General features: G+C 69.0%; 51 protein-coding genes and 1 pseudogene (1 of these 52 cut by a window edge). 22 read left to right on the top strand and 30 right to left on the bottom strand.

Features of this window, described 5'->3' with window-relative positions; translation table 11 throughout:
* A protein-coding gene (locus JHY01_RS22515) for an RICIN domain-containing protein (RefSeq protein WP_205327951.1) crosses the window boundary here: on the top strand, positions 1-1,389 show its 3' portion. Its footprint begins 15 nt before the window's first position; the window shows 1,389 of its 1,404 coding nt (coding positions 16-1,404); its start codon lies beyond the left edge, outside the window; it ends in the stop codon at positions 1,387-1,389.
* 63 nt (positions 1,390-1,452) lie between these two features.
* Here JHY01_RS22515 and JHY01_RS22510 read toward each other — a convergent pair whose 3' ends face one another.
* The 7 genes from JHY01_RS22510 to gcvT all read right to left on the bottom strand — a co-directional run bounded on the left by JHY01_RS22510 (position 1,453) and on the right by gcvT (position 10,473).
* On the bottom strand, positions 1,453-2,532 hold the full coding sequence (locus JHY01_RS22510; RefSeq protein ID WP_205327950.1) for a hypothetical protein: 1,080 nt from the start codon (positions 2,530-2,532) through the stop codon (positions 1,453-1,455).
* A gap of 104 nt (positions 2,533-2,636) precedes the next feature.
* Positions 2,637-3,770, bottom strand: a complete 1,134-nt coding sequence (locus JHY01_RS22505; protein WP_205327949.1) for a Gfo/Idh/MocA family protein — start codon at positions 3,768-3,770, stop codon at positions 2,637-2,639.
* Complete coding sequence (locus JHY01_RS22500; protein ID WP_205327948.1) at positions 3,767-5,128, bottom strand: mannitol dehydrogenase family protein; 1,362 nt, start codon at positions 5,126-5,128, stop codon at positions 3,767-3,769. The genes JHY01_RS22505 and JHY01_RS22500 overlap by 4 nt, the downstream gene beginning before the upstream one ends.
* On the bottom strand, positions 5,125-6,450 hold the full coding sequence (locus JHY01_RS22495) for an enolase C-terminal domain-like protein (RefSeq protein WP_205327966.1): 1,326 nt from the start codon (positions 6,448-6,450) through the stop codon (positions 5,125-5,127). The genes JHY01_RS22500 and JHY01_RS22495 overlap by 4 nt, the downstream gene beginning before the upstream one ends.
* 35 nt (positions 6,451-6,485) lie before the next feature.
* Positions 6,486-7,922 (bottom strand): glucuronate isomerase, encoded by a 1,437-nt coding sequence (gene uxaC / locus JHY01_RS22490; protein WP_205327947.1) that lies wholly within the window; start codon positions 7,920-7,922, stop codon positions 6,486-6,488.
* A gap of 83 nt (positions 7,923-8,005) precedes the next feature.
* On the bottom strand, positions 8,006-9,313 hold the full coding sequence (locus tag JHY01_RS22485) for a Gfo/Idh/MocA family protein (RefSeq protein ID WP_205327946.1): 1,308 nt from the start codon (positions 9,311-9,313) through the stop codon (positions 8,006-8,008).
* Between the two features lie 77 nt (positions 9,314-9,390).
* Complete coding sequence (gcvT, locus tag JHY01_RS22480; protein WP_205327945.1) at positions 9,391-10,473, bottom strand: glycine cleavage system aminomethyltransferase GcvT; 1,083 nt, start codon at positions 10,471-10,473, stop codon at positions 9,391-9,393.
* 75 nt (positions 10,474-10,548) lie between these two features.
* On the opposite strand from gcvT, the pseudogene JHY01_RS22475 reads away from it, so the two are divergent.
* A pseudogene (locus JHY01_RS22475) lies at positions 10,549-11,991 on the top strand (leucyl aminopeptidase); the annotation flags it as partial.
* A gap of 165 nt (positions 11,992-12,156) precedes the next feature.
* Here JHY01_RS22475 and JHY01_RS28220 read toward each other — a convergent pair.
* Positions 12,157-12,537 carry an oxidoreductase gene (locus JHY01_RS28220; RefSeq protein WP_374199576.1) on the bottom strand — a complete coding sequence of 127 codons (381 nt, stop codon included), beginning with the start codon at positions 12,535-12,537 and terminating at the stop codon, positions 12,157-12,159.
* 166 nt (positions 12,538-12,703) lie between these two features.
* Between JHY01_RS28220 and lpdA the strand changes: the two genes are divergently transcribed.
* From lpdA to JHY01_RS22450, 5 genes are all read left to right on the top strand, one after another.
* Positions 12,704-14,092: a dihydrolipoyl dehydrogenase gene (gene lpdA, locus JHY01_RS22470; protein WP_205327944.1), complete on the top strand. Its 1,389-nt coding sequence runs from the start codon at positions 12,704-12,706 to the stop codon at positions 14,090-14,092.
* Positions 14,093-14,119: 27 nt separating this feature from the next.
* The gene (gene sucB / locus JHY01_RS22465; RefSeq protein ID WP_205327943.1) at positions 14,120-15,838 is read left to right on the top strand and encodes a 2-oxoglutarate dehydrogenase, E2 component, dihydrolipoamide succinyltransferase; all 1,719 of its coding nucleotides are present in this window, start codon (positions 14,120-14,122) and stop codon (positions 15,836-15,838) included.
* Between the two features lie 289 nt (positions 15,839-16,127).
* A complete protein-coding gene (locus JHY01_RS22460) occupies positions 16,128-16,559 on the top strand; it encodes a hypothetical protein (protein WP_205327942.1) in 432 nt (143 codons plus the stop codon).
* A 102-nt stretch (positions 16,560-16,661) separates the two neighbouring features.
* The gene (locus tag JHY01_RS22455) at positions 16,662-17,633 is read left to right on the top strand and encodes a phosphotransferase (RefSeq protein WP_205327941.1); all 972 of its coding nucleotides are present in this window, start codon (positions 16,662-16,664) and stop codon (positions 17,631-17,633) included.
* Entirely contained in the window at positions 17,630-18,595 is a 966-nt protein-coding gene (locus JHY01_RS22450; protein ID WP_205327940.1) for a phosphotransferase family protein, read from the top strand. The genes JHY01_RS22455 and JHY01_RS22450 overlap by 4 nt, the downstream gene beginning before the upstream one ends.
* On the opposite strand, the gene JHY01_RS22445 is transcribed toward JHY01_RS22450, so the two are convergent.
* Positions 18,596-18,838 (bottom strand): hypothetical protein, encoded by a 243-nt coding sequence (locus tag JHY01_RS22445; RefSeq protein ID WP_205327939.1) that lies wholly within the window; start codon positions 18,836-18,838, stop codon positions 18,596-18,598.
* 153 nt (positions 18,839-18,991) lie between these two features.
* On the opposite strand from JHY01_RS22445, the gene JHY01_RS22440 reads away from it, so the two are divergent.
* A complete protein-coding gene (locus JHY01_RS22440) occupies positions 18,992-19,807 on the top strand; it encodes a class I SAM-dependent methyltransferase (RefSeq protein ID WP_205327938.1) in 816 nt (271 codons plus the stop codon).
* Positions 19,808-19,909: 102 nt separating this feature from the next.
* On the opposite strand, the gene JHY01_RS22435 is transcribed toward JHY01_RS22440, so the two are convergent.
* Both JHY01_RS22435 and JHY01_RS22430 read right to left on the bottom strand, forming a co-directional pair.
* On the bottom strand, positions 19,910-20,092 hold the full coding sequence (locus tag JHY01_RS22435; protein ID WP_205327937.1) for a DUF397 domain-containing protein: 183 nt from the start codon (positions 20,090-20,092) through the stop codon (positions 19,910-19,912).
* The gene (locus tag JHY01_RS22430; RefSeq protein ID WP_205327936.1) at positions 20,089-20,898 is read right to left on the bottom strand and encodes a DUF5753 domain-containing protein; all 810 of its coding nucleotides are present in this window, start codon (positions 20,896-20,898) and stop codon (positions 20,089-20,091) included. Before JHY01_RS22430 ends, JHY01_RS22435 begins: the two co-directional genes overlap by 4 nt.
* Before the next feature lie 765 nt (positions 20,899-21,663).
* Here JHY01_RS22430 and JHY01_RS22425 point away from each other — a divergent pair.
* Complete coding sequence (locus tag JHY01_RS22425) at positions 21,664-21,969, top strand: hypothetical protein (protein WP_205327935.1); 306 nt, start codon at positions 21,664-21,666, stop codon at positions 21,967-21,969.
* A gap of 33 nt (positions 21,970-22,002) precedes the next feature.
* Here the strand turns inward: JHY01_RS22425 and JHY01_RS22420 are convergent, their stop codons facing one another.
* On the bottom strand, positions 22,003-22,488 hold the full coding sequence (locus JHY01_RS22420; protein ID WP_275889877.1) for an acyl-CoA thioesterase: 486 nt from the start codon (positions 22,486-22,488) through the stop codon (positions 22,003-22,005).
* 135 nt (positions 22,489-22,623) lie between these two features.
* Positions 22,624-23,625 (bottom strand): hypothetical protein, encoded by a 1,002-nt coding sequence (locus tag JHY01_RS22415; protein WP_205327933.1) that lies wholly within the window; start codon positions 23,623-23,625, stop codon positions 22,624-22,626.
* A 158-nt stretch (positions 23,626-23,783) separates the two neighbouring features.
* Between JHY01_RS22415 and JHY01_RS22410 the strand changes: the two genes are divergently transcribed.
* From JHY01_RS22410 to JHY01_RS22400, 3 genes are all read left to right on the top strand, one after another.
* Positions 23,784-24,425: a flavin reductase family protein gene (locus JHY01_RS22410; RefSeq protein WP_205327932.1), complete on the top strand. Its 642-nt coding sequence runs from the start codon at positions 23,784-23,786 to the stop codon at positions 24,423-24,425.
* A gap of 24 nt (positions 24,426-24,449) precedes the next feature.
* Entirely contained in the window at positions 24,450-26,141 is a 1,692-nt protein-coding gene (locus JHY01_RS22405) for an FAD-binding dehydrogenase (protein WP_275889876.1), read from the top strand.
* 423 nt (positions 26,142-26,564) lie between these two features.
* Entirely contained in the window at positions 26,565-29,204 is a 2,640-nt protein-coding gene (locus JHY01_RS22400) for a transglycosylase domain-containing protein (RefSeq protein WP_205327930.1), read from the top strand.
* 168 nt (positions 29,205-29,372) lie between these two features.
* Here the strand turns inward: JHY01_RS22400 and JHY01_RS22395 are convergent, their stop codons facing one another.
* On the bottom strand, positions 29,373-30,605 hold the full coding sequence (locus tag JHY01_RS22395; RefSeq protein WP_205327929.1) for an amino acid deaminase/aldolase: 1,233 nt from the start codon (positions 30,603-30,605) through the stop codon (positions 29,373-29,375).
* Positions 30,606-30,695: 90 nt separating this feature from the next.
* Between JHY01_RS22395 and JHY01_RS22390 the strand changes: the two genes are divergently transcribed.
* Entirely contained in the window at positions 30,696-32,003 is a 1,308-nt protein-coding gene (locus JHY01_RS22390; RefSeq protein WP_205327928.1) for a D-arabinono-1,4-lactone oxidase, read from the top strand.
* Positions 32,004-32,022: 19 nt separating this feature from the next.
* Here JHY01_RS22390 and JHY01_RS22385 read toward each other — a convergent pair whose 3' ends face one another.
* The gene (locus JHY01_RS22385) at positions 32,023-32,463 is read right to left on the bottom strand and encodes a PIN domain-containing protein (protein ID WP_205327927.1); all 441 of its coding nucleotides are present in this window, start codon (positions 32,461-32,463) and stop codon (positions 32,023-32,025) included.
* Positions 32,460-32,708 carry a ribbon-helix-helix protein, CopG family gene (locus JHY01_RS22380; protein WP_205327926.1) on the bottom strand — a complete coding sequence of 83 codons (249 nt, stop codon included), beginning with the start codon at positions 32,706-32,708 and terminating at the stop codon, positions 32,460-32,462. Before JHY01_RS22380 ends, JHY01_RS22385 begins: the two co-directional genes overlap by 4 nt.
* A 102-nt stretch (positions 32,709-32,810) precedes the next feature.
* On the opposite strand from JHY01_RS22380, the gene JHY01_RS22375 reads away from it, so the two are divergent.
* The 7 genes from JHY01_RS22375 to JHY01_RS22345 all read left to right on the top strand — a co-directional run bounded on the left by JHY01_RS22375 (position 32,811) and on the right by JHY01_RS22345 (position 41,402).
* Complete coding sequence (locus tag JHY01_RS22375; RefSeq protein WP_205327925.1) at positions 32,811-33,524, top strand: pyrimidine reductase family protein; 714 nt, start codon at positions 32,811-32,813, stop codon at positions 33,522-33,524.
* Positions 33,517-35,241, top strand: coding sequence for an ATP-binding protein (locus JHY01_RS22370; RefSeq protein WP_205327924.1), 1,725 nt, complete (start codon positions 33,517-33,519; stop codon positions 35,239-35,241). Before JHY01_RS22375 ends, JHY01_RS22370 begins: the two co-directional genes overlap by 8 nt.
* An 18-nt stretch (positions 35,242-35,259) precedes the next feature.
* Entirely contained in the window at positions 35,260-36,414 is a 1,155-nt protein-coding gene (locus JHY01_RS22365; protein ID WP_205327923.1) for an exonuclease SbcCD subunit D, read from the top strand.
* Positions 36,414-38,846, top strand: coding sequence for an AAA family ATPase (locus tag JHY01_RS27480; protein ID WP_205327922.1), 2,433 nt, complete (start codon positions 36,414-36,416; stop codon positions 38,844-38,846). Before JHY01_RS22365 ends, JHY01_RS27480 begins: the two co-directional genes overlap by 1 nt.
* Before the next feature lie 252 nt (positions 38,847-39,098).
* A complete protein-coding gene (locus JHY01_RS22355; RefSeq protein WP_205327921.1) occupies positions 39,099-39,875 on the top strand; it encodes a carbonic anhydrase in 777 nt (258 codons plus the stop codon).
* Positions 39,876-39,970: 95 nt separating this feature from the next.
* Positions 39,971-40,918: a hypothetical protein gene (locus JHY01_RS22350; protein WP_205327920.1), complete on the top strand. Its 948-nt coding sequence runs from the start codon at positions 39,971-39,973 to the stop codon at positions 40,916-40,918.
* A complete protein-coding gene (locus JHY01_RS22345) occupies positions 40,908-41,402 on the top strand; it encodes an SRPBCC domain-containing protein (protein ID WP_205327919.1) in 495 nt (164 codons plus the stop codon). Before JHY01_RS22350 ends, JHY01_RS22345 begins: the two co-directional genes overlap by 11 nt.
* A 90-nt stretch (positions 41,403-41,492) precedes the next feature.
* Here the strand turns inward: JHY01_RS22345 and JHY01_RS22340 are convergent, their stop codons facing one another.
* The 7 genes from JHY01_RS22340 to JHY01_RS22310 all read right to left on the bottom strand — a co-directional run bounded on the left by JHY01_RS22340 (position 41,493) and on the right by JHY01_RS22310 (position 47,155).
* Positions 41,493-42,194, bottom strand: coding sequence for a hypothetical protein (locus JHY01_RS22340; protein ID WP_205327918.1), 702 nt, complete (start codon positions 42,192-42,194; stop codon positions 41,493-41,495).
* A gap of 328 nt (positions 42,195-42,522) precedes the next feature.
* Positions 42,523-43,626: a hypothetical protein gene (locus tag JHY01_RS22335; RefSeq protein WP_205327917.1), complete on the bottom strand. Its 1,104-nt coding sequence runs from the start codon at positions 43,624-43,626 to the stop codon at positions 42,523-42,525.
* 46 nt (positions 43,627-43,672) lie between these two features.
* Complete coding sequence (locus tag JHY01_RS22330; RefSeq protein ID WP_205327916.1) at positions 43,673-43,954, bottom strand: hypothetical protein; 282 nt, start codon at positions 43,952-43,954, stop codon at positions 43,673-43,675.
* A 2-nt stretch (positions 43,955-43,956) separates the two neighbouring features.
* On the bottom strand, positions 43,957-44,286 hold the full coding sequence (locus tag JHY01_RS22325; protein WP_205327915.1) for a PadR family transcriptional regulator: 330 nt from the start codon (positions 44,284-44,286) through the stop codon (positions 43,957-43,959).
* A 93-nt stretch (positions 44,287-44,379) separates the two neighbouring features.
* A complete protein-coding gene (gene gltX, locus JHY01_RS22320; protein ID WP_205327914.1) occupies positions 44,380-45,846 on the bottom strand; it encodes a glutamate--tRNA ligase in 1,467 nt (488 codons plus the stop codon).
* The gene (locus JHY01_RS22315; RefSeq protein ID WP_205327913.1) at positions 45,839-46,621 is read right to left on the bottom strand and encodes a fumarylacetoacetate hydrolase family protein; all 783 of its coding nucleotides are present in this window, start codon (positions 46,619-46,621) and stop codon (positions 45,839-45,841) included. The genes gltX and JHY01_RS22315 overlap by 8 nt, the downstream gene beginning before the upstream one ends.
* A 192-nt stretch (positions 46,622-46,813) precedes the next feature.
* Positions 46,814-47,155 (bottom strand): hypothetical protein, encoded by a 342-nt coding sequence (locus JHY01_RS22310; RefSeq protein ID WP_205327912.1) that lies wholly within the window; start codon positions 47,153-47,155, stop codon positions 46,814-46,816.
* Between the two features lie 212 nt (positions 47,156-47,367).
* Between JHY01_RS22310 and JHY01_RS22305 the strand changes: the two genes are divergently transcribed.
* Positions 47,368-48,483 carry a hypothetical protein gene (locus JHY01_RS22305; RefSeq protein ID WP_205327911.1) on the top strand — a complete coding sequence of 372 codons (1,116 nt, stop codon included), beginning with the start codon at positions 47,368-47,370 and terminating at the stop codon, positions 48,481-48,483.
* A 187-nt stretch (positions 48,484-48,670) separates the two neighbouring features.
* On the opposite strand, the gene cimA is transcribed toward JHY01_RS22305, so the two are convergent.
* The 7 genes from cimA to rimO form a co-directional block, all read right to left on the bottom strand.
* On the bottom strand, positions 48,671-50,317 hold the full coding sequence (gene cimA / locus JHY01_RS22300) for a citramalate synthase (RefSeq protein WP_307814532.1): 1,647 nt from the start codon (positions 50,315-50,317) through the stop codon (positions 48,671-48,673).
* 279 nt (positions 50,318-50,596) lie between these two features.
* Positions 50,597-51,361 (bottom strand): RICIN domain-containing protein, encoded by a 765-nt coding sequence (locus JHY01_RS22295; protein WP_205327910.1) that lies wholly within the window; start codon positions 51,359-51,361, stop codon positions 50,597-50,599.
* A 68-nt stretch (positions 51,362-51,429) separates the two neighbouring features.
* Positions 51,430-52,224 carry a hypothetical protein gene (locus tag JHY01_RS22290; protein WP_205327909.1) on the bottom strand — a complete coding sequence of 265 codons (795 nt, stop codon included), beginning with the start codon at positions 52,222-52,224 and terminating at the stop codon, positions 51,430-51,432.
* 16 nt (positions 52,225-52,240) lie between these two features.
* Entirely contained in the window at positions 52,241-53,104 is an 864-nt protein-coding gene (locus tag JHY01_RS22285) for a PspA/IM30 family protein (RefSeq protein ID WP_205327908.1), read from the bottom strand.
* 115 nt (positions 53,105-53,219) lie between these two features.
* The gene (locus JHY01_RS27475; RefSeq protein ID WP_205327907.1) at positions 53,220-53,666 is read right to left on the bottom strand and encodes a helix-turn-helix domain-containing protein; all 447 of its coding nucleotides are present in this window, start codon (positions 53,664-53,666) and stop codon (positions 53,220-53,222) included.
* 55 nt (positions 53,667-53,721) lie between these two features.
* Complete coding sequence (gene pgsA, locus JHY01_RS22275; protein ID WP_205327964.1) at positions 53,722-54,306, bottom strand: CDP-diacylglycerol--glycerol-3-phosphate 3-phosphatidyltransferase; 585 nt, start codon at positions 54,304-54,306, stop codon at positions 53,722-53,724.
* Positions 54,300-55,778: a 30S ribosomal protein S12 methylthiotransferase RimO gene (rimO, locus tag JHY01_RS22270; RefSeq protein ID WP_205327906.1), complete on the bottom strand. Its 1,479-nt coding sequence runs from the start codon at positions 55,776-55,778 to the stop codon at positions 54,300-54,302. The genes pgsA and rimO overlap by 7 nt, the downstream gene beginning before the upstream one ends.
* Before the next feature lie 213 nt (positions 55,779-55,991).
* Between rimO and JHY01_RS22265 the strand changes: the two genes are divergently transcribed.
* On the top strand, positions 55,992-57,086 hold the full coding sequence (locus JHY01_RS22265; RefSeq protein ID WP_205327905.1) for a hypothetical protein: 1,095 nt from the start codon (positions 55,992-55,994) through the stop codon (positions 57,084-57,086).
* The last annotated feature ends 155 nt before the right edge of the window (positions 57,087-57,241 follow it).

Here is a 57,241-nt window from a genome sequence, read left to right as displayed (position 1 = left end):
GACGGCCGGTACTCCCGGCGCCGATTCTGGAAGGTCGCGGGCCTCACCGCGGCCGTACCCGCCGCCGCGAGCGCGGGACTCCTGGCCGCGAGCCCGGCACACGCGGTCCAGACCGGCACGTGGTACCACCTCAAGTCCCGGCACTCCGGCCTCGTCCTCGACGTGCTCAACGCGAGCACCGCGGGCGGCGCCGAGATCGTCCAGTACAACCAGACGGGCGGCACCAACCAGCAGTTCCGCTTCCTCGACTCCGGCGGCGGCTACTACCGCATCCAGGCCCGGCACTCGAACCTGGTGTTCGACGTGTGGGAGTGGAACGCCGAGAACGGCGCGACCATCGCGCAGTGGAACGACCTCAACGCCACCAACCAGCAGTGGCTGGTGAACGAGTCCGGCGGCTACGCCACGTTCGTCAACCGGTTCTCCGGCAAGGCCCTCGACGTCTGGGAGTGGTCGTCCGCGGCAGGCTCCCGCATCTCCCAGTACGACGCGACCGGCGCGGTGAACCAGCAGTGGCAACTCGTGCCGGTCGGCACGCAACAGACCGGCGGGCTGGCCGGCTGGGCGACCCAGAACGGCGGCACGACCGGCGGCGGCAGCGCCTCGCCGGTCACCGTCACCTCGGCCTCGGCGTTCGCCTCGGCGGTGTCCGGCGACTCCGCGAAGGTCGTGCGCGTCAGCGGCACCATCGCCCTGTCGGGCATGGTCCGCGTCGGATCGAACACCACGATCGTCGGCAACTCCGGCGCGACCTTCACCGGCGGCGGGCTCAACATCAGCGGCGACCGGAACGTCATCATCCAGAACATGACCTTCCGGGACTACTCCGACGACGGCATCAACGTCCAGGAAGGCTCGACCAACATCTGGATCGACCACAACACCTTCCAGCCCGGCTACGACGGGGCCTGCGACATCAAGCGCGCGTCCGACTTCGTGACCGTCTCCTGGAACCGGTTCAACGGCACCGACAAGACCTGCCTGCTCGGCCACTCCGACTCGAACGGAAGCCAGGACCGCGGACACCTGCGAGTGTCCTACCACCACAACTACTTCAACGGCACCAACCAGCGCACGCCACGGGTCCGCTTCGGCAACCCGGTGCACGTCTACAACAACTACTACCGCAACATCGGCTCGTACTGCGTCGCGACGACCATGGAGGCCGGCGTCATCTTCGAGGGCAACTACCTCGAGAACTGCAACCGAGCCGTCGACCTCGGCCAGGGCGACTCGCCCGCGGGCCGGGTCGTCTCGCGCAACAACCACCTGGTCAGCTCCCCGACGCCCGTCTCCAGCGGGTCCGTCGGCAGCGTCCCGTACTCGTTCTCCCTCGACACGCCCTCGCAGGTCGCGTCGATCGTGAGCGGCGGCGCCGGAGCACGTTAGACGACCGGTCGAGCCGTCGGGCCCTCGGCGTCGCCGTCGGGGGCCCGGACTCCGTGAACGCGGTCAGCGCTGCCGGCGCACCGAGTCGCGGCGGAACCAGCCGTACTCCTGGACCGTATTCGGGTAGTACGACCACGGGAGCGTGAAAATGTGGCCGTCGATCGCTCGGAACTGCTCGACGGCCTCCCCGTGCCGGCCGAGCCGATTCAGGAAGTACGCCAGCACATGCCTGACCTGGCGGACGATGTGGGAATCCACCTCGCCGAATGAGGACAACTCCTCCAGGCAGGAATCGACCGCCGACTTCACCTGGCGCGTCCGGTATTGCCTGTGCGCCGTCAGCCCGTGCTGCTCGAACGCCGCGATCAGGGGGAGCACACTGAGGAACGTGCCCTTGGGTGCGTTCTCGGCCGCCGCGACGGCGAAGGAGCGCGCCTTGTCGTGCGAACCTCGCCACTTCGCGCACCAGTACTGGAGCGCTGACAGATGACCGTCGAACCCGTGGGGGTGCCTGCTGGTGAACTCCTCCCAAAGGTTCTCCATTGCGCTGTGGGACCAACCTCGCCCTCTCGCGATGCGCAGCATGTATCGGTATGGTGTCGGGTCCTCTGGAGCAGCGGCAATCGCCTGCTCCATGAGTCCTTCGGCCAGCTCGATGTAGTGCCGAAAGCCATGAATCTGCTTGTCGGTGAGGTGTCTGGCGCGCAATGCCCCGCGCACCTCCCAGGCGTACCTGACCGTTCTGTTCGCACGGACCAGCAGCGCTCCCGGATTGTCCGGTTCGGACTCCTCCCACTCCTTGAGCCACGAGTCGTTCTTCACTGCGGCCTTGGAAAGGAGGTAGGTGACGTGTGATCGCTCGTCCCATCGCCGCCAGGTCTGGTCGAGCAAGGCAGCCGCCGTCCGCCAATCTCCGGCACTCGCGGCCTTGTCGATTTCGAGCTCGGTGTCGGAGGGCGGCATGAACCGCTGAGTGTCGAGATCGCGGAGGGCAGTGAATCCGGTGAGTGGGTGTGGTTCGTAATCCGCCTTCAGTTCAGCGGGGTATGTGCCCGTGAGCAGGCGGGTCGCCGCGTCCGAGGCTTCTGGGCCTTTGAAGATCGTGAGGTAGGCCAGATAGCGGATCTGGATGTACTGGGGCAAGTGTCGGAGCATGTCGTTCCTCTTTTATGGGGGGAGAGGAAACGCTATCAGCCCCAGTCGTGACGTCCGCGGACCCGTTGCGGGGCCCGCGGACGTCGCCCCAGTCAGGCCCAGGGCAGGCCGAGTTCGCTGAAGAGCTTTCCTTGGCGTGCGGCGTCTTCGACCGCCTGGTCGGCTCCCTTGAGGATGGTCACCCCGTCGTTCGGGAGCTCAGTGCCGCTGACGCGCTCGAGGTGCTCGGCGTCGACGAGGCGCGGGATCGGGTCGTTCAGGACGCGTTCCAGGACACCGGTGAAGGTCTTCGCCCGGCGCAGACCCGAGATGAGGCCGACGCCCTTGTTGCGGTGCGCCAGCAGGTTGTCGAGCAGGTCCGTGCGGCCGTACTGCTTCGGCTCCGACTCACCGGGCAGGAGGAGCCGGTCGGTCGGGTACTCGAACCAGGCCTCGCCCTTGGTGCCGCGCACGTACACGTCGCCTTCGAGCTTCCGGTCGCCGCAGAGCGTCACGGCCACCGTGATCTGCACGCCGTTCTTGTTGGTCGCGCGCCAGACGGCGGTGTCGTCCACTTCGATGTTCTCGCGGGTGCGCAGGCGCTCGAGCTCGATCTCGCCGTCCAGCGGCCAGTCCCCCGCCAGCGCGATGGCCTCCTGGGAGGCGTGCGCGAACGGATTGGCGAGGGCGCCGTCGGCGATGAGGGTGCCGTTCGCCTCTCGCTTTCCGGCCCAAGGGGAGCGGCGGTAGTAGGAGTCGGGGCGGCGCCAGGAGCCCGCGACCGAGACGGCTTCGACGTCGCCGAGCTCTCCGGCTTCGATGGCGTCGCGGAGGGCGTTGAACGCGTGGGAGCCGAGGGCTTGGAAGCCGACCTGGACGTTGCGGCCGGTCTCGGTCATGACCGCGTAGAGCGCGGCGTATTCGGCGAGGTTCGCGACCGGGGGCTTCTCGAGGTAGACGTCGGCGCCGTGGCGCATCGCGGCGCTGGCGATGGGCAGGTGCGTGGGGGGCGGGGTGGCGATGATGACGACGTCGGGGTCGGTGGCGTCGAGCATGGCCTGGTAGTCGTCGAAGACGGGGAGGTCGCCGACGGGGATGGCGTCGTCCTCGTAGATCTCGGCGGTGTCGCACAGGGCCACGAAGTCGAGTTCGCCGCTGCGGCGGCGGGGTTCGAGGTTGTGGCGGTGGTGCAGGCCGTATCCGTTGGCGCCCACGAGGGCGATGCGGGGCGTGCGGGTCTCGGTCACAAGTGCTCCAGTGTGGTGGCGACGCCGTGCCGGTCGAGTTCGCGCAGCCATTTGGCGGCGGCCCGGCGCAGCTGGTGGTTGTCGGCGACGGTTTCGGGGACGATCTGGTGGAGCCCGAGGATAGCGTCGACGCGTGCGGCGGGGTTGGCCCCGGCGGCGGTGAGGCTCTGGCGGATGGCGTCTTTGAGCGGGTCGTCGAGCGGCAGTTCGGTGCCGTTGTCGCTCTTGCCTGCGCAGAAGCGGGTCCAGGCGGCGAGCGGGAGCGCGATGAGGTCGAGGTCGACGCGTGCTTCGGCGAGGTCGGCGATGGTGGCGAAGAGCCGCTGCGGGAGCTTCTGGGAGCCGTCCATGGCGATCTGGAGGCATCGGTGGCGGATGCCGGGGTTCCTGAAGCGGTCGAGGACGCCTTCGCCGTATTCGACGGTGTCCTGCCCGTCGGGCGGGGTGAGGCTGGGCGCGATCTGCTCGGCGATGAGCCAGCGGGCGAACGCCTCGGCGCCGGGGAGGGCGAGGGTGTCGCTGATGGTCTCGATGTCGGCGAGCGCGCCGAGGTAGGCGAGGGTGGAGTGGACGCCGTTGAGGGTGCGGAGTTTCAAGCGCTCCCATCCGGCGACGTCGTGGGTGTAGGTGGCGTCCCAGGCGGGGCGGGGTCCGGCGAAGTCGTCTTCGATGACCCACTGGGTGAAGGGTTCGGCTTCGACGGCGGCGAGGTCGGTGACGCCGAGTTCGCCGAGGGCCCTTTCGTAGGTGGTCTTGGTGGAGGCGGGGACGATGCGGTCGACCATGCTGGAGGGGAAGGTGACGTGCTCGTCGGCCCAGGCGAGCGTGGCCGGGTCGAGGAGGGGTTCGACGGCGGCGCGGGTGGTCTTGCCGTTGTCGGGCAGGTTGTCGCAGCAGAGGACGGTGAGGGGTGGTCCGCCTTGGGCGGCGCGCTTCGCGAGGCCTTCGGCGAGGAGGCCGGGGACGCCGTTGGGGTCGCGGTAGGCCTTCTCGGTGACGGTGAGGGTGACGACGTGGGTGGTCTCGGCGGCGACGAGGTCCACGGCCCGCCGGTGTTCGGAGGCGATGTGGACGGTGTCGACGATCGAGCCTATGACGCGCGTCGAGGCGCCCTCGGGGCCGAGGGTCGCGACGGAGAAGAGGCCGTCCTGCTCGGCGAGGGCGTCGATGACGTCGCGGGAGCGGGGTGCGGCGACGGTGATGCCCCAGTCGGTGTCGTCGGTGTAGACGGCCTGGTGGGCGCGGTGGAAGGCACCGGCACCGAGGTGGAGGACGCCGGAGGTCTGGGGGCGGTCCCCGGGGACTTGCACGTCCCCGGGGAGCCGCTTCAGGACGGAGTTGTTCAGCACCTCTCTCACGGGCGCCGCCATGCCGGGCCGTTCGGGAACGAGAATTCCGCGATGGATTCGTCCTTGAGCGTGACCGAGTACCCGGGCTGGGTGGGCAGGCGGTAGCGCCCGTCGACGACCGTGACCGGGTCGGTGTAGTGCTCGTGCAGGTGGTCGACGTACTCGATCATGCGGCCCTCCAAGGTCTTCCCCACTCGAAGGTATTCGAACATGCCGAGGTGCTGCACGTATTCGCAGAGGCCCACGCCGCCGGAGTGCGGGCAGACGTCGACGCCGTGCTTGGCGGCCATGAGGAGGGTGGCGAGGACTTCGGGGATGCCGGCGACGCGGCAGGCGTCGATCTGGCAGACCTGGATGGCCTCGGCCTGGAGGAGCTGTTTGAAGATGACGCGGTTGGCGGCGACTTCGCCGGTGGCGACGCGGATCGGGTTGACGGCCTTGGCGATCCTGGCGTGGCCGAGGATGTCGTCGGGGTGGGTGGGCTCTTCGATCCAGTAGGGGTCGAAGGCCGCGAGGTGCTTCATGTTCTCGATGGCTTCGGGGACGGACCAGATCTGGTTGGCGTCCATCATGAGCAGGCGGTCGGGGCCGAGGACGTCGCGGATGATGCCGGCGCGGCGCACGTCGTCGGCGACGTCGGGCGAGCCGACTTTCATCTTGGCGGCGCTCCAGCCTTCGGCGACGGCCCGCTCGGTGAGGGCGCGGACCTTGTCGTCGTCGTAGCCGAGCCAGCCGACGGAGGTGGTGTACGCGGGGAAGCCGTCGTTCTGGAGGACCTTGAGGCGGTCCTCGTAGCCGATGCGGCCTTCGTCGAGGATCGCTTCGGCTTCGGCGGGGGTGAGCTCGTCCTCGATGTGCCGGTAGTCGATCTGGGCGGCGAGTTCGGCGGAGTCCATTTCGGCGAGGAGCCGCCACATGGGCTTGCCTTCGAGCTTGGCGCGCAGGTCCCAGACGGCGTTGACGATGGCGCCGACGGCCATGTGGGTGGCGCCCTTCTCGGGGCCGAGCCAGCGGATCTGCGGTTCCTGGATGATCGAGCGAGAGAACTCGACGGGGTTGGCGAAGATCTCCTCGACGGTCTTGCCGGTGACGAGGTGCGCGAAGGCCTTCACGGCTTGGGCGACGATCTCGGTGCCGCGTCCGCCGGTGAAGGTGAAGCCGGTGCCGGTGGGGCCGCCGTCGGTGAACAGCTCGACGTAGCAGGCCGAGTAGTCGGCGCGGTTGATCGAGTCCGAGCCGTCGCCGGCGGTCGCGGTCGGGAACCGCACGTCGTGGACTTCGAGGCGTTCGATCCGCGTCCTCGGCGATGCTTGCGAGCCGTAGGTCTGCACCCTCGGCGATGCTTGCGAGCCGTAGGTTTGCTCCGTCACTGGGCATCCAATCCATAGATCTTGCGGGGCTGGTGATAGGCGAGGTCGATGGCGACCTCGGCGGCTTCGTGCTCGGTCATCCGGTGCTCGGCGACGAGGCGGGCCAGGTAGGCGGCGTCGATGCGGCGGGCCACGTCGTGCCGGGCGGGGATGGAGCAGAACGCGCGGGTGTCGTCGACGAACCCGGCGGTGTTGTAGAACCCGGCGGTCTCGTGCACGGCCTCCCTGAAGCGGCGCATGCCCTCCGGGGAGTCGAGGAACCACCAGGGCGCGCCGAGGAACACCGAGGCGTAGCCGCCCGCGAGCGGGGCGAGTTCGCGGCTGAACACGGTCTCGTCGAGCGTGTAGAGGACGATCCGGAAGCGCGGGTTGTTGCCGAACGCGTCGAGGAGGGGCTTGAGCGCCCGCGTGTACTCGGTGGCGTTCGGGATGTCGCCGCCGACGTCGCGGCCCCAGCCGTCGTAGAGCCACTGGTTGTGGTTGCGGTTCGAGCCCGGGTGGAGCTGCATGACCAGGCCGTCTTCGACGCTCATGCGAGCGAACTCGGTGAGCATGAGCGCCGGGAAGCGCAGGATCGAGTCCTCGTCGGCTTCGCCGTTGAGGGCCTTGGCGTAGATCTCGGCGGCGGCCTTCGGGTCGTCTTCGGTCGCCGCCGTGAGGTTGCCGTGGTCGGTGCAGGTGGCGCCGGCGTTGATGAAGTCCTGGCGGCGGGTGCGCAGGGCCGCGAGGAACCCGTCGAACGTGGACGTGTCCTCGCCGGTGAGCTCGGCCAGGCGCTCGACGCGCTCCTTCCAGCCGGGCCAGCCGGGTTCGATCATGTTGTCCGGCCGGAACGTGGTGACGACCTTGCCGCCCTTGCCGCCCCACCGGCGGCCGTCCGCGGCGGGCATGCCGGCCAGCGCGGCGTGCGGCTCGAGGGAGTCCACGGGGGATTCGGTGGTGGCGAGCACTTCGATGTTGAACCGGTCGAACAGGGCCCGGGGCCGGTAGGCGGGTTCGGTGAGGCGCGCGGAGAGGTGGTCGTAGAACTCGTCGGCGGTGTCGGCGCCGAGTTCCTTGTAGATCCCGAAGACCTCGGCGAAGGTGTGGTCGAGCCACATCTTGGAGGGGGTGCCGCGGAACAGGCGGTAGTGCTCGGCGAAGCGGCGCCAGATCGTGCGTCCGTCGATTTCGGAGGGGGTGCCGTCGACGGAGGGGACGCCCATCTCGGCGGGGGTCACGCCCTGGCTGTAGAGCATCCGGGTCAGGTAGTGGTCGGGGACGACGAAGAGGCGGGCCGGGTCGGGGAACGGCTGGTTCTCCGAGATCAGGCGCGGGTCGACGTGTCCGTGGGGGCTGACCAGCGGCAGGTCGACGGTGCGCTGGTGGAGTTCCCGGGCGATGGCGCGCGTGCGCTCGTCGGCCGGGAACAACCGGTCGGGGTTAAGACTCATCGGTGTTTACTCCGGTTTGGGGAGAGGCGAGCGAAGCGAGCCGGTTGGGTGGGGCGACGGGTGCGGGCCTCATCTGGGGTGTCCTATTTCAAGAGGTCGGCGACTTCGACCGGGAGTCCGGTCTCGATGGAGGCGTTCGCGGCGAGGCCCGCGGCGAGGGCGTTCACGCCGTCCTGCGCGTTGGCGGAGCGGTCGTGGGGGTCGGTGTCGCCGTCGAAGAGGACGCCGAGCATGACCTTGTCGCCGCCGCCGTGCCCGGCCCGCTGGTATTCGCCGAGGTCGATTCTCTGAGGCTTGGTCCAGAAGGGGTGGAGGGTGAGCTCGTACCAGCCCTCTTCGGGGGCGGCGTGGGTGCCGTGGAGGCTGGCGCCGTTGGGGCCCTTGAGGGCCGGGTTCACGTGGTCGTTCTCGACGACGAGGAGTTCGAGGCGGCCCTGGGTGCCGTTGAAGTGCACCCGGTAGCCCTCCCAGGGCGAGTAGGCGGTGAGCCGGTAGGAGAGCGTGACGCCGGAGTCGTAGTCGACGAGGGCCATCATGTCGTCGTAGATGGTGACGCCGGGCGCGAACACGGACTGGTCGCGGATGTAGCCGTCCTCGTCCTCGGCGTCGAGGTACATCTCCTTGAGGCCGGGGCTGTCCTCCATGTGGAGCGCGAACGGGTCGTCGGAGGCGAGGAGGGAGCCGTGGACGCGGGCGTAGCCGCGGTCGTGGCCGTTGCGCTTGCCGTTCTCGCCGTAGAAGGCGAGCTTGCCCTTGGCGAAGGCGCGCACGGGCGCGGCGTCGAGCCACCAGTTGACGAGGTCGAAGTGGTGGCCGGACTTGTGGACGAGGAGGCCGCCGGAGTTCTCGGCCACGCGGTGCCAGCGGCGGAAGTAGTCGGCGCCGTGGCGGGTGTCGAGGAGCCAGTCGAACCCGACGGAGGTGATCTCGCCGATGGCGCCGTCGCGCAGGAGTTCGGCGACCTTCTCGTGCAGGGGGTTGTAGCGGTAGTTGAAGGTGACGGTGACGGTGCCCTTCGACCGTGCTTCGGCCTCGATGATCACGGCGGCGTGCTCGCCGGTGGTCGTCAGCGGCTTCTCGCAGATGACGTCCTTGTCGGCGGCGAGCGCGGCGAGGAGGTACTCGTGGTGCGTGGCGTCGACCGAGGTGACGATGACGGTGTCGGGGTCGGTCTCGGCGAGGAGCTTGTCGAAGTCGGCTGCGGCGTAGGCGGCGGGGGCGGGGTGGCCCGCTGCCTCGATCGCCTCCATGTGGCGGGCGATGCGCTTGGCGTTGGTGTCCGCGAGGGCGACGAGGCGGGCTTTGCCGCTCCGCTCGGTGATGGCCTTGCGGTACATCGTGGCGCGTGAGCCGGTTCCCACGAGGGCATAGCGATGCGGCGTGCCAGGCATGTGACTCCTTCGTCGGCGAGTTTTGGTAAACGCTATCGGAGAAACTTGCCGCAATCAAGAGCCGGATCTGGCTGGGCTTATTTCGGCGTGGCTTTCGTAAAGGGGGGCTTGACGACTCGAATTGGCAACCGGCGGCCACGCACGTCCAGTTCAAGCTCGGCCCCGGGCTTGTACCCCGCGTCGAGCAGGGCCAGCGCCACACCCTTCTTCAGAGTCGGCGCATGCGTACCCGATGTGGTCTCCCCCACGATCTCGTCGCCGTCCATGACCGACATGTGGGCGCGCGGCACCCCCTTGCCCGTGGCCTCCAGGCCCCAGAGCTTCCGCTTCGGCCCTTCGGCGCGCTCCGCTTCCAGCGCCTCCTTGCCCCAGAACTCGGGCTTGTCCCAGCCGATCGCCCAGTTCAGGCGCGCCTGCACCGGCGTGATGTCGAGGCTCAGGTCCTGGCCGTGCAGCGGGTAGCCCATCTCCAGGCGCAGCGTGTCGCGCGCGCCGAGCCCGCACGGGACCGCGCCCGCGACGAGGATGCCGTCCCACAGGTCCACGGCCGCCTCGTTCGGCACGACCAGCTCGAAACCGGTCTCGCCCGTGTAGCCGGAGCGGCAGACGATCACGTCGGCCGTGTCCACCAGATGCTCGCGGAAGGTCATGTACTCGTGGTCGTGCGGCAGGCCCAGGTACTCGAGGATGCGGGGCGACTCGGGGCCCTGCACCGCGATCACCGCGAAGCCGCGGTGCACGTCGCGCACCTCGATCCCCTCAGGGGCGGCCTCGCTCAACCGGCGCGCCACCTCAGCCGTGTTGGCGGCGTTGGGGATCAGGAAGATCTCGTCGTCCGAGAAGCGGTACGCGATGAGGTCGTCGACCACGCCCCCGGACGCATCGAGGCACAGCGTGTACTGCGCGCCGCCCGCCCCGATCCGGTCGAGGTCGTTCGCGAGGCACCGGTTCACGAACGCCGCCGCGCCCGGCCCCGTCACCCAGATCTTGCCCAGGTGCGAGACGTCGAACGCGCCCACCCGGGTGCGCACCGCCTGGTGCTCGGCGAGCACGCCGCTCGAGTACTGGAGCGGCATGTCCCAACCGGCGAACTCGGCGAACTTGGCGCCGTGGGCCAGGTGGCGTTCGTGCAGGGGCGAGGTGAGCAGTGTCTCCGACATGGGACAGAGACTATCGCGGCCGTCCCAGTGGCTAGGATCGGAGCATTTGGTCCCAAGAACAGCTAAGGATGGATCGTGACAGCTCTGATCTCCGCCTCGGGCACCGTGCTGCAAGCCGCCGAAGGCGATCCCGCAGCCGCTGAGGCCGACGTGCTCGTCGTCGGCGTCTTCTCCGGCGAGGACGCCCCCGTGATCCCCGAGAGCCTCGCGGGCGTCGACGCCGCCTTCGGCGGACGCCTCGCCGAGCAGCTCGCGGTCCTCGGCAACACCGGATCAGCCTCGTCGCTCACCCGCCTCCCCGCCCCTGACGGGCTCGCCGCGACGCTCGTCTACGCGGTCGGGCTCGGCGACGCCGACGACCTCGACGACGAGACCCTCCGCCGCGCCGCCGGCACCGCCGTGCGCGCCGCGTTCGGCAAGACGACCGCGGCCATCGCGTTCGAAGGCGACCCCGAGGCCACCGCCACCGGCGCGGCCCTGGGCGCCTACAAGTTCGAGGGCTACAAGACCGAGGGGAACGGCGACGCCGCCCCCGAGGAGGTGCGGGTCTACGGTGCGAGCGAGGACACCGTCGCCGCGGTCGCCTCGATCGCCTCGAGCGTCGCCCTCGTCAAGGACTGGGCCGACGCCCCCGCGAACCTGCTGCGCCCGCCCACCTTCGCCGTCGAGATCGAGCAGGCCGCCACCGCGGCGGGCGTCGACGTCGAGATCCTGGACGCCGAAGCGCTCTCCGCGGGCGGCTACGGCGGCATCCTCGCCGTCGGCGGCGGCTCCTCCGCCGAACCGCGCCTGGTCCGCCTCACCTACCGGCCCGAAGGGGCGACCAAGCACGTCGCGTTCGTCGGCAAGGGCATCACCTTCGACTCCGGCGGCATCAACATCAAGCCCGGTGCGGGCATGTGGGACATGAAGGGCGACATGGCCGGAGCCGCGGCCGTGGTCGGCGCGACGATCGCCGCCGCGAAGCTCGGCCTCGGCGTCAACGTCACGTGCACGGTGGCGCTGGCCGAGAACATGCTCTCCGGATCCTCGTTCCGCCCCTCCGATGTGATCACCATCCGCGGCGGCAAGACCGTGGAGGTGCTGAACACCGACGCCGAAGGGCGGCTCGTGCTCGCCGACGCGATCTCGCGCGCCCTCGAGGACGAGCCCGACGCGCTCTACGATGTGGCGACGCTCACCGGCGGGCAGCTCATCGCCCTGGGGCGGCGCACCATGGGCCTCATGGGCACCGACACCGAGACCGAGCGGCTGCGGCGCATCGGCGAGGTCACCGGCGAGCACGGCTGGCCGATGCCGTTCCCCGAGGACATCGTGAAGCTCATGGAGTCGTCGATCGCCGACGTCTCGCAGTGCGCGACCGGCCTCAAGCGCGACGGCCACATGGTCCAGGGCGGGATCTTCCTGTCGAAGTTCGTGCCCGAGGAATTGCCGTGGGCGCACCTCGACATCGCGGGCCCGGCCGATTCGGACTCGTCTTACGGGTACATCGCGAAGGGCGCGACGGGTTTCCCGGTGCGCCCGCTGGTGGGGCTGCTCGAAGTGTGCGCCGCTAACCCACTTGTTGTGCGTGTGGGCCCGGCTGACGCCGGGCCCTCTTCTCGTCCGCGTGCCCTCACCACCAAGTGGCGGGACAGTGCGGTGAATATTGCGGAATCGTTGTGTTGCCGAGGGTCGAGATCGCTACTGCTGGCGCTGCTGCTCGAGCTTCCGACGAGCGTCGAAATCCCGCTTACGCTGCGGATATCCAGTCTTGGCGACCTCGTACACCGGGGTGTTGTACTTGCGGCCCAGGGCGAACGCGCCCGCCGGGCCGTCGACGCGGCGCCGCGTCCACTCACCGTCATGCGCGATGAGCATGACCGTCGTCTCAGTGACGGTGGTCTTCGGCTCGAGGTAGGCCTCGACACCGGTGCGCGTCTTGATGAAATCGATCAGATGCCGCTGGTCAGCGTTGTCAGAGGCACGGTCCAGCGTCCCCTTGCCCTGTTTCCTCTTCCGTCCGAACAAGCCCACGGCCGCTCCTCCCGCACCACTTGAGGCGTGAATTCCAAGCGTACACATGCGCTAGGACGCCTGTGTCCAGCCGCACACGAAGGGGACTTTCGGAATGCTCCCAGCAAGCGGTTGAATGGTGTTGCACACTCCAACCACAGGGTCTGGCCGATCAAGAGTCGTCGCCGGTGGAAGGATGGGCTCCGAACCTAAGCATCGTTAAGTGGGGAGAGCAATGAGCGACCCGAACGCAGGATACGACGTCGTCATCCTGGGCGGCGGCAGCGGCGGCTACGCCAGCGCGTTCCGCGCGGCTGAGCTGGGGCTGTCGGTGGCCCTGATCGAGAAGGACAAGGTCGGCGGCACCTGTCTGCACCGCGGCTGCATCCCCACCAAGGCGCTGCTCCACGCCGGCGAGGTCGCCGACACCGCTCGCGAGTCCGAGCAGTTCGGCATCCTGGCCGAGTTCAAGGGCGTCGACATGCCGGCCGTCAAGAAGTACAAGGACGACGTCGTCTCCAAGCTGTACAAGGGCCTCCAGGGCCTGGTCAAGGCCCACAAGGTCGAGTTCATCCAGGGCACCGGCAAGCTCGTCGGCCCGAACACGATCGAGGTCGACAACGGCCGGAAGGTCACCGGCCGCAACATCGTCCTCGCCACCGGCTCGTACTCCAAGACCCTTCCGGGGCTTGAGATCGACGGCGAGAAGGTCATCTCCTCCGAGCACGCGCTCGAGCTCACCGAGCTGCCGAACAAGGCCATCGTCATCGGCGGCGGCGTCATCGGCGTCGAGTTCGCCTCCGCCTGGAAGTCGCTGGGCGTCGAGGTCGAGATCATCGAGGGCCTCCCCCGCCTCATCGCGGCCGAGGACGCCGACTCGTCGAAGCAGCTGGAGCGCGCGTTCCGCAAGCGCGGCATCAAGTTCCACACCGGCAAGTTCTTCGAGAAGGTCGAGAGGACCGCCTCGGGCGTGCAGGTCACCATCGCGGGCGGCACCGTCGTCGAGGGCGACCTGGTGCTCGTGGCCGTCGGCCGCGGCCCCGTCACGGACGGCATCGGCTACCAGGAGCAGGGCGTCAACATGGACCGGGGCTTCGTCCTGGTCGACGACAACCTGCTGACGAACCTGCCGAACGTCTACGCCGTCGGCGACATCGTCCCCGGCATCCAGCTCGCGCACCGCGGCTTCCTGCAGGGCATCTTCGTGGCCGAGCACATCGCCGGTCTGCACCCGACCCCGATCGACGAGACCGGGATCCCGCGCGTCACCTTCACCGAGCCCGAGGTGGCCTCCATGGGCCTCAACGAGGACAAGGCGAAGGAGAAGTACGGGGCGGACAAGATCAAGTCGGTCAACTACAACCTCGCGGGCAACGGCAAGTCGAACATCCTCAAGACCCAGGGCTTCATCAAGCTCGTGGCGGTCGAGGACGGCCCGATCGTCGGCGTCCACATGGTCGGCGCGCGCATCTCCGAGCAGATCGGCGAAGCCGAGCTGATCTACAACTGGGAGGCCTACGCGAACGACGTCGCCCAGCTGATCCACATGCACCCCACCCAGAACGAGGCGATCGGCGAAGCGGCGATGCTGCTGGCCGGCAAGCCGCTGCACGCCCACGACTAATCCACAACCGCAGGAGTTGAACGAACGATGCCGACATCGGTAACGATGCCCGCTCTCGGTGAGTCGGTCACCGAGGGAACCGTCACCCAGTGGCTCAAGAAGGAAGGCGAGACCGTCGAGGTCGACGAGCCGCTCCTCGAAGTCTCGACCGACAAGGTCGACACCGAGGTTCCCTCGCCGGTCGCGGGTGTGCTGCTGAAGATCGTGGTCCCCGAGGACACGGACGTCGAGGTCGGCGGCGAGCTGGCGATCATCGGCGACCCGTCCGAGGTGACCGGGGACGCACCGGCGGCTCCGGCCCCGGCCCAGGAGCCGCTGCCCGAGCCTGAGCCCGAGGCGAAGACCGAGGCCGCTCCGGCCCCGGCTCCCGCCGCTGAGGCGCCTGCCGCTCCCGCCGCGGGTGCGGCCGAAGGCACGGAGGTCCTGCTCCCCGAGCTGGGCGAGTCGGTCACCGAGGGCACCGTCACGTCGTGGCTCAAGGCCGTGGGCGACACCGTCGAGGTGGACGAGCCGCTGCTGGAGATCTCGACCGACAAGGTCGACACGGAGATCCCGTCCCCGGCCGCGGGCACGCTGCTGGAGATCCGGGTCGCCGAGGACGAGACCGCCGAAGTCGGTGCCGTGCTCGCGATCGTCGGTTCCGGTTCGGCCGCTGCCGCCGCTCCGGCCCCGGCCGCCGAGCCGACCCCGGCTGTGAAGTCCGAACCCGAACCCGAGCCGGAGCCCGCTCCTGCTCAGGCCGAGAGCACGCCGACCAAGCCGGCCCCGGCCGCGCCGGAGACCGCTCCTGCGCCGGCAGCTCCCGCCGCGTCGAAGCCCTCGGGTTCCTACGTGACGCCGCTGGTGCGCAAGCTCGCCTCCGAGAACGGCGTGGACCTCTCCGAGGTCACCGGTTCCGGAGTGGGCGGACGCATCCGCAAGGAGGACGTCCAGGCCGTCATCGACGCCAAGAAGGCTCCCGAGCCCGCTCCGGCGGCTGCCGCCCCGGCCAAGGCCGCTCCGGCCCCGGCCGAGGTCAGCCCGCTGCGCGGCCGCACCGAGAAGATGAGCCGTCTGCGTCAGGCCGCCGCCAAGGCGCTGCTGAACTCGATGCAGTCCACGGCCCAGCTGACGACGGTGCGCGAAGTGGACGTCACGAAGGTGGCGAAGCTCCGCGCGGCCAAGAAGGACGAGTTCCTCGCCCGCCACGGCGTGAAGCTCTCCTTCCTGCCGTTCTTCTCGATCGCCGCGATCGAGGCGCTGCAGCAGTACCCGATCGTCAACGCCTCCATGAACATGGAGGAGAAGACGATCACCTACCCCGAGGCCGAGCACGTGGGCTTCGCGGTGGACACGCCGAAGGGCCTCATCGTCCCGGTCGTCAAGAACGCCGGCGACCTGAACATCCCGGGCCTGGCCAAGCGGATCGCCGATATCGCCAAGAAGGCCCGTGACGGCGGCCTGGCGCCCGACGACCTGTTCGGCGCCACGTTCACCATCACCAACACCGGTTCGGTCGGCGCGCTGTTCGACACGCCGATCGTCCCGCTCGGGCAGTCCGCGATCCTCGGCACCGCCGCGATCGTCAAGCGCCCCCGCGTGATCAACGACCCTGAACTGGGCGAGGTCATCGCGGTGCGATCGGTCATGCACCTGACGCTGAGCTACGACCACCGTCTCATCGACGGCGCCGACGCGGCCCGCTACCTCGAAGCGGTCACCAAGCGCATCGAAGAGGGCAACTTCGAACACCAGCTGGGCCTGTAAGGACAGTCGGAGACACCGGAAGGGGGGGGGGGGGGGGGGGGGGGGGCGGCCCCCCCCGGGGGGGGCCCCCCCCCCCAGCCCCTGCAAGCGGCCCTTCACCTACTGTGTCACACCCGGGCGGGGGCGCTGGGTTATCCCCCGCCCCCCCCCCTTCCGTCTGCGAACGCCGCACTCCTGCATCTGCAGGCGGACAGCACAAGTCGCACCTTCTACCCGTAACCGGCAAAGCGTGTCCTCGTTGTTCCTACAACCCACCTTTTGTGACCCCACGCGGAAGTTAGGAACTCGAATGTCGATCGAGTACAACGAACTCCTCGCCATGCTGATGGAGACACGCCCCGAATTCGCGACCGAACTGTACAACTGGACCGACGGCCCCGACCTTCCCGACTACGACGCCATCACGGTCTCCCGCAGAACGCTCACCCTGCCCGAGCAGTCGAACCGCCTCCGCGTCTGCGTCGCGGCGGACTACTCCAAAAACGGCGAGCGGGTCGTCGCCCTCCTGTTCGACGCCGTACTCGAACCCGATCCCGCCCAAGCCGAGTCGTGGCTGCGGTTCATGACGGACGCGCAGCGGACCTTGAGCTGCACGGTGGTGTTCGTGGTGCTGTGCCGTGACGCGCATACGGCGAGGTGGGCGCTCACGTACAGCGCCGTCGGCGACATCGGTTGCTATGTGCTGCCGGTGGTGATTCCCTCTTTGCTCGCGAACGCCTAGAATGGAACTCGGCCCTCGCCGCCGTCCCCACCACGGCAGCGAGGGCCGCTCGCACGCCAAAACCCGTTGCGGCACCGCCGAGGCCCGTCCACACTCATCCCCATGTCCCGATTCGGACCCACGGTCTCCTACGACGCCACCGCCGTCCGCGCCACCTGGTCGACGCTCCCCGCGTACGTCCAAGAGCGCATCATCGCCGAACTCGGCGGCAAGCCCGCCGACATCCGCATGGCCGGCGGCGGCTTCAGCAGCGGCTTCGCCGCCCGCGTCCGCACGGAATCCGGCGCCGAGCTCTTCATCAAGGCCGCGGGCCCGGACAACTCCTACGCAGTCCACGCCTTCCGCCAGGAAGCCCGCGTCAACCGCGCACTCCCCCAAGGCGTCCCGGCCCCGCGCTTCGAATTCGCCGAAGACGTCGAGGACTGGACCGTCCTCGGCTTCGAAGCCGTCGACGGCCGCGCCCCGACCCTCCCGATGAGCCCGCGCGACCTCGACCTCATGCTCGACGCCTGGGCCAAGGCGGCCGCCGCCCTCACACCCGCTCCTCAGGCGCTCCTCGACCTCGGCGTCAGCGCCCGGCCCGTCGACCACCAACTGCGCCAATTCGGCTTCGTCCACTCCGGCGGCATCGACCCGTTCCCGCTCCCGCCCGCCCTCGAAGGGCGCATCGACGAGCTCGCACGGCTCGAGCAGGGCATCGACGCGGCCTTGACCGCCGACTCCGTCATGCACTTCGATCTGCGCCCGGACAACATGATCGTCGGCGCCGAGCAAGCCTGGATCTGCGACTGGAACTGGGTCGAGGTCCACTCGACCTGGTTCGACACCGCGTGCTTCCTCATTGCGGCCCATGGCGACGGACACGACGCCGACGCCCTCTTCTGGGCCCATCCCACGGCAGCGGGCGTTACCGCCGACGAGCTCGACACCTGCCTCACCTCGATCATCGGCTACTACCTCAGCCAGGCCGTCCAACCGCTGATCCCGGGCGTCTCCCCGCACATCCGGGCCCACCAGCGCTGGAGCGGCCTCGCAGCGGCCGACTGGCTCGCCCGGCGCCGAGGCTGGTCGTGACCCGCTTCGGCGCCCCGCCCTCCCTCGACGCCACCGCGAACCGTCCCTCCTATGCGGACCTCCCTGCGCCGGTGCGCCACCGCATCGCGAGGGAGCTCGGCGACGAACCGGACTCGATCCGGATCGCGGGCGGCGGATTCACGAAGGGCTTCGCCGCTCGCGTCCGATCCGGTTCCGGGACGGAATACTTCATCAAGGCAGCGGGCCCGAAGACCCCAGAGGTGCAGGCCATGTACCGGCAGGAAGCCCGCTACAGCGCGGCGCTGCCGTCGGGCGTGCCGGCACCCGAGGTCGTCTTCACCGATGAGGTGGAGGACTGGACGGTCACCGGATTCGAGGCGGTGCAAGGCGATCCGGTCACCCTGCCCATGGCGCCGGAGACGGTGCGGCAGCTCCTCGACGCGTGGGCTCAAGCGGCCGACGCCCTCGACCCGCCCCCGACCGCGCTGGTCCAACTGGGCATCGGCGTGAAGACCGGACGGAGCCTCAAGGCCTTCAACGCAGTCGCCTCAGGCGAGCAGCCGCCCTTCGCCCTGCCGCCCAGACTCCAAGGCCGCATCGACGAACTCGCGGCGTTCGAAGCCCAGATCGACACCGTGATCGCCTCCGACCGAATCTCGCACACCGACCTCCGCCCCGACAACATGCTCATCGGCGACGGCCGGGCCTGGATCTGCGATTGGACCTCACCGCGCTATATGGCCCCCTGGGTCGACACGACCCTCATGCTGCTGACCGTCCACGGCGACGGACACGATGCCGACAGTCTCTTCTGGAGGCATCCCACCGCCGTCGAAGTCACCGACGAACAGCTCGACACCATGCTCGCGGCCATGACCGGAGGTCTGCTGCGCGGCTGGTCGGACCGCCCTGAGAACCTGATCTCCCCTGCGGTCGACCACATGATGCGCTGGTCGGGCCTGGCTGCGGCCGACTGGCTCGCGAATCGACGCGGCTGGTGATCACTCCTCGGCGAGCAGTTCCGACGCGCTCGATACGAACGGGGCCATGAACAGCCACGACTCGACGCGCGCGTCGTCGGTGCACGAGTTGAAGCGCTCGCGCTCGTCCTCGGTGAGGTGCACGCCGTTCCCGTCGAGGAACGCCAGTACCGCCCTCACCAGTCTCGCCCGCGTCGCGACCCGGACCGTTTCACGACCCGCCGCCCGGGCTTCGGCGCGGCGTTCAGGTGGCAGGTTCCTCATGGAGACACGCTAAGCGCCGGAGGAAGCAAGCCATGGAACCGCGAGCCCGTGTCGCCTGTCAGGTTCGGGACAAGCGTCACCGCGATCGGAAGGATATTCCATTATTCAGGAAATATCTCCCACATATTAGACCGCCCTCGGTAAGGTCGCCTCATGCCGAAAGAGACTGCGACCTACATCCACGGCCACCACGAGTCCGTCTTGCGTTCGCACGCTTGGCGAACGGCGGAGAACTCGGCGGCGTACCTGCTGCCGGAGCTGCGAGCGGACAGCACGATTCTCGACATCGGCTGCGGCCCAGGCACTATCTCGGCCGACTTCGCCGCTCGCGTTCCGGACGGTCACGTCACGGCAGTGGACTACGCACCCGGGATCGTCGAACAGGCCAGGAAGGAAGCCGAGTCGCGGGGCCTCGAGAACATGACCTTCGGGGTGGCGGATGTCCACGAGCTCCAGTACGCGGATGACAGTTTCGACGTGGTGCACGCCCATCAGGTGCTCCAGCATGTGGGCGATCCGGTCCAGGCGTTGAGAGAGATGCGGCGGGTAGCCAAGCCGGGAGGCGTGGTCGCGGTGCGCGACAGCGACTACCGGGCGTTCACCTGGTTCCCGGAGTCCGAGGTCCTGAGCAAGTGGCTGGACTTGTACGAGGAGGTCGCCCGAGCCGGCGGAGGCGAGCCGAACGCCGGCCGCATGTTGAAGGCGTGGGCGCTGCGAGCCGGTTTCGCCGAGGAGGCGGTCAAGGCCACGTCGACCACCTGGACCTTCAGCAACGAGCAGGAGCGAGATTGGTGGGGCGGCCTATGGGCCGACCGTGCGCTGCATTCCGACTTCGCCAAGCAGGCGCTTGCAGGCGGCCATGCCACAGATGAAGAGCTGCAAGCCATCTCAGAGGCCTGGAAGACCTGGGGAGAGAACTCGCAAGGTTGGCTGATGATCCCCCACGGCGAGATCCTGGCAAGAGTCTGACGGCCAGAAAGCCACACGGTCGGCGACGAAGCCCGTGGGGCGGACGGCAAAACCGTCCGCCCCACGGGCTTTCGAATGCCAGTGTGTCAGCACCAACTAGGGTTAGAACCGCTCTGCGGCCCGAAGCAACCCAGTGAAGTCACTGGCAGCCAGCGAAAAAATCGGAGAGGTGCCGCCGAGCTTGCTGTCCCGAAGCTGAAAGCCGACCGCAGCAACGCGCGCCTCAACACAGGCGTTTTCGCCAGCGCCACTTCGGCTTGACTTTCGCCACCCGTCTTGCCTCATCGTTGGAACTCCTTAATCGACCGCGCTCGCAGATGTCCCTCCTCGGTCACCTTGCGGAACTCGGCGACCGCCTTCGCCAGTTCGATGTACCTCGCCCCATCTGGGGCGTCGAAGTAGGCCAGGTCCGGGTCATCGTTCTCGGTGAACGATAGTACGTGGAACGGCACATCCAAACCCGGATGCGGTCCGGTTTCAAACGGTAGGTAACTCACCGTGACGTTCGACCTGGAATCGCATTCGACCAGGTAGTCGAGCTGCTCATCAGGACACCCTGAGCGCAGCACCGCCTCGCCGAGCAGGACATTGAGGCACACGGAGTCGCCTCGGGCTTCGAAATCCTGCTGCCGCTGGAGGCGCTGTTCGACCAACTCCTCGATCCGCGCCCTTGAGAAGCTCTCGATGCGCCCGAACAGCATCCTCATGTAACTCTCAAGCTGCAGCAGCCCGTGCACGAAGGTGGTTTCGTTCGAGTCGATCCGGCACGCGAGGCGCTCAAGTTCGATGTAAGCGTGGAAGCCGGACTTCGTCATCGCATCGATGGATTGCAGCCATGCGGTCTCATCGACAAGATCCCACAGGCGCTCCAACTCGGCCTGCTTCTCCATGGAAGCGCCGAAGAGCCTGGCGAGCGCACCGATGATCGGGAAGGTCAAGCCGGTCTTGTTCCCATTGGCGAAACGCTGATACGTGCGGGTGGAGCCCACTCTCCGTGCAATGCGCGAGTCCGATACGGGAATCCCGGCCGCGACACGCAGCTTCTCAGTCTCTCGACCCACCTGCCTGCGCAGGGCCGTTCCTGTTGCCATCGAACAAGTATCACAAGAATCGCGCAATGTAAAACCTCAACTGCGCGCCGGACTCCACTTGGCATATTGGCGCGACACGGCGCCATGTCTACGTGGCGCGCAATGGCGCAGCACTTCACAGCCAGGCCTCCACATGGGGTTCTGCTCTTGATTCGGCCTTGTAGATGGACCTACCTTCGTTGCATCGCACCTTCTTCACCAGAGGCTTCAGCGAACTGGAGGCACCATGCAGCACCCGAGCGTCGAGCGAGATCCGCGACCTTCGCCTGTCCCCCATGTGAACGAGATCGGCATTATCGCTTTCGAATCAATCCGCGTCCGATGCATCCTCGACCGCGACTGGGGCACGGTCATGTGCTTCCGCTTCTCTCCCGGCGAACCCTCCGACTACCTCGGAGTCCTCACCGGACCGGACACCGACTCGGCGAACCTCCACCTTGTCTCCGAATCCCGCTGGCGCTTCCCGACTCCGGAACTCCGCGAGGCACTTCGCCAAACGGTCCTCGCCCTCTACCGCAGCTGGAGAGCCCAGACTCAGGTTCAAACCTGACTCAGACGCCTCGCAGCCCGGCCACACCCAGGGAGCCGGAGCCGAGGCACTTCAAGGCCGCGTCCGGTGATGGTGGGTCCCCGGGCGCGGCCACTCCGACTTTCGCAGGTTGTGTCCTGTGTCATTCGAACATAGAAACTGTCAGTGGCCGTCTCTACACTTTCCGCAACGAGGCGATATTCGCCCCGATAACTGCACAACAACTGGAGGCACCGATGTCAGCACCCGAACTCGAGAACCTCGCCGATTCCATAACCGCACTCGCCGGAGCCCGCAAGCGAATCCCCCTTAACCACCTGCTCCGCGAGACCGCGCTGAACATACTCATCCTCGCCCGCATGGCCTCGAACCGTCTCGAAGACCGCCTCCGCCGCGAAGAGATCGAGTCAGCGACCGACCATCTGGTCACCCAGCTGCGCCACGCAGCCTGGGAACTTCCGCCGCCGCAGCCGATCGCGCCGCCATCACCACCGGATTCGTCGCCTCCGCCATCGCCGCCATCACTTCCACCTGCGCATTAACTCGGCGTGGCGGGCCATCCAGGCGGCCGCGACTCACTTCGTTCCATTGATGCGGGTCGCGGCGGTCCATTGCAGCAGCCACTCGGGCACTTGCAGGTCGGCAGGGAATCCCCCGGCGAGCTTCTCCAGCTCATCGTGCTCAACCGATCCTCCGGACTTCTTGAGGAACCGGGTCCGCACGAAGGCCTGGGCGTAGAGGGTGTCGCCGACGCAGAAGTTCTGCTCGAGGTATCCCCAGCGCTCATCGAAACCGATCACCCGAGTTCGCAGCTCGAACCGCTGCCACGGCTGCAACGACTTCCGGTAGGTGATGGTCTGCCCGGCCACGACGGGGTACCAGCCCTGTTCCTTCATCTTCGCCCAGAACCCGGATCGCATCATCAGATCGATCCGACCGACGTCCATGATCGTCAAGTACCGCCCATTGGTCATGTGCCCCAGCGGATCAAGATCGGTTGGCACGACCCGGAAAGGGGTCGCGGCCGTATCCCACAGCGCCAGTCGCTCCTGACGCCGCATTCGCAACCACAGGAGGAGCAGCCGGAAGTATAGGTTCATCAGGGCACCACCGGTGTCTCATCGGCAAATCGACCAACAAACATGTTACTCGAAAGTAGCATGGCCGGTTGCCGCGGAGCCCGCCATGAGCAACTCCTAGTCCGCGGCTACGGGCCACCCGACGAATTCCCCGCCTTGCTCGTAGACCAGCGCGAAACCCTGCGACTCGATGAGGTCGCACAGGTCGTCGCTCGGGCGGCTCGGCAGGAGTACCGCACAGCGCTTCCGCTCGGGCCGAAGGTGGCGCACATAATCCGCCAGTTGCGCCGTCGCCGCGCGGACATGCTCCCGAGACGAGCGACCTTTGGCCTCGTAGAGCACCAGGTCGGTCTCGTCGCAGGTGTCGGTGCGCATGATCCCGGGGTCGCCCTTGACACGGATCTCGTAGCGGCATACCTCGTGCTCCTGCGAGCGCAGGAACTGCTCGAACCGCTCGCACAGGGCGGCTTCGCGGCGCTTCACCAGGACCGGCTCGGAAGCCTGGCGCAGGGACTCCAGGCGCGTGTTCCGCTCGGGGAGGATCGCTGCGCTCGTGGTTTCGGCAGCGCCGCCGGACGTTCGCGGGAGTCCACCGGGCGGGGCCCAGCGGATGATGGTCGTGCGGTCCTCCGGCGGCAGCCGGTAGGCGTCGTCGATGATCGCGCCGTCCTTGGGACGCAGCCGGAACACGAAGACGACCCGGTTGCGCTCGGCGAGGTCGGGAGCCTCGCGTTCGTAGTAGGGCTCGGCCTGGTCGAGTTCGAATGCTCCGAGGTACTTGAAGACCTGGCCGCCGGGCCGCTTCGCGTCGACCGCGACGAAGACGCGCAAGGCGGTGCCATTGACGCGGTGATCGCGAATGGCCTTGTTGCCGCGCAACATCTCCTGGTCGCCGCGCTGGCCTTGACCGGTGTACTCGAAGACCGGGCCGTCGCCTTCGTCGGGCAGCCAGCCGTCGTAGTAGCCGTATTGCTCGCCTTGACTCGGATCGGAGTAGATGAGCACCGACTGGGACTTCCTCGCGGGCAGGATGCCGCCTTGCGGTGCACCGCCCAGGATCGCCGCGATCTCGGTGCGGTTGAGTTCCGCGCCCGGAAGGATGTCCTTGCCCTCGGTCATCGGCTGCCGCAACCTCCTCGCGGTGTCGCTTTGGGAGTCACCAGTCTAGGACGCGGAGGGACCGGCCGGGGGGCGGGAATGCGACGTCGTTTTCTTGCCAGCCATCGGCTTTGGCGGCGGGTTGAGTTGGGGTCCTAACCGTTGACGGGAGGCCCTTGATGCATGTGCGTGTCGATCTGAAGGTGTTGTACTTCGGTACTCCGGTGGTGCTGATCAGCAGTCGGAATGAGGAGGGGTCGGCGAATCTGGCGCCGATGTCGTCGGCCTGGTGGCTGGGGCAGTCGTGCATGCTGGGGATGGGGAACCGGTCCAAGACCATGGCGAACCTGGTGCGGGAGCGAGAGTGCGTGCTGAACCTCGCCTCCTCGGACATGGCCGGGGTGGTCGATCTGCTGGCACCCCTCACCGGTGCGGATCCGGTTCCCGAGCGGAAGGCCGCCAAGGGATATCGGTTCGAGGCCGACAAGTTCGGGGCCGCCGGGGTCACTCCGCAGGCGTCGGAGCTCGTGGGGGTACCGCGAGTCGCGGAATGCCCCGTCCAGTTGGAGTGCCGGGTGGAGCAGGTGCATCCGTTCGGCGAGGGGGCGAGCGCCGTCGAGGTGCGGGTCGTGCGGGCGCATGTGGAGGAGCGGCTCTTGATTCCGGGGACGGACTATGTGGATCCGATCGGCTGGGATCCGCTGATCATGAAGTTCTGCGAGTTCTTCGGGGGCGGCCGGAATGTGCACGCCTCGACGCTCGCGTCGGCCTGGCAGATGCCGCACCAGCGGCTCCGTGAGGAGGCGACCCCGATCAGTTGACGTGGGTCTCGACTGCTGGTATATCTGCGCTACGCGCCAGTAGGCGTTGTATCTGCTGCTGGGGAGGCGCGGACGATGGACAGTGACGTCATCGTTGTCGGGGCGGGACTGGCCGGGCTGGCCGCCGCCTCGGAGTTGGTTCGACTCGGGAAGACCGTGACGGTGCTGGACCAGGAGGGCGAGCAGTCCCTTGGCGGGCAGGCGTTCTGGTCGTTCGGCGGCCTGTTCCTGGTGGATTCGCCGGAGCAGCGGCGGATGGGGATCAAGGACTCGCATGAGCTGGCGTGGCAGGACTGGGTCGGGACGGCCGGGTTCGACCGGCCGGAGGACGAGTGGCCCCGCAAATGGGCCGAGGCGTACGTCGATTTCGCCTTCGGGGAGAAGCGTGCCTGGTTGCATGCCATGGGAGTGCGGTTCTTCCCGGTGGTGGGCTGGGCCGAGCGCGGAGGCTATACGGCGCAGGGGCACGGGAACTCGGTGCCGCGCTTCCACATCACGTGGGGTACCGGGCCGGGGATCGTGGAGCCGTTCGCGCGGCGGGTGCGGCAGGCCGAGATCGACGGGAAGGTGCAGTTCAAATTCCGGCACCGGGTCGATGACCTGACGTTGACCGACGGCGTCGTCACCGGCGTCTCCGGAACCCTCCTTTCTCCTGACGAGTCGGCCCGCGGGGTCGCGACCACGCGGGAGTCGCTCGGCGAGTTCGAGCTCTCCGCGGAGGCGGTCGTCGTCACCTCCGGAGGGATCGGCGGGAACTTCGACCTCGTGCGGCAGAACTGGCCCGAGCGGTTGGGGACGCCGCCGAAGCGGCTGATCTCCGGGGTGCCCGCGCACGTGGACGGCCGGATGCTCGGGATCGCCGAGGCGGCCGGGGCGAACCTCGTCAACCGCGACCGGATGTGGCACTACACCGAGGGCATCGAGAACTGGGACCCCATCTGGCCGCACCACGGGATCCGGATCCTTCCCGGGCCCTCGTCGCTGTGGCTCGACGCCACCGGCAAGCGGCTCCCGGCCCCGCTGTTCCCCGGGTTCGACACCCTGGGGACGCTGGAGCACATCATGACCACCGGCCACGAGTACACGTGGTTCGTGCTCACCCAGAAGATCCTCGAGAAGGAGTTCGCGCTCTCCGGTTCCGAGCAGAACCCGGACCTGACGGGCAAGGACGTCAAGCTGCTGCTCAAGCGCGTGCTGCCCGGCGCACCGGGGCCGGTGGAGGCGTTCAAGAAGCACGGTGCGGACTTCGCGGTCGCGGCCACGCTGCCGGAGCTGGTCGCGAAGATGAACGGGATCACAGGCGAGGGCCTGCTGGACTACGCCACGGTGCAAGCGGCCGTCGAGGCGCGGGACGCCGAGATGGACAACAAATTCACGAAGGACCTGCAGGTCGCGGCGTTGCGAGGGGCGCGGAACTACCGGGGTGACAAGCTCATCCGGGTGGCTTCCCCGCACCGGCTGCTGGACCCGAAGGCCGGGCCGCTCATCGGGGTGCGGCTGAACCTGTTGACGCGGAAGACCTTGGGCGGCTTGGAGACCGACCTCGACGGGCGGGTGCTGCGGGCGGACGGCTCGCCGCTGCCGGGGCTGTACGCGGCCGGTGAGGCGGCCGGGTTCGGCGGCGGCGGGATGCACGGGTACCGGTCCTTGGAGGGGACGTTCCTGGGCGGGTGCCTGTTCTCGGGAAGGCAGGCCGCCAGGGGGATCGCAGGCTGACCGTCCGAGGATCGTTACAGTGTGTGCCGGTTCGTCACGGGCGTGCCGGTTCCGATGTGGCACTAGCGGTCTAAGGTGGTCTATAAGCGGCCTCCCTCACCCGCGAAACCGAGCACTCCACGCCTACCGGGCGTGGTCCGCTAACATCCAAGGTTCTGCGGGCGTCGGCCTTCCTGCTCCTCAACGGCGCTCGCGGAAGCCGATCGCAGTCCGCACACCGCGGGTCGGCACCTCACAACTCGTGGATGGTTGAGCATGAGCGACTTTCAGCACCCTGCCCCGTACCAGCCGGCCGGTCCCCCTCCAGGCCCGCCGGTGGGTCCGCCGCCAGGCCCGCGGGTAGGTCCGCCAGTAGGCCCGCGGGTAGGTCCGCCGGTAGGCCCGCCGTCAGGCCCGCCGTCAGGCCCGCCCTCAGGTCCGCCGGTGGGCCCGCCGTCCGTCGCCGGCGGCGGCAACATGGGCCGCGCCTCGGTGGTCGGTGCCGCGAAGCCCAAGCCCGTCCCCGGAGCCGCGAAGCAGAGCCGCCGGAAGAAGAAGATGTCCGTGCGCCGCCGCCGCGTCTACGCGGCCCTCATCATGGTCTGCCTGATGATGCTCGGCGCGATCACCGTGGCCGGCTCCTGGTTCTTCCAGAACGTCCCCGCGCCCGAGGATCTCAAGTTCGGCGAGTCCACCACGTTCACGTTGGCGGGCAGCGAGACCCCGATCGCCGGCTACGGAGAGTACACGCGCAAGCTCGTCGACAAGTACGAACAGCTCCCCGACTCGGTCATCTGGTCGCTGCTCGCCTTGGAGGACAAGGACTACTTCGAGCACGAGGGCGTCGACTACAAGGGCACGATGCGCGCGCTTGTCAACAACCTCAAGGGCGGCGACACGCAGGGCGCCTCGACCATCAGCCAGCAGTACGCGGGCATGGTCTCGGACATCCGCGGCGACATCTCCTACGGCCGCAAGGCCAAGGAGGCCGTCATGGCCATGAAGCTCGAGCAGGACAACGACAAGGAGACGATCCTCCTCCACTACCTCAACCTCAACTTCTACGGCCGTGGCGCCTACGGCATCGAGGCCGCCGCCGAGGTGTGGTTCAACAAGAAGGTCGAGGACCTCACCTGGGGCGAGGGCATGATGCTGGTCATGCAGGTCAAAGCCGGTGACGGCTCGTTCGACCCGCTCATCGCCAAAGAGAGCACCGCCCCGGTCGACCGCTGGACCCACGGCATGAACACGCTGCTCACGATGGGCGACAAGATCAAGGACGACGAGAAGCTGGCCGCGATCCAGGCAGAGCTCGACGCCGGGATGCCGGCAACGCTCGAAGCGCTCGAGAACCCGGGCACGTGGGGCCACGACAAGCCCACCGGCTTCATCACCAACCCGACCGACGGCTACATCTGGGCCGAACTGGAGAGCCGCTACGGCCTCACGAAGGACCAGTTCTACGGCGAGAAGGAGAATACCGGCGGCTACACCGTCGAGCTCACCCTCGACCCCGAGGTCCAGGCCGCGGCCGAGTCGACCGCCGGACGCGGCGACCTCGTGCGGAAGAAGAACGACGCGGGCGAATTCGTCGACGACAACGACCAGGTGGTCGACAACCCGGCGGCCGCCGCGGAGTATGTCAACGAGGACGGCTACTTCGAGTTCGAGAACAGCAATGACAACGCCGCGCTCCGCGACTACAACCTGTCGATGGCCAGCGCGGTCGTCGCGGTCGAGCCGGGCACCGGCCGGGTTCTGGGCTACTACGGCGGTCAGAACGGCCTCGGCATCGACAAGGCCGGGCTGGAGAACCCGCACCCTCCCTCGTCGACGTTCAAGATGATCACCGCCGCGACCGCGATCAACAACAACGCGTCGATCGACTCGTGGTGGAACGCCGAGTCGCCGCGCGAGTTCGAGTCGCTCGCCGACTTCGCGGACCCCACCATCTCGAACTCGGGCTCGAACACGAACGGCCCCGACCACATGACCCTCACCGAAGCGGTGCGCAAGTCCAAGAACACGCCGATGTACGCGATCGCGGAGCGGTGGGGCGCGACCGCGATCGTCAAGACCGCGGTCGACATGGGCGTGCGGCAGCTGACCCAGACCGAGGACGGCAAAGAGGTCACCTACCGGTTCTACCGGGCCGATGACGGCACGGTTTCGTACTCGCGCCACGGCATCATCGAGAACGACGACGGGTCGTTCGTGACCGACGACAACGGCAACATCGACATCGATGCGTCGCTGGACGGCTACGAGGACGACGGCGTCACGCCGAAGAGGACCGAGCTGGACCTGAACGCGAAGAACGACCCGTTCTACTACCACGTCAGCTTCGGTCAGTACCCGACTTCGGTGGCGTTCATGGCGAACGTGTACGCGACGATCGCGGCCGACGGCGTCTACAACGAGATGCACTATGTCGAGGCCGTGTACGACCGCGACGGCAACCCGGTGCCCGAGAAGCGGGGCTTGGAGTCGTACGCGGCGCTCGACTCGAGCGTCGCCCGGAACCTCCAGTGGGTGGGCTCGACGATCACCGGTGAGGGCGAGCGCATCGACGGCGACCGTCCGCTCACCGGCAAGACCGGTACCTGGCAGGCTGGCGACGACTACGGGGACGGCGCGAACGCGCACACCTGGTACGTCGGCGCGATCCCGCAGCTGAGCATCGCGGCCTGGGTGGGCAACGCGACCGCCGAGTCGGCGCCGCTGCTGAACACCGAGGGCACCACGGAGGGCACGTACGGTTCGAAGCTGAGCTATCCGGTGTGGATCCAGTTCATGAACGACGCGATCGAGTCCGAGGGCTATGAGACGAAGGCCTGGTCCGACGCCTCGCATGTGGGCAGTCCGATCACCGACGACATTCTGAACGAGAACGGCATGATCGACGCGAGCAGCGCCTACTGCATCACGAACCCGAGTGATACCAAGTGCGTGCAGGCGACCCCGCCGCCGGGCCAGGAGACCTGCGACCCGATGTCGGAGTTCCTCGGCCTGTGCGAACCCGGCGGTGGGGGCGGCGGAGGCGGCGGAGGCGGCGGAGGCGGCGGCGGTCGGAACGACGACTGATCATCGCGTCGCTTAGGGGCCCGGAGGGACGATCATGTCCCCCCGGGCTCTTTCGCGTTGCCGTTCAAGGCTTTCGGATCGTCCGGTCGCGCTGACGCGAACCGACGCGGAGCGCTGCGACCGGTCGTATTGCGGCCCAGGGGGTCGCGGCTTTCGGGGCACCGCTGCTCAGGCGAAGGCGTGGCCTTCGCCGCGGTAGGTCGGGACTTCGGCGACGACTTCGCCGCCTCGGACGAGGTGGATGGTGTTGACGCGTTCGGCCAGTTCACCGGCCTTGGCGTGGCGCATCCACACCCGGTCGCCGATGGCGAGGCCGTCGGCGGCGCGGCCTTTGAGCGGGGTCTGGACCTCGCCCGCGCCTTCGGTCTTCGAGTAGCGCATCCCGGCGGGGAACGTCGGTTTCGGGAGCCGGTCGGGGCCGGGCACGCCGGAGGCGACCCAGCCGCCGCCGAGGGCGGTGACGATGCCCGGTCGCGGGCGCCGGACGACCGGCAGCGCGAAGAACGCGGCGGGGATCGGCCGGATCGAGCGGTAGCCGTCGAAGAGGGCGGGCGAGTACAGGCCGGATCCCGCGGCGATCTCGGTGACCGACGGGTCCGCGGCGGTGGAGACGACCGACCCGGTGCCGCCGCCGTTCACGAATTCGAGGTCGGCGACGCTGCGCACGGCGGCTACGGCCTCGGCGCGGCGTTCGGCCAGTTCGATGCGCGAGACGCGCTGCATGAGCCGCACCAGCGGATACCGCAGGGCCGCGGCCGAGTAGGCGTCTTGGACGCCCGCGATCTGGCCTTCGTAGCCCATGATGCCGACGAGGTCGACGCCCGGGCGCTTGTCGATCTCGTGGGCCATGTCGAGCGCCTGCTCGGGGGTGCGCACCGGGGAGCGGTGCGCGCCGATGTGGACGCGCCCGCCGAGCAGTTCGAGCGAGACGTCGAGTTCGAGGCACAGCCGCAGCGGCCGCGACGGGTTCGGTTCGACGTGGCGGCGCAGGAAGTCGAGGTGCTCGACCGAGTCGACCATGAGGGTGATGCGGCTGGCGAGCTCGTCGTCGGCGGCCAGCGCGCGGAGCGCGTCGGTGTCGGCGGTCGGATAGGCGACGACGATGTCGTCGAATTCCTCTGCGAGCCAGAGCGCTTCGGGGAGGGTGAAGCCGAGGATGCCTTTGAATCCGGGCTGGGCGAGGGCGCGGCGCATGAGGGCGCGGCAGCGCAGGGATTTGCTGGCGAGGCGCAGGGGTTTGCCGATGGCGTTGCGGCGCAGGATGGCCGCGTTGGTGTCGAAGGCGCCGAGGTCGACGACGGCGAACGGGGGTTGGAGTCCGGTGGTGGCGCGGCCGAGTTCGGCGAACCGGTGTTCGAGCGCGGCGGGGGCATCGACCCCGGTAACTCGCTGGTAGCCCATCCGACTTCCCTTCGGCAGCTTGATTGGGGTTAGATGAAAGCTACCGTGAAGTACGCCTCACATTCAACCGGAGTGGCTATGGGAGCTGCCGTGGGAACCTCGATCTGGCAGAACTGGTCGGGCACCGAGAACGCCGACCCCGCCCGCACCGTGAGACCCGGCGGTGTGGAGGAGCTGGCCGCGGCGGTGACCGCCGCGGCGTCGGACGGGTTGCGCGTGAAGGCGGTCGGTGCGGGGCATTCGTTCAGCGCGATCGCGGTGGCGGACGGCGTGCAGGTCGACATGGGCGGTCTCGACCAGGTGGTCAGCGTCGAGCAGCGGTCCGGGCTCGTGACCGTGGAGGCGGGGATGCCGCTGTGGCGGTTGAACGAGGTCCTCGACGCGCACGGTCTGGCGCTGGAGAACATGGGCGACATCGACCGGCAGACGATCTCGGGGGCGATCTCGACCGGGACGCATGGGACCGGGGACCGGTACCGGGGGTTCGCGTGGCAGGTCAAGGGGTTGAAGCTGGTCCTCGCGGACGGCTCGGTCGTACAGTGCACGGAGTTCGAGCGGCCCGATCTGTTCGCGGCGGCGCGGCTCGGGCTGGGGGCGCTCGGGGTGATCGCGGAGGTGACGCTGCAGTGCGTCCCGGCGTTCCGGCTGAAGGCGGTCGAACGGCCCGAACGGCTGGACGCGGTGCTCGAGAACCTCGACGGTCTGGTGACCGAGAACGACCATTTCGAGTTCTACTGGTTCCCGCACACCTCGCGGACGCTGACGAAGCGGAACAACCGGTACGCGATGTCGGAGCCGAGCCGGGCGCCGAGCCGCCTGTCGTACTGGTGGAGCGAGGGTTTCACGGAGAACACGCTGTTCGAGGCGAGCAACCGGGTGGGCGCGCGGTTCCCTGGCATGGTGCCGGGGCTGAACCGCCTCGCGGGGCGGGTGTGGAGCGCCCGGGAGTACACGGACGTGTCGCACCGGGTCTTCGCGTCGCCGCGGTCGGTGGTGTTCCGGGAGATGGAGTACGCGCTGCCGCGCGAGGCGCTGCCGGAGGTGCTGCGGGAACTGCAGGCGATGGTGGATCGGGAGCGGCATCTGGTGTCGTTCCCGGTGGAGGTGCGGTTCGCGGCGGCGGACGACGTCTGGCTGTCGACGGCGCAGGGGCGGCGCACCGCGTATGTGGCGGTGCACCAGTACCACCGGCACGACCACGAGGCGTACTTCAAGGACTGCGCGGCGATCTTCGACGCGGTGGACGGGCGCCCGCACTGGGGCAAGATGCACTCGCTCGACGCCGAGCGGCTGGGCGACCTGTACGAGCACTTCGACGATTTCCTGGCGGTGCGCAAGGAGGTCGACCCCGACCGGCGCTTCTCGAACCCGTACCTGGAGCGGGTCCTCGGCGTTTGAGCGATTGTTGTCCGGGGCCCTATGGATTCCAGTCGAACGGCAGGATCTCGAACTCGTCGAATCCGGCCGTGAGCGGCTTGATCGCTCGGAAATCGCGCTGGTCGAGCGTGAAGATCTTGTTGATGCCATACCGACCCGCCAGCGCGACGCCGACGGTGTCTGCGAGGTCGAGTTCCAAACCGCCGTAATCGATACGGGTCCGGTGCGCGGTCTCGATATCGCCATACTGGATGGTCGCGAGCTGGTACTGCCCGCGTTCAAAGCGCGCCAGCATCGCTTCCGAAATCTGCATCGCGAACTTGAAGCCGCCATTTCCGCGGGCGAGGTGGTCGAGTTCCGTCAACACCAAAGGGGAGACCAGCAGCGTTTCCGTCTCCATGACCCGTTCGCAGTCCGGCTGCAACGGCTCATCCGTATCGAATGCAGCCAAGACCGCCGAGGTGTCCGCCACGACGATCATCGCTTCAGCGACCGCCGACGAATGCTCTGGTAGATCGCCTCGTCCATCGCTTCAACGGTGAGCGGCCCGCCGCTACTGAACTTCGGCAACGGCGGAAGCGGCTCCTCGTCGGCCGCTCGCAGCAATCCCTCGTCGAGGAAACGTCGCATCAACTCCGCCTTGGGGATCCCTCGTCGCCGGGCCTCGGCCTCGAGCCGCAGATCGGCTTTCTCGTCGAGGTAGATGGTGCTCTTCTTCCTGGCCATACCAGCGATGGTACCACCCGTTGCGTGGCGAACCGCGCGGTTGTCGGGGCCGTGGGCTACCTTTTTGCCGTGGCAGAGGTGCGGTTCCGAAAACTCGATGAGATGACCGATGACGAGGTCTACGCGGCGTACGCGCCGCCCGCCCCCGATTGGCTGCGGGTCAACTTCGTCTCCAGCGCCGACGGCGCGGCGACCCTGGAGGGACTCTCCGGTCCCCTTTCGGGCGCAGAGGACAAGCGGGTGTTCAAGGTCCTGCGGGCGCGCTGCGACGTGCTCGTCGCCGGGTCCGGGACCGTCCTCGCCGAAGGCTACGGGCCGCTGGTCCTCTCCCCCGGCAGGATGGCCTGGCGCCGGGCGCAGGGCCTGCCGGAGGTCCCCAGGATGGCGATCGTGTCCCGCACGCTCTCCCGGCTCAGCCCAAACGCGGGGATCTTCGCCGAGGCGCCGCGGCGCCCGATCGTGATCTGCCCGCGAGACCTGCCCGAATCGCGGATCGACCCGCTCCGCGAGGTCGCCGACATCATCGAGACCGGTGTCGGCACGGTGAACCTCAAGGGCGCGATGGTGGTCCTGCGCGAGCGGGGCATGCGGCAGATCCTGTGCGAGGGCGGGCCGCGCGTCTTCGGCGAACTCATCGCCGAGGACCAGGTCGACGAGCTCGATCTGACGCTCTCGCCGCTCCTCGCCGGGGCCGGGCCGGTCCGCATCGCGGAAGGCCGCGAGACCGCCGAGGCCAGGCGGCTCGAGCTGCGACACGTCATCGAAGCCGGGGGGAACCTCATCCTCAGGTATCTGCGAGGATCGACCGATGAGTGAATCGGTGGGCCGCGTGCTCGGCACTGAGGACGCGACGCCCCTGTCGTTCTGGGTCGGCGTCGGGCCGGAGGCGTACGCCCAACTCGACGACGTGCTCACCACCGAACGCCAGGTGCCCGGCGTCGGCACGGTCCGCATCTCCGGCGTGGTCACCTCCGTGCGCTCGCGTCACGAAGGGGCGCAGTTCGACTCGGACGTGTTCGACATCGCCGGGGGGCTGCTCCCCGCGCAGGTGCAGGAGGCCGCCGAGGTCACGGTGACCCGCGTGGAACCCGAGGTGTTCGTGCCGCCGCGCCCTGGCGCCGAGGTCCAGCGCGCCTCCGGCGAGGACCGCGACCGGGCCCTGTACTTCGACGGCATGGCCCGCCAAGTGCCCCTCGGGTTCTCCCGCGACGGCCAGCCGGTGTTCCTCAACCCGGACTTCCTCGACGGCACGAGGGGCGCGCACGTCTCCATCTCGGGCATCTCCGGCGTCGCCACCAAGACCTCGTTCGCGACCTGGATGCTCTACTCGCTCCTGCACTCCGGCGCGCTCGGCGCGGAGGCCGCGAACACGAAGGCGCTCATCTTCAACGTCAAAGGCGAGGACCTGCTGCTCCTCGACCACGACAACACGAAGATCGACGACACCGTGCGCGACTCCTACCGCCGCCTCGGCATGGAACCCGGCGCGTTCAAATCCGTGGAAGTCCTCGCGCCGCCCCGCGAAGGCGACTCCAACGGCATCCCGGACGTGGCCTGCCGGTCCACCGGCGTCGACGCGTTCTACTGGACCCTCGCCGAGTTCTGCCAGCTCAACCTGCTGCCGTTCGTGTTCGCCGACGGCGACGACGACCGCCAGCAGTACACGATGGTCGTCCACCAGGTCGCCGCCCGGCTCCGCAAAGAGGCCCGACCCAAGGACAACGGCGCCATCAGCGTCGACGGGCGGCTCCTCACCAGCTACCGCGACCTCGTCGACCTCATCTGCGAGCGACTCTCCGACGACGAGACCCGCACCGAATGGGCCGGCTCCGCGATCGGCCTCGGCACGGTGAACGCGTTCATCCGCCGCCTCATCGCCTCCGGCCGCGACATCGGGCGGCTCATCCGCGGCGACCTGCCACCGAAGGGCGCCGTGCTCACCTCGGAAGCGCAGGTCACCGTCGTGGACCTGCACAACCTGCCCGACCGGGCCCAGCGCTTCGTCGTCGGCGTCGTGCTCCGCACCGAGTTCGAGCGCAAGGAGAAGGCCGGCACCGCACGGCCGCTCCAGTTCGTCGTCCTCGACGAGCTCAACAAGTACGCGCCGCGCGAGGGCACCAGCCCCATCAAGGACATCCTGCTCGACATCGCCGAACGCGGACGCTCCCTCGGGGTCATCCTCATCGGCGCCCAGCAGACCGCGTCCGAAGTGGAGCGGCGCATCGCCTCCAACTCGGCGATCCGCGTCGTCGGCCGCCTCGACGCCGCCGAGGCCACCCGTCCCGAGTACGGGTTCCTCACGCAGGCGCAGCGCATGCGCGTGCTCATGGCCAAACCCGGCACCATGTTCGTGGCCCAGCCCGAGCTCCCGGTGCCGCTCGTGGTGAACTTCCCGTTCCCCGCCTGGGCCACCCGGCCCGCCGAGGCCGGGTCCGCGCCCGCCACCGCACGGCCCGGCCGTGCCATCTCCGCCACCGCCAAGGTCGACCCGTTCGACCTCGCCGGTGACGACGAAGACGACATTCCTTTCTAGGAAGACCAGGAGCAAGCCTTGCGGATTCTCCACACCTCCGACTGGCACGTCGGCGTCACCATGAAGGGCCGCTCGCGCCTCGACGAGCAGCGCGCCGTCTTCAAGCAGATGGTCGACGTGGCCCGCGAAGAAGCAGTCGACCTCGTGATCGTCGCCGGGGACCTCTTCGACACCGCCTCGCCCTCAGCCGAATCGCAGCGGCTGCTGTTCTCCGCCCTGTCCGCCCTGCGCGGCACCGGCGCCGAAGTCGTCGTCATCGCCGGGAACCACGACAACGGCAAAGCCCTCGAAGCCCTCCGGCACTGGGCCCACGCCGCCGGCATCCACCTGCGCGGCTCCCTCGGCAAAGCCGCCGACCACCTCATCACCGGGGAGACCACCGGCGGTGAACGCTGGCGCTGCGCCGCGCTCCCGTTCATCGCCCAAAGGCATGCCGTTCGCGCCGCCGAACTCTTCGAGCTCGGCGCGGCCGGGGCCGAAGCGAACTACGCCGACCACCTGCGCCGCCTCGTCTCCGCGCTCACCCACGACTTCACCGCCGACACCGTGAACCTCTTCACCGGCCACCTCACCGTCGTGGGCGGCAAAGTGGGCGGCGGCGAACGCGAGGTCCACACCGTCGCCGACTACGCCGTCCCGGCCGCGATCTTCCCGCCCACCACTTCCTATGTGGCCCTGGGACACCTGCACAAGGCGCAGTCGATCACCGGCCCCTGCCCGATCCGCTACTCCGGCGGGCCGCTCGCCGTCGACTTCGGCGAAGAGGACCACACGCCCAGCGTCGCGATCGTCGACGTCGCCCCCGGCGTCCCCGCCCGCGCCCGCACCGTCCCGCTCACCGCCGCCGTGCCGCTCCAGACCGTGCGCGGCACCCTCGACCAGCTCGCGAAGGCGAAAGTGGACGAACGGGCCTGGCTGCGGGTCTTCGTCACCGAACCCGCCCGCGCCGGGCTGCGCGGCGAGGTCGCCGACCTCTTCCCGCGCGCCGTCCAGATCCACATCGACCCGGTCATGCGCACCGACGACGCCAAGCCCCGCGAACGGCGCTCCGGCCGCAGCCCCGGCGACCTCTTCGCCGCCTACCTCACCGAGCACCAGCACGACGACCCCGCCGTCACGAAGCTGTTCACCCAGCTCTACGAAGACACCCAGACCGTCACCGAGGAGGCCTGATGCGGCCCATCCGACTGGACCTCCAGGGTTTCGGCTCCTACACCGGGACCGAGACCTTCGACTTCACCGACGCGGAGTTCTTCGCGCTCACCGGGCCCACCGGCGCGGGCAAGTCCACCGTGCTCGACGCGATCTGCTTCGCGCTGTACGGCCGCACGCCGCGCTGGCCGAAGTCGGCCACGCAGAACTCCCTCGCACCCTCCTCGGTGGAGGGACGGGTGCGGCTGGTGTTCGCCGCGGCGGGACAGCACTACGTGGCCACGCGCATCCTGCGGCGCGACCGCAACGGCAAGGTCAAGACCACCACGGCTGCCATGGAGCAGCTGCCGGAAGGCGTGAACCCCGCCGAGGACACTGCACTGGTCGAAGGCCTCGGCAAAGCCCTGGGCGGCAGCCCGAACGAGGTCAACGCCGCCGCCGAGCGGATCATCGGCCTGCCGTTCGAGCAGTTCACCAAGTGCGTACTGCTCCCCCAGGGCGAGTTCGCGGAGTTCCTGCGCGCCTCCTCCGCCGACCGGCGGAACATCCTGGAGAACCTGCTCGGCCACAGCGTCTACCGCAGCATCCAGCAGCGCGCCCGCACCCGGTTCGTCGACGCCGACGCGAAACGGCAGGCGTACGAGACGCAGCTCGCCGGGATCGCTCCCGTCACCGAGGAGCAGATCCGGCACGCCGCCGAACGCGTGGAGCGCCTCGAGAAGCTCTCAGAGCCGGTGCGGGACAAGTCGAACGCGCTCGACGGCCTCGCCGCAGCGGTCGAGACCGCGCGCCGCAGGCTCGCCGAGGCGGAGGCGAACCTCGCCTCGCTCACGTACATCAAGCAGCCCTCCGGGGTCGCGGACATCGCCGCGCAGGTCGCGGCCGCGTCGGCCGCCGTCGCCGAGAAGGCGGCCGAGGTCGAGGCCACCGAGACCGAGGACGAGCGACTGCGATCCGAACTGGACGGACTCGACCTGGGCCTGATCGAGCGGCAGCTCAAGGCCTGGGCCGAACTCGCCGAGACCGAGTCGAAGCTCAAGACCGGCCTCGAACTCACCGAGGAGCTGCGCGACCAGTTCGCCGAGGCGAAGGAACTCGAGGAGGCCGCCTCCGAAGAGGTCGAGATCCAGCACGCGGTGCTCCACAAGGTGCGCATGGCCGAACTCGCCGGGACCCTCAGGGCGGGACTCGAGGTGGGCGACGAGTGCCCGGTCTGCGACCGTCCCGTGGAGACCGTGCCCGAGCACGACCTCTCGGAGTCGATGCAGCAGGCCGAGGAGGCCTCCCGAACCGCGACGGTGGAGTTCCGGGACGCGCAGGCGGCCGTGGTCGCGCTCCAGACGAAGCTCGAGAACTACGAGGAGCGGCTCACCGAGCTGCAGCTGGCCGAGCGGCGGCTGAAGAAGAAGCTCGAGGACGTCCCCGAACCCGCTGCGCTGCAGCAGCGCCGAACCGATTCCGAAGAGGCCCGGCAGCAGCTCGCGGGTACGGGTGCCGCCCTCAAGGCCGCGCGCCGGGCGCTGCGGGAGGCCGAGAAGCGCAAGGCCACCGCAGACGAGCGCCAGCAGCGGGCCTGGAAGGAGTTCCAGCACGCCCGCGACCAGGTCGCCGTGCTCGGCCCGCCCGCCGCAGGAGACGATCTGGCCGAGAGCTGGGCACGGCTCGTCGCCTGGGCCGAGGCGTCGCTGGAGCGGGCCGGCGCCGAACGCGAGGCCGCCCGCACCGAACTCGCGGGGCTCGACGGCCGCGCCGAGACGCTGCGCGGTGAACTGCGGTTCTCCTTGGGCGAGTTCAACATCGAAGTCCCCCGCAACGGCAGCGGCGGCGACTACGTGGCCCGCCACGCGACCGCCGTGGAAGCCGCGCGGGCCGACGCCGTCAATCTCGACCAGGCCCGGAAGCGCCGCATCGACCTCGACGCCGAGATGCGCCGCTTCGCGGGTGAGGCGCTGGTGGCCAAGGAGCTCGCGAAGCACCTGGACGCGCGCAAGTTCATGGAATGGCTGCTCAGCGAGGCCCTCGATGAGCTGGTGACGGGAGCGACCGTGATGCTCAACCGCATCACCGGCGGTCAGTACGACCTGGTGTACCGCGAGCAGGACTTCTGGGTGGTGGACCATCACGACGCGGACATGCCGCGACCGGCGCGGAGCCTGTCGGGCGGCGAGACCTTCGCGGCTTCGCTGTCACTGGCGCTCGCACTGAGCGACCAGCTGGCGAGCCTGTCGCGCCACGGGGCGAGCCTGGAGTCGATCATCCTCGACGAGGGCTTCGGGACCCTCGACCCCGAGACTCTCGACGCGGTCGCGAGCACCCTGGAGGCGCTGACGCTCTCCGCCGGTCGCACCGTCGGACTCGTGACGCATGTGACCGAACTCGCAGAACGGGTGCCCGTCCGGTTCCGGATCACCAAGGACGCCAAGGGGTCCCATGTGGAGAAGACCTGGACTTAGCGCAGGTCAGAGCCCCTTGACGAATTTTTGACGCCCCTTTCGGCGTTCCGCGCGCCCTGATCCTGGCAGTCGAGTGGGCGCTCGGGTTAGGTTGACTTCGTTGGTCCCGCTACGGCGCAACGGCACGCACACCGTTCGCGTTCTGTTCGCGTGCGCCCCGTCCGATGCGACCACAATGTCCGGCTATGTCGTAGGGCACATGCAGGCGATTCACGCGCCGTTAATCTTGAACATTCAAGTACTTATGCATACATGAGCACACTTCACATTCACGGCAATCGCCGCACCCTCATCACCGGCGCCGGAGCTCTCGGGCTCGGCGCCCTCCTCGTCCCGGCGCTCTCCGCTTGCGGCGACGACGGCGGCGGGCTCGGCGCCTCCGACGCCGCGGCCCAGACCGCGGACGTCCCCGACCTCCACGAGTTCGACTCGGCCGCAGACATCTGGGACGCCATGCTCGACGGCAACCAGCGCTGGGCCGACGGCGTGCCCGTTCACCCCCACACCGACCTCGAATGGCGCGACTCCCTCGTCGAGGGCCAGGAGCCCCGCGCCGCGGTCTTCACCTGCGTCGACTCGCGCGTCGCCCCCGAGCTCGTCTTCGACGCCGGCGCCGGCGACCTCATGGTCACCCGCACCGCCGGGAACGTGTTCGACCCGCTCGTCTCCGAGTCCGTCTCCTACGGCCCGGCCGCCCTCGAATCCCCGCTCCTCGTCGTGCTCGGCCACCAGAAGTGCGGCGCCGTCACCGCCGCCCACGAGGCCCTCCTCGCGGCCGAGGAGGGCACCGAGCTGGAAGAGCACGAGTACGCGCTCCCCGAGACCGTCGAGGCCCTGCGCCCCGCCTACGAGGCCGCCAAGGGCGAGTCCGGCGACCCGGTCGACGCGATGATCAAGACGAACGTCCTCCTGACCGTCCAGGCCCTCAAGGAGCACCCGAACCTCGCCGAACTCGTCGCGGACGGCGAGCTCACGGTGGTCGGCGGCGTCTACTCGCTCGAGACCGGACTGGTCACCGAGGTCGCATAGGTCCGTCGCACAGGACGGGTCCCCGACGCGGCTCGTGCAGGCGTCGACGGCGAGCAGTACGCTGGGCCGCAATCGTTCCGGAAAGCAGGTGCGCCTTGCAGATCACCGTCGACGCCTGGGACCCGTCCTTCGCCGACAACCCCGAGTCGCCCTCGCGCGCGAACCAGGCGATCGTGAACGCGGGCATCGAACTCGAACCCGCCGACTGGCGCCCGGTCGACGCCCCCGCCTCGGGCCCGCGCCGCATCGTCGTCGTCGACGGCGTGCGCCGCATCGACGCCCGCGTCGAGCTGTTCGAGAACGGCGAGCGCTGGCCGGGAGTGTGCGTCTCCTGGGCCGCCGGCGCGGTCGCGTGCGACCTCGACGGGCACTCCTCACCCGAGGCCTCCGTCGTCGAAGTGGCGGTCGAACGCGGCCTGTTCGCGGCCGTCGACCCGGGCGCGGACTTCGGCCGCTACCCGTTCCGGAAGGCCGAGTCGGCCGACCCGGGCGAGCTCATCGCCACCGCCCAGGCCGCGATGGCCGAGCTCGAAGCCAAGGTCTCCTCGCTCGTGACCATGGAGGCCGAGCTCTCGGTCCTCGACGGCCCCCTGCGCGGGCGCACGCGACTGCCGCATTCGGTGGGCTACATCAAGAGCCACCACCGCTCCTACCTGCAGGGCGAACTGAACGCCGTCGTCGAGCGGCTCCGGCCGGGCCAGCGCACCCCGGTCTTCCACCTCATGTCGGGCTGGCCGCGCTACACCTGGTACCTGCGGCTGCCCGGCACGTCGTCGCGGGGGTGGGCGGGCATCGCGCGGCTCGAGGCCGCCGACGAGTTGAGCGAGGAGGCGGCGATCGCGCTCGCCGACGCGACCGCGGCGGCGTTGCCGCCGCTGGGCTCAGCGGCGCACAAGGACGCGCGGGCCCCGCAGAACCTCACCCCGATCGCGGGGCTCGAGCGGCGCTTGAAGCGGATGCTCGGCGACCCGCGCCTGCTGCTGCGCTCGGTGCGGGCGGCCTCCATGGAGACCACGGACGGTCGATCGGCCGATGGGACCTGAGGCGGGCTGCGGTTTCGACCGGGTCGTCCACGGCACCGCGGCACATTCGCGCCTCCTCGCCGCGTCCCCGGCCCGCGTGTGGTCGGCCTTCGCGGAGCTGCCGCTGCGCGACCGCTGGTTCCGCATCCCCGGCGAGGACGCCGTGCACGAGCTCGACTTTCGCGTCGGCGGTGGTGAAACCGCCCGGGCCCTGTTCGCCCCTTCGGGGACGCCGGAGCTCGTTGACTGGCGTTCGCACTTCTTCGACCTGGTGGAACCGCGCCGTCTCGTCTTCGGCTACGAACTCCAGGTCGACGGCGTGCGCCGCACGGTCTCGCTCGTGACCGTCGAGCTCGCGCCCGAGGGCGACGGGACCCGGCTCGACTACACCGAGCAGTACGCGCTCACGGCGCTCACCGGGGACGGCTCCCAGGACGAGGCGCACTTGAAGGGCAGCCTGCTGTTCCTCTTCAACCGGCTGGAGGCCGCTCTCGCCGCGTCCTGAGGGGCGCGAAAGGCCCCGGCGCCGTCGCGCCGAGGCCCCTCTTGCGGGTCAGCGAACTCCGGGTCCGCTGGGCTCGAGCTTATGGGCCGTCTAGTACCAGCCGTTGGACTCGCTGTGCGACCAGGCACCGCACGGGCTGCCGTAGCGGCCGTCGATGTAGTCGAGGCCCCAGGCGATCTGGGTGACCGGGTTCGTCTCCCAGTCGTCGCCGTGGGAGGCCATCTTGTCACCGGGGAGGGACTGCGGGATGCCGTAGGCGCCCGAGCCGGAGTTGTAGGCGGACTCGTCCCAACCGGACTCGCGGTCCCAGAGGCTGATGAGGCAGCCGACCTCGCCCATGTCCCAGCCGGCTTCGAGGGTCATCGTGCAGCCGATGGCCTTGTTGCCGGAGTATTCGGAGCAGTCGGCGGCGATGTCGACGCCGGGGCCGCTGTCGGAGGACTCGGTGCTCTCCTCGGCGGGCTCCTCGACCACGGGTTCGGGGACCTCGGCGGGCTCGGTCTTCGCGGTCGGCTCGACGGCGGCGGCCTCCTTGACGGGGAGGATGCTCTCCATCGGGGCGACCTGGTCCCACTGGTACTCGGAGTCACCGGCGTCGGCGACGATCTCGGCGGCGAGGATCTCCTCGGGCGTCGGGTCGTCGGTGCTGATGATCGCGGCGCTCGCGCTGCTGGCGGTGCCGACGGCGAAGAGCACGGCTGCGGCGGACACGAGCATGCGTTTGCGGGCGGGGTGCCGCTCGGGGTCTTCAGCTCGGTGCCGCGCACGGGAGGAATTCATGCGGGTAGACATCGGGGCAACCCTAGGGGTCCGAATTCGGCGGACCGTACCCCTCGGTAATCACACCAATACGGCACATCTCCACATGTGAGCGAACCTATCGGGTGCCCGTCTCGCCCGATAGCGCCGTTATCGCGTCGACTGCCCAGGCCCTCCTGGGACCCGGCGGTCCGGCCTCCCCTGAACGGCCGATTGACAGCGCGCCGCCCCGGTAGATCTTCTCCGACGGAGGTCCATTGAGATCAATGTCATAAAGGACCGTTGACATGAACCCATTGCCCTGAATGAACCAGATCCGGCCCCGCCGCGCGGCGGGGCCGGTTCGCGTTTCGAGCGGCGGCTACTCGGTCGGGTCGTCACCGGGCGTCGGCGACGGCGACTCCTCAGGGGTCGTCGCCGGCTCCCCGGTCGGCGTCTCCGACGGGGTCCCGTCCTCGCCCGGGGCGGCGGTCTCGGGGAACGCGGCGGTCGGATCGTCGCCGGGCATCGGCGTCTCGCCCGGGGGCATGGTCGGCTCGCTCCCGGCGACGCACAGCGGGTACTGGTAGCCGTAGCTGTCATCGATGTTCTCGACCGCATTCCCGTACTGGTCGTACCCCTCGACCGTCGATTCGGCGTCGAACGGGTTCGCCGTGGCGACCGGGCAGTTGTACGGGTCGCCGATCCACAGCGGGTTGCCGTCCTGGTCGAACAGGTACACCCCGGTGAGCAGGTTGCCGTTCTCGTCGTAGGCGTAGACGTCGCTGACGTAGCCGTACGGGTCGCCCGACTGCGAGGCCGTTTCGATGTACCGGACCGGGACGATCCCGGTGAGCAGCCAGGAGAACTGGTAGCCGGCCAGCGCGACGATCGCGATCCCGCCGGCGATCATCCAGCGGCGGCGCCTGCCGCGCCAGTCCATGGACTTGGCGCCGAGGCGCATCGAGGCCCACACGCAGACCAGCAGCACGGCGATCATGAGCAGCAGGCCGGGGATCGACCCGAAGATCGAATACCCGGTGACGCCGTACTGGGCAGCCGAGAGCCAGTAGACGAACAGGGCCGCCACGATCGCGCCGCGCAGCACCCACCATCCCGGGCGCAGGCGCTCGCGCAGTTCGGCGGCGTCGGCGTGCCCTGTGCTGACCGCGTACCGGTCCGCGGCGCCCCGCAGGCGGTCGAGGGCGGGTGCGGCGGTCTCGGAGAGCTTTCGGCGCATCCGGATGCCGACCGGTTCCTTGTCGACCTCGGCGGTGTCGCGCAGTTCCCGGGCGTAGGCCTCGGGGCTGCCGAGGAGGTCGCGGAGCGCGGCGCCGGGTCCGAGGTCGGCGGCGACCTCGGACAGGTGCGTGTCGAGTTCGGACATGAGGTCCTGCCGAATGTGCGTGGGCAGGTCGCCCAGGTGCCGCTCGACCGCGGCCAGGTAGGACGCGATCTCCGTGGACCGGTCGGGTGTGGTCGTCATGCTGCTGCCCTTCTCGGCTGGCCTGCGGTTGTCAGTGGTGCGTTGCTCATGATGTGTAGACCGGTCGCGACGGCGGTGCCGTTGCATATTCCTGCTGGAACGGCTCCAGGACGGGGCTGTAGCCGAGGACCGAGGCGGCGAAGCGGGCGTGGCCGCCGAGGCGCTGCTCGAGGGTCTCGCCGGGGCGCAGGTCGGCGGCGACGTCGGCGAGGTGCGCGCGCAGGCCGGCGACGAGGTCCTGGCGGATCTCCTCGAGCAGGTCGGCGAGGTGGCGCTCGACCGAGGCACGGTAGGCGGCCACGTCGTTCTGCACGGGGGTGTCGGTCATGGTCAACCTTTCGGGGGCGCGTCGAACAGCACCCGCATCTTGGCGCTCACGTCCTCCCACGCGTCGCGCGCCTGACGGAGGTACTTTCGGCCGGGTTCGGTGAGCGAGTAGTACTTGCGGTGCGGGCCCGACTCGCTCGGTTGGACGTAGGTGGACAGGTAGCCGGCGCGGTAGAGCCGCCGGAGCGTGCCGTAGACGGAGGCGTCGCCGAGCTCGTCGAAGCCCGCGGCGCGCAGCCGGTTGAGGATCTCGTACCCGTAGCCGTCCTGGCGGTCGAGGACGCGGAGCACGATGATGTCGAGCAGGCCCTTGAGCAGTTGCGATCTGTCCACGCTATCCACAGTACCATGCATTGCACAGTAGTGGAGGCGTGTGAACGCGAAACGGTCCCGTCGTCGCCGACGGGACCGTTTCGGTTGCGCTGCTTAGAGGGTGGCGCGGGCCGCGCGCAGGCGCGCGAGACTCACGTCCTTGCCCAGGAGCTCCATCGACTCGTACAGCGGCGGCGACACGGTCTTGCCGCTGATCGCCACGCGCACCGGGCCGAAGGCCTTGCGGGGCTTGAGGCCCAGGCCGTCGACGAGCGCGGCCTTCAGGGCCTCCTCGATCGCCCCGGTCGTCCAGTCGATGCCCTCGAGCGACGCGATCGAGGCGTCGAGCACCTGCGCCGCGTCGTCCTTGAAGGTCTTCTTCACGCTGTCCTCGTCGAGCTCGACCTCGGTGCCGCAGAACAGGAACCGCAGCATCTCCACGGCCTGCGAGAGCGTCGTGCAGCGCTCCTGCACGAGCGGCACGGCCACGTCGAGCACATGCGACTGCTCCGCGGTGACCTCCGCGCCCAGCAGCCCCGCGTCCTGGAGGCGCGGCACGAGCAGCCCGATCAGCTCCCCGGCGTCCACGGCGCGGAAGTGGTCGGAGCAGATCGCGTCGAACTTCCTCTCGTCGAACCTCGCCGGGTTCGACTTCACGTCGTGCAGGTCGAAGGCCTCGAGGAACTCCGCCACCGTGAACACGTCGCGGTCGCCCGAGATGGACCAGCCGAGCGTCGCCACATAGTTGAGCACGCCCTCGGGCAGGTACCCGGCCTCCTTGTACTGCAGGAGGTTCGAGCGCGGGTCGCGCTTCGACATCTTCTTGCCGCGCTCGTCCACGATGAGCGGCAGGTGCGCGTACTCGGGCTCGGCGTCGGCGATGCCCAGCTCGACCAGCGCGCGCCACATGACGATCTGGCGCGGCGTCGAGGGCATGAGGTCCTCGCCGCGGGTCACCATGTTGACCTTCATGATCGCGTCGTCCACCGGGTTGGTGAGCGTGTACAGCGGCGAGCCGTCGCCGCGCGCGATCACGTAGTCGGGCACGGTCCCGGCCGGGGTCGTGACCTCGCCGCGCACCGCGTCGCGGAAGGTGATGTCCTCATCGGGCATCCGCATCCGGTACACGGGGTGGCGGCCCTCGGCGCGGAAGGCGGCCTTCTGCTCGTCGGAGAGGTCGCGGTCGAAGTTGTCGTAGCCGAGCTTCGGGTCGCGCCCGGCGGCGCGGTGGCGGGCCTCGACCTCCTCATTGGTCGAGAACGCCTCGTAGGCGTAGCCGCCGTCGAGGAGCCGCTTGATCACGTCGGCGTACACGTCGAGGCGCTGCGACTGCCGGTAGGGCGCGTGCGGCCCGCCGATGTCGGGCCCCTCGTCCCAGGTCATGCCCAGCCACGAGAGCGCTTCGAGCAGCTGGTTGTAGGACTCCTCGGTGTCGCGCGCCGCGTCGGTGTCCTCGATGCGGAACACGAACTCGCCGCCCTTGGCCCGTGCGTACCCCCACGAGAACAGGCAGGTGCGCACCAGGCCCACATGCGGGGTCCCGGTCGGGCTGGGGCAGAAGCGGGTGCGGACGTTACTCACTGGGAACCACCTTGTTGGACAGTGTGCCGATGCCGGCGACGGAAACGGAGACGGTCTCGCCGGCCTGGAGCGGGCCGACGCCCGCGGGCGTGCCGGTGAGCACCACGTCGCCCGGCAGCAGGGTCATCACCTGCGACACGTAGGCGACGATCGCGGCCGGGTCGAATACCATGTCCTTGGTCGAGCCGAGCTGGCGCACCTCACCGTTGACCTCGCAGCGGATCTCGGTGGCGGCCATGTCGGCGTCCGGGCTGGTCTCGATCCACGGCCCGATCGGGCAGAACGAGTCGAAGCCCTTGGCGCGGGTGAACTGCACGTCCTGCTGCTGGAGGTCGCGGGCGGTCACGTCGTTGGCGCACGTGTAGCCGTAGATCGCGCTCTTCGCGGCCTCGCGGTCGAGACCGCGGGCGCCGTGCAAGCCGATCACGACGGCCAGCTCGGCCTCGTGCTCGACCTGGTCGGACACGGCCGGGAGACGGATGGCCTCGCTCGGGCCGATCACCGAAGTGGACGGCTTGAGGAAGATCAGGGGCTCTTTCGGGACCTCGTTGCCGAGTTCGGCGGCGTGGTCGGCGTAGTTGCGCCCCACGCACACCACTTTGGACGGGAGGATCGGGGCGAGCAGCCGCACGTCCTCGAGCGCCCAGCGCTGGCCGGTGAGCTTGATCTGCGCGAACGGGTGACCCTCGATCTCGGCGGCGGTGGCGCCGGGCCCCTCGCCTTCCAGGACGGCGAACGACATGCCGGTCGGTTGAGCGATCCGCGCGATCCGCACAGTCGGCCCCTCTCTGAGACTGGTTTGAGCTTGCGGCCTCAGCTTAGTTCGGGGGCGGTGCGGGGTCGACGCACTATCGCGTGGAACGCGGTCAAATCACCCTGTCACGCGGAGCGCGGTCACATCACGATGCTGCCGGGCGGAGCCGGCCGAAAGACGCCGTCGCGCGGAGCCCGGTCTCGCCGCGGCGCGCTAGCGCACGAGCAGGAAGATACCGCCGAGGAGGGCCGAGCCGACGAGCGCGCCGACGACGATGCCCATGCCGAGGCGGCGTACCTTGCCGAACAACCCGATGAAGAAGCCGAGCACGCAGGTCAACGGCGCGGCCACGAGCAGCGAGATCGCGGTGGCGCCGAAGCGGACCTTGAGGGTCTCGCCGAGGTCGCCCACGAGCACGAAGCCGAAGACGAAGGCCGCGATCACCAGGATCACGAGGCCGAGAACGAAGCCGGACACGAAACGTCGGCGCCCATACACGGCCGAATCCGCGGCCATGGCCGCCGCGCGGGCACGATCGGTCTTGTAGGAAGTCACATGTCAACTCTAGTACGGCTTCACCAGCCGTGCGGTGACGGCATTCATCCGACGCCGAGCCTGCAGGCGCGGGCCGGGCGCCGTCTCCTGTGGAAAACGCCGATCCGCTTCGCGGTAGCGTCACTCCACCGTGACACGCCGTCGTGAATGCCTCGAGCGCGGCGTCTAGCATGCAAGACTGCCATATGCGCCGTTTGATCACAATCTTCGCATTGCTCGGGGCCCTGTTCATCGCGCAGGCGCCCGCCGGAGCGATCGATTCCAGCCTGCCGCAGTCGTCCGCCTCCTTCAACGACCAGGTCTACAAGGTGGACTACCACGGCGACATCGTCTACTCGGGCGGGGTCTTCACCCGTGCCCGCAACACCGACGGCACCTTCGCGCGCCGCACCTACCTGGCGGCCGTGAACTCGGCCACGGGGGCGCTCCTGCCGTTCGCGCCGGTCCTCAACGGATCGGTCCACGAGGTCAAGACCGCCGGCGAGTACTTGTACATCGCCGGCAGGTTCACCGAGGTCGACGGAGTCGCCCGCTCCCGCGCGGCCCGGTTCCGGCTCGACACCGGAGAGCTCGACACCGCATGGAATCCGAAGCCCTCGGCCACCGTGTACTCGATCGAGCCGGTCGGCTCCACGGTCTACCTGGGCGGCACGTTCCAGTCGGTCGGCGGCTTCGTGCAGCCGGCGCTGGCGGCCGTCAGCGCCGTCGACGGCATGCCCGTCACGGGCTTCACGCCGAAGGTCACCGAGGGCTCGGTCCGCGACCTCCAGTACGGCCACGATCGCCTGTACGTCGCGGGGGCGTTCTCGATGATCGAGGGTGAGAAGAAGTACGGGAAGCTCGGCGCGGTCAACCCGTCCACGGGCGTGGTCGACGCGACGTTCGAGTCCAAGGTGTACGTCCTCACCCGCGAGGTCGAGGTCGCCGGGGACCGCGTCTTCGCGGCCCTCGACGGGCGCGGCGGCGAGATCCGGGCGTTCACGCGCAGCGGCGAGACGCTCTGGTACCAGGCGACCGACGGCGGGATGCAGACCGTCGAGGTCTGGGGCGCCACCGTCATCGGCGGCGGCCACTTCGACAAGGCCTGCGTCACCAACCACGCCGGTCCCCAGGGCCAGTGCGTGGACGGCGTGCGCGCCCCCCGCGGGAAGCTTCTCGCGGTCGACATGGACGGGAAGCTCCTGGACTGGAACCCGGCCGCGAACGGCGTCGTCGGCGCCTGGGACGCGACCGCGCACCCGTCCGGCTCGAACCTGACGGTGGGCGGCTCGTTCACGACCTTCGGCGGCGGCGCGCAGGAGCAGAAGCGCTTGGCGATCTTCGACTAGGGCACGGCCTTTCCAAAGGCACGGCAAAGGCACAGCGCAAAGGGCCCGGCACCTGGAGGTGTCGGGCCCTTGTTCACTGCCCGCCGCACGATCGGCGCGGTTCAGGCTCCGGCCCGGTCTCGTGGACCGGGCCGTGTCGGTGCCGCGCGGCGCCGCTGGTGGGACGCCGCACGGGGTCGGTAGGAGTTCAGGACTTGGAGAGCCCCCGCCGGTTGAGGCCGTACGCGAGGCCGTCCGCCAGCGCGTTCCAGGAGGCCTCGATGAGGTTGGGGGCCACGCCGACGGTGGTCCACTCGGATTCGCCGTCGCTCATGGAGACGAGGACACGGGTGACCGCGTCGGTGCCGGTGGAGCCTGCGAGGATGCGGACCTTGAAGTCGGAGAGCGTGAGCTCGGCCAGGCGGGGGTGGCGGGCGGCCAGGGCGCTGCGCAGGGCCGCGTCGAGCGCGTTGACCGGGCCGTTGCCCTGCGCGGTGGCGATGACGCGTTCGCCGTCCACGTCGAGGCGGACGGTGGCTTCGGCGACGGTGACCGCGGTGGGGTCGTGGTCGACGATGACGCGGTAGGTGTCGAGTTTGAACGGCCGGGGGAGGCCGCCTTCGACCTCGTCGCGCACGAGCAGTTCGAAGGACGCGTCGGCGGCCTCGAAGGACCAGCCTTTGGATTCGAGTTGCTTGACGCGGTTGGTGATGCGGTCGAGTGCGGCCTTGTCGCCGGAGAGGTCGATGCCGAGTTCGCGGCCCTTGAGCTCGACGGAGGCGCGGCCGGCCATCTCGGTGACGAGGATGCGCATGTCGTTGCCGACCACGGCGGGGTCGACGTGGTTGTACAGGGCGGGGTCGGCCTTGATCGCGGAGGCGTGGATGCCGGCCTTGTGCGCGAACGCGGCGTGACCGGTGTAGGGGGCGTGCTCGTCGGGGATCATGTTGGCGATCTCGGCGATCGCGTGGGAGATGCGGGTGAGCTGCTCGAGGCCGCCGTCGGGCAGGACTCTGAGGCCGAGCTTGGTCTCGAGGTTCGCGACGACGCTGAACAGGTTGGCGTTGCCGGGGCGTTCGCCGTAGCCGTTGGCGGTGCCCTGGACGTGCATGACGCCGGCCTGGACGGCGGCGAGGGTGTTGGCGACGGCGCAGCCGGTGTCGTTCTGGGCGTGCATGCCGAGGCGTACGCGCTCGCGCGGGAGGACCGCTTCGAGGCGGGTGCGGAGGTCGGTGACGACGGCGGTGATGTCCGAGGGGATGCTGCCGCCGTTGGTGTCGCAGAGGACGACCGCTTCGGCCCCGGCTTCGAGGGCGGTGCGCACGACGAGGGTGGCGTACACGGGGTCGTGGCGGAAGCCGTCGAAGAAGTGCTCGCAGTCGATGAAGACCTGGCGGTCGTGCTCGCGGCCGGTGCGCACCGAGTCGCTGATCATCGCGAGGTTCTCTTCGGGGGTGGTCTTGAGTGCCTGCTCGACGTGGCGCATGTCGGATTTGGCGACCAGGCAGAGCACGGGGGCGCGCGAGTCGAGGAGGGCTTGGAAGCCGGGGTCCTCGGCGGCGCTCGAACCGGCTCGGCGGGTCATGCCGAAGGCGACGAGTTTGGCGTGCTTGAAGTTCAGTTCGTCGGCCGCGCGGGCGAAGAACTCCGTGTCCGAGGGGATCGCGCCGGGCCAGCCGCCCTCGATGTAGTCGACGCCGAGCTCGTCGAGGAGTTCTGCGACGGCGAGCTTGTCGGCGACGGAGTAGCGGAGGCCCTCCATCTGCGCGCCGTCACGGAGCGTGGTGTCGAAGACGTGGAAGTCCCCGCCGCTGTTCGCAGGTTCGCTGCCGGTTTGCGGGTCTGGTTGCGTCACTTGGTGCTCCAGGTTTCTGTACTTATCGGTCCGGCCGCTGCGGGGCCTACCTGAACGTTCGTTTGCCCTGAACGAAAAAGACCCCCTGCGGGCGCAGGAGGTCTGGCGTTCGGCGGAGGCATCTAACGACGATGCTCCGCGGAACGCCCGCAGCTAATCATGAGCTGGAAGGTCACGAAAAGTAGTATGCCATCGGCCGTGGTCGCGAACCACCATTTCCCACATAATGGGATTCAGTGTGTCGCGTCGGATCGGGCCGAGCGCTTGCGCGCCTTGGCCTCACCAGTCCGATCGCAGCGCGCGGCGGCGCTGCCACCACAGGACGAAGGCAGCGCCCCCCGCGAGCGCGACGGCGCCGGCGCCGATCCCGACGCCGAGGCCGGCACCGGTGGTCGGGAGCGTCGACTTCGGCGACGAGGACGGCGATTCGGCCTCGGCGTCGGGATCGGCCTCGGACGGCACCTCGGACATCGGCGTGGTCTCGTTGGGCGGCGTGGCCTCGTTCGGTGGCGGTGTGGCCTCGGTCCCGGCCCCGGCGAGCCACTCGTGGAAATGCATGCTGTCGCTCGGGTCCTCCCGGACGGCCAGCACCTCGGCGCCCGCGACGGCGTCGGAGCGCTCGCGCAGCCCCAGGAGGTAGTCCCCTGGCGCGACGAAGCGGAAGTCCTTGTGGCCGGGGTCGTGGTAGACGATCGTCCAGCTGTGCGCGCCCGCGCAGTCGGCGAGCGACACCTGCGCCGTCGCGCCGCCGCCGCCGGTGTCGGCGACGAGGCACTGCCCCGAGTCACGGTGGATGATCTGGTATTCGCCGAGGTCCCGCAGGTCCCCCGGGTCCTGCAGCCCCTCGTCGCCGCTGAGCTCCCAGAAGTCGCCCTGGGCGGTGAGCCGCGGGGCCCCGTCGACCGCCGCCATCGGCAGGTTCTGATGGTCCTTGAGGTACAGCCGGACCGCACCGTCGGGCACGGGCTGGGCTTGAGCGGGGGCGCCGGCGGCCAGCAGGATCGCAGCCGAGACCACGGCGGCCTTGAACAGAGTTGTCTTCATCAAGAAATTACATCAAATGAGACAAATTCACCTATAGGCTGCTTAAGGCAACCCTACGGGACGACCGGTCAGCCCGTCGCCGGGGGCCCGACGCTGCCGCGAATCTCGCTCGCCGCGTCCCCGGCCGCACGCAAGCGGTCGGCCGCATCGGTGAGCAGGTCCAGCGTCTCGTCCGAACGATGCGCCGACAGCGCCTGCTGCAACCCGATCGAGCCGGCCAGGCACTCCCCCGCCGCGCTCACCATGTCCTCATAGGCGGCCACGCCCGCTTCCAGGCGCTCCACCATCCGGTCGAGGTTCGCAGCCATACCCGCGCGCTTCACCTCGGGCGCGATCGCGATCGCCGCCTCGACGTCCTTCACGCCCAACGCGAGCCGGTACAGCTCCTGACCGGCCTTCGAGGCCCCGGCGAGGATCGCGACCGCCTCGTCGTTCCCCTCCAGGCGCTTCGCCATCTGCTCCGCGGCGACCGAAGCGCGCTCCAACCGCTCGTACGGGCGCAGGGCCCGGCTGTGGCGGAACTGCGCCCGGATGCGCCCGCGCCGGATCGCATCGGCCGTCTCGCCGAACAGGCCGCGCGCCTCCTTCGAGAGCCGCGCCGGACCGTGCAACTCCAGCGAAGCCCGCTCGGCGGCCGGAATCGCGCGCGAGAGCCGCCGGTAGTCGAACCACCGGACCACCGCCATCGCCGTCGCGAACCCCGCCACCGTCACCCAGATCCCGTCCGGCGCACCGAGACCGGCATAGGGGACGAAGAAGGCGCCGCCGGCGGCAGCGCCTCCCGCGATCGCGGTCCAGGACTTGGCGGAGGACAACCGGGAACGCAGGCGCTTGAGCGCGCGCTTGCGGTCCTTCGCGTCCACCGGCGGTCCTCTCGGGTCAGTTCTTGGTCTTGTCGGCCTCGGGCTCGGCCGTGCCCTCGTCGTTGCCGAGAGACGCGCGGATGTCCGCGAGGCGGGCGTTCGTGACCGACTCCTTCGACTCGATCGCCGGGCCCGCGGCCTTGCCGCCGGAGAGCTGATCGCCCTCGAGCGAAGCGCGGATCTGGTCCAGACGCGAAGCCCCGGCCATGTCGCGCGTGGCGCGGTTGACCTCGAGGAGGCGACCCTCCACCGAGTTCGAGGCGAGCTCGGCGCGGCCCATCGCGCTGGCGTAGCGGCCTTCGATCTTGTCGCGGATCTCGTCGAAGTTCGGCACGTTGCCGGGGGCGGCGGTCTGCGACATCGACTCGAGCGAGGAGGCGATCGTCTCCTGCATCTTCGCCTGCTCGAGCTGGCCGAGCAGCTTCGTGCGCTCCTGGAGCTTCTGCTGCAGGATCATCTGGTTGTTCTCGACGGCCTTCTTGGCCTGGTCCGCAGCGGTGAGCGCCTGGTCGTGCATCACCTTCATGTCCTCGAGGGACTGCTCGGTGGAGACCAGCTGGCCCGCGAGAATCTCAGCGGTGGACTCGAACTGCTGCGCCTTCTGCTCGTCGCCCTCGGCGCGAGCCTTGTCCGACAGCACCAGAGCCTGGCGCGCCTGCGCCTGCAGACGCTCCACTTCGGCCATCGAACGGTTGAGCTTCATCTCCAGCTGACGCTGGTTCCCGATCACAGAAGCCGCCTGCCCCACCAATGCCTGGTGCTGCTTCTGCGCTTCCTCGATCGCCTGCTGGATCTGGATCTTGGGATCGGCGTGCTCATCGATCTTCGCACCGAAGAGCGCCATCATGTATTTCCAGCCCTTGACGAACGGATTGGCCATTATCGGGGTCCTTCCGGTGATTGCAACGCCGACATGCCTCTAGTGTCGGACATCGGCGCCACGTGCGTGGGACAGGGTGACGCCTCAATCGCCAAAACTACATCATCGGTGGTTTTCAAGCCGCCGCGCGGACCACCGAATCGGTCACCTCGCCACGCCGATGCCGGGACCGGACCTGCGCGATCGAAGCGGGCGCGGCAGACAGGGCCCGACGCCGACGCGCGACCTCTTCCTGAACGTCCGACGGCACCGAACCCGCGGACGCGGCCTTGTCGCGCGCCAACGGCAGCACCGCGACCTGACGGCCCTGCGACGAGTCTTCACCGCGCTCATGGACGGCGACCTCGCGCGAGACCTCCGCCAGCACCTCCGACAGACGCACCTGCAGCGCCCCGCACACCGAGGCCAGCAGCTCGCTCGACGGTTCCTTGTGGCCCCGCTCGATCTCGGACAGGTAGCCCAAGCTCACATTGGCCTGCTTCGACACGTCCCGCAACGTCCGCTTCTGCGCGCGGCGGCGGCGCCGCAGGGTCTCTCCCAGCAGTTCCCGCAACAACACCATAGGATTCTCCTCCGCGCCGCGATAGCTCACATGAGCTTAGGTGGGTCCAGCAAGCCTATCTCGTCCGGTTCGGCTCGCTCTTCTTCGATTTGAATGCTTTCCAGAGGTAATCCATTCCCGTCACCACCGTCAGCACCAGCGCCGCACCCATGAGCCAGGGACCCACCGCGTCCAGCGGCGAAGGCCACGGCCACAGATACCAGGCCACGGCTGTGATCTGCAAGACCGTCTTGAGCTTCCCGCCCCGGTCCGCGGCGATCACCGTGCGGCGCAGCACCGCCACCCGCAGCGCCGTGATCCCCAGCTCACGCACGAGGATGACCACCGTCACCCACCACGGCAACGCGTCGTAGTAACTCAGCAGGACCAGCGACGTCCCGATGAGGACCTTGTCCGCGATCGGGTCGGCCAACTTCCCGAAGTCGGTGACGAGGCCGCGCGACCGCGCCAGCCAGCCGTCCACGAAGTCGGTCGCGGAGATGAACACGAACAGCGCGCAGGCCGCCATCCGCCACCCCGAGTGCTCGAGCCCGGAAAGGACCACGAACACCGCGAAGACCGGCACCAGGAAGATCCGGGCCACCGTCACCACGTTCGCGATGTTCCACGGCGAGACCGGCCGGTCCTCAGTGGTCACCAGGCCTCCTCGACGAGCTCCGCCACGAGGTCGACACCGTTCGAGTCGATCACCTTCGCCGTCACGAAGTCGCCGACCTCCAGGCCCTCGACCTCGCCCACCAGCGCGATCGTGCCGTCGACCTCCGGCGCCTGGTGGGCGCCGCGGCCGTCCACGCCGTCGTCCTCCACGGATTCGACCAGGACCTTCATGACCTCGCCCACCCGCTCGGCGGCGCGCTGGCTCACCAGCTCGTCGACGAGCATCGCAACGCGGGTGTGCCGCTCGGAGACGACGTCCTCGTCCACGTGCCCGTCGAGGTCCACCGCTTCGGTGCCGTCCTCGTCGGAGTAGGCGAACACGCCGGTGGAGTCGAGGCGGGCCTCCTCGAGGAAGCCCATGAGCTCCTCGACGTCCTCCTCGGTCTCGCCGGGGAAGCCGACGATCACGTTGGTGCGGGCCCCGGCGAGCGGGTCGACGTCGCGGATCTGCTTGAGCAGCGCGAGGAAGTTCTCGGTGGAGCCGAAGCGGCGCATCCGGCGCAGGACCTTCGCCGAGGAGTGCTGGAACGACAGGTCGAAGTACGGCACGACCTTGTCGGTGCGCTGCATCGCCTCGATGAGGCTCGGGCGCAGCTCGGCGGGCTGCAGGTAGGAGAGGCGGATCCACTCGATGCCGTCGATCGCGGCCATGCCCTCCAGGAGGTGCTCGAGCGCCTGGGAGTCGGCGAGGTCCTTGCCGTAGGAGGTGGTGTTCTCGGAGACGAGGTTGAGTTCCTTGACGCCCTCGGAGGCGAGCCAGGCGGCCTCGGCCAGGATCTCCTCGGGCGTGCGGGAGACGAAGGAGCCGCGGAAGGACGGGATCGCGCAGAAGGTGCAGCGCCGGTCGCAGCCTGAGGCGAGCTTGAGGTTCGCCACGGGGCCGTCGGTGAGGCGCTTGCGCACGACCGCGAGGTGCTGCGGGGCGCCCGCGTCGAGCTGGGCGCCGTCGGCTTGGGCGGCGCGGGAGTGGCCGGGGACGACGGCGGCGGCGCTCTGGCGCGCTGCCGGGGCCAGCGGGAGGAGCTTGCGGCGGTCGGACGGCTGGTGGGATTCGAGCTTGCGCCCGGCGAGGATGTCGTCGAGGCGGGCGGCCATGTCCGGGTAGTGGTCGAAGCCGAGCACGGCGTCGGCCTCGGGCAGGCTCTCGGCCAGCTCCTTGCCGTAGCGCTCGGCCATGCAGCCGGTCGCGACGACCTTCGCGCCGGTCGAGGAGGCGTCGAGGAGGACGTCGATGGACTCGGTCTTCGCCTGCTCGATGAAACCGCAGGTGTTGACCATGACGACGTCGGCGTTCTCGCCGTCGTCGCTGATGCGCCAGCCACCGGCGGCGAGGCGGGCGGCCAGCTCCTCGGAGTCGGTCTCGTTGCGGGCGCAACCGAGCGTCAGGAGCGCTACGGACTTGCCGGCCTCGCGTGCGGACGATTCCTCGGAACGGGTCGAATGAGCTGCAGACACCAGGAAAGCGTACCTACCGGCGGGCCGCGGCTGCCCCCGGCGGCGGGACGGGACACAGTGACGCCGGCGGTAGGTGACCGACCTAACCGGAAGCGCGTCGATCGGCCCGTTATGGGGTGAATACGCAGCGGACAATCGGTGCCTTTCGCGATGCTTCTGCGCAGGGGCAACAGTGGATCACCGCACGTGGCGGCCATACCTTAGGCTTGTCCCATGTCCCCCAAAGACATCGCCCCAGCCCATCGCCCTGCTCATCGAACGCCGAAGCTCCGGCGCGCCGGACTCGCGCTGCTCGCGACCGCCGCGGTGCTCACGGTCGCCGCCTGCGGCGCCGCGCCGACCGGCACGCTCCACACGCGCGCCGGATACACGCTCACCAGCGACGAGATCCCGGTCTCGGTGTGCCCCGCCGACGACGAATCGCGGTTCGCCGGCGATGAAGGCCTGCTCATCGGCGCCCACTTCGCGCTCCGTGTCGAATGCGTCGCGTCCTTCGACGAGCTGCCCGAGGGATTCCAGCTCGACTACCTGTTCGGCGAGCACGCGAGCCTGTACTCCCCCGAGCCCGGGTACGAGTTCACGCTCATCCAGTTCGCGCCCGAGACCGGAGCCGAGGCCCAGTTCGAAGCCGAGGCCGGCGAGCTCTCCGCGACGCTGAAGATCGGCGACCGCGCGTGGGACTTCGACGGCGAGGTGCCCGCGCCCGGCGAGGTGTACTTCACCGTGGCGAAGCGGGACGCCCCGATCACGCTCGAAGTGGTCGACGTCGAGCGCACCCAGACCATGGACCTGCGTGAACGCACCCGCGAGGGCCTCATCCAGGCGCTCTACACCGGCACCGCCGCGGTCGACTCCGAGGTGGTCGAGGGCTCGGTCGACGGCTACACCACCAAGGGCAGCTACGAGTACTGGTTCGACGACTGGGGCTACCAGACCCAGTTCGAGCTCACCCGCGAGGTCTTCGAACCCGGCACGGGCTGGGTGGCCGAACCGGACCGGGCGCTCCTGTCGATCGAGTTCGGATGGCTCTATTCGGCCAGCGGCCTCGAATGGAGCATCGACACCGATGACGCCCTGAAGGTCTCGGGTCCCGACGGCGCGCTGACGCCGCTCTCGGCCGACCACTTGGACGAGGACCTGAGCAACGGCGTCTGGCGCACCTTCACCATCACGTACGACGTGCCCGCCGACGCGCTCGACTTCACACTGAACTTCCACCCGAAGGGCCCGGTCAAGTGGCCCGAGGAGGACGTCTCGCTGCCGATCACCGGCGACAAGAACCACGAGATCGCCGTCAGCTTCGCCTAGGCGACGCGAAGGGGCCGGTCCGCGGAAGGGCGGATTCTAGGGGTGGTTGCAACACTGCTGGTTATTCGCTGGTGTGGATGAGTTTAGCGAGGCGCTCGGCTGGGGTTTCCCAGGCGAGCGTTTTGCGTGGGCGTCCGTTGAGTTCGGCGGCGACG

Source organism: Glycomyces sp. YM15 (genome assembly GCF_016918015.1).
In the GTDB taxonomy this organism is placed as follows: domain Bacteria; phylum Actinomycetota; class Actinomycetes; order Mycobacteriales; family Micromonosporaceae; genus Glycomyces.
The sequence above is the reverse complement of the archived record's forward strand: the minus strand, read 5'-3'. Positions and strand labels throughout refer to the sequence as shown.

What these genes read in the sequence shown, in the direction of transcription:
- JHY01_RS22415 (WP_205327933.1), bottom strand. Translation starts at nt 23,625, where the DNA reads ATGACCGAGGGCAAGGACATCCTTCCGGGCGCGGAACTCAACCGCACC.
- JHY01_RS22440 (WP_205327938.1), top strand. Translation starts at nt 18,992, where the DNA reads ATGCCGAAAGAGACTGCGACCTACATCCACGGCCACCACGAGTCCGTC.
- JHY01_RS22395 (WP_205327929.1), bottom strand. Translation starts at nt 30,605, where the DNA reads ATGGGCTACCAGCGAGTTACCGGGGTCGATGCCCCCGCCGCGCTCGAA.
- sucB (WP_205327943.1), top strand. Translation starts at nt 14,120, where the DNA reads ATGCCGACATCGGTAACGATGCCCGCTCTCGGTGAGTCGGTCACCGAG.
- JHY01_RS22285 (WP_205327908.1), bottom strand. Translation starts at nt 53,104, where the DNA reads ATGGCCAATCCGTTCGTCAAGGGCTGGAAATACATGATGGCGCTCTTC.
- JHY01_RS22420 (WP_275889877.1), bottom strand. Translation starts at nt 22,488, where the DNA reads ATGCGGCGTCAGGAGCGACTGGCGCTGTGGGATACGGCCGCGACCCCT.
- JHY01_RS22430 (WP_205327936.1), bottom strand. Translation starts at nt 20,898, where the DNA reads ATGGCAACAGGAACGGCCCTGCGCAGGCAGGTGGGTCGAGAGACTGAG.
- JHY01_RS22340 (WP_205327918.1), bottom strand. Translation starts at nt 42,194, where the DNA reads ATGTCTACCCGCATGAATTCCTCCCGTGCGCGGCACCGAGCTGAAGAC.
- JHY01_RS27475 (WP_205327907.1), bottom strand. Translation starts at nt 53,666, where the DNA reads ATGGTGTTGTTGCGGGAACTGCTGGGAGAGACCCTGCGGCGCCGCCGC.
- gcvT (WP_205327945.1), bottom strand. Translation starts at nt 10,473, where the DNA reads ATGTCGGAGACACTGCTCACCTCGCCCCTGCACGAACGCCACCTGGCC.
- JHY01_RS22355 (WP_205327921.1), top strand. Translation starts at nt 39,099, where the DNA reads ATGAGCACACTTCACATTCACGGCAATCGCCGCACCCTCATCACCGGC.
- JHY01_RS22380 (WP_205327926.1), bottom strand. Translation starts at nt 32,708, where the DNA reads ATGGCCAGGAAGAAGAGCACCATCTACCTCGACGAGAAAGCCGATCTG.
- JHY01_RS28220 (WP_374199576.1), bottom strand. Translation starts at nt 12,537, where the DNA reads ATGTGTACGCTTGGAATTCACGCCTCAAGTGGTGCGGGAGGAGCGGCC.
- JHY01_RS22485 (WP_205327946.1), bottom strand. Translation starts at nt 9,313, where the DNA reads ATGCCTGGCACGCCGCATCGCTATGCCCTCGTGGGAACCGGCTCACGC.
- JHY01_RS22265 (WP_205327905.1), top strand. Translation starts at nt 55,992, where the DNA reads ATGTCCCCCAAAGACATCGCCCCAGCCCATCGCCCTGCTCATCGAACG.
- JHY01_RS22345 (WP_205327919.1), top strand. Translation starts at nt 40,908, where the DNA reads ATGGGACCTGAGGCGGGCTGCGGTTTCGACCGGGTCGTCCACGGCACC.
- JHY01_RS22410 (WP_205327932.1), top strand. Translation starts at nt 23,784, where the DNA reads ATGCATGTGCGTGTCGATCTGAAGGTGTTGTACTTCGGTACTCCGGTG.
- JHY01_RS22335 (WP_205327917.1), bottom strand. Translation starts at nt 43,626, where the DNA reads ATGACGACCACACCCGACCGGTCCACGGAGATCGCGTCCTACCTGGCC.
- JHY01_RS22330 (WP_205327916.1), bottom strand. Translation starts at nt 43,954, where the DNA reads ATGACCGACACCCCCGTGCAGAACGACGTGGCCGCCTACCGTGCCTCG.
- JHY01_RS27480 (WP_205327922.1), top strand. Translation starts at nt 36,414, where the DNA reads ATGCGGCCCATCCGACTGGACCTCCAGGGTTTCGGCTCCTACACCGGG.
- lpdA (WP_205327944.1), top strand. Translation starts at nt 12,704, where the DNA reads ATGAGCGACCCGAACGCAGGATACGACGTCGTCATCCTGGGCGGCGGC.
- JHY01_RS22375 (WP_205327925.1), top strand. Translation starts at nt 32,811, where the DNA reads ATGACCGATGACGAGGTCTACGCGGCGTACGCGCCGCCCGCCCCCGAT.
- uxaC (WP_205327947.1), bottom strand. Translation starts at nt 7,922, where the DNA reads ATGAGTCTTAACCCCGACCGGTTGTTCCCGGCCGACGAGCGCACGCGC.
- JHY01_RS22435 (WP_205327937.1), bottom strand. Translation starts at nt 20,092, where the DNA reads ATGAGGCAAGACGGGTGGCGAAAGTCAAGCCGAAGTGGCGCTGGCGAA.
- JHY01_RS22455 (WP_205327941.1), top strand. Translation starts at nt 16,662, where the DNA reads ATGTCCCGATTCGGACCCACGGTCTCCTACGACGCCACCGCCGTCCGC.
- JHY01_RS22295 (WP_205327910.1), bottom strand. Translation starts at nt 51,361, where the DNA reads ATGAAGACAACTCTGTTCAAGGCCGCCGTGGTCTCGGCTGCGATCCTG.
- JHY01_RS22385 (WP_205327927.1), bottom strand. Translation starts at nt 32,463, where the DNA reads ATGATCGTCGTGGCGGACACCTCGGCGGTCTTGGCTGCATTCGATACG.
- JHY01_RS22445 (WP_205327939.1), bottom strand. Translation starts at nt 18,838, where the DNA reads ATGAGGAACCTGCCACCTGAACGCCGCGCCGAAGCCCGGGCGGCGGGT.
- JHY01_RS22425 (WP_205327935.1), top strand. Translation starts at nt 21,664, where the DNA reads ATGTCAGCACCCGAACTCGAGAACCTCGCCGATTCCATAACCGCACTC.
- JHY01_RS22370 (WP_205327924.1), top strand. Translation starts at nt 33,517, where the DNA reads ATGAGTGAATCGGTGGGCCGCGTGCTCGGCACTGAGGACGCGACGCCC.
- JHY01_RS22460 (WP_205327942.1), top strand. Translation starts at nt 16,128, where the DNA reads ATGTCGATCGAGTACAACGAACTCCTCGCCATGCTGATGGAGACACGC.